42 protein-coding genes, 2 tRNA genes and 1 other RNA gene (2 of these 45 cut by a window edge) are annotated in these 57,671 nt (G+C 27.9%); 14 read left to right on the forward strand and 31 right to left on the reverse strand.

Features of this window, described 5'->3' with window-relative positions; all coding sequences use genetic code 4:
* The 4 genes in view from H9M94_RS02990 to H9M94_RS03005 are tightly spaced (at most 17 nt apart) and all read right to left on the reverse strand, a layout consistent with a single transcriptional unit that may run on beyond the window.
* Positions 1-696 carry the 5' portion of an APC family permease gene (locus tag H9M94_RS02990; protein ID WP_187469464.1) on the reverse strand. It extends 849 nt beyond the left edge of the window, so 696 of the gene's 1,545 nt are visible here — the first part of the coding sequence; its start codon is at positions 694-696; its stop codon lies off the left edge, out of view.
* A gap of 8 nt (positions 697-704) precedes the next feature.
* Positions 705-4,001, reverse strand: a complete 3,297-nt coding sequence (gene lon, locus H9M94_RS02995; RefSeq protein WP_255483446.1) for an endopeptidase La — start codon at positions 3,999-4,001, stop codon at positions 705-707.
* A gap of 9 nt (positions 4,002-4,010) precedes the next feature.
* Complete coding sequence (locus H9M94_RS03000; protein ID WP_187469465.1) at positions 4,011-6,347, reverse strand: class I tRNA ligase family protein; 2,337 nt, start codon at positions 6,345-6,347, stop codon at positions 4,011-4,013.
* A 17-nt stretch (positions 6,348-6,364) separates the two neighbouring features.
* Entirely contained in the window at positions 6,365-7,090 is a 726-nt protein-coding gene (locus tag H9M94_RS03005; RefSeq protein WP_187469466.1) for an MPN527 family putative ECF transporter permease subunit, read from the reverse strand.
* Between the two features lie 294 nt (positions 7,091-7,384).
* Here H9M94_RS03005 and nadE point away from each other — a divergent pair, with 294 nt between their 5' ends.
* From nadE to H9M94_RS03050, 9 genes are all read left to right on the forward strand, one after another.
* A complete protein-coding gene (nadE, locus tag H9M94_RS03010; protein ID WP_187469467.1) occupies positions 7,385-8,167 on the forward strand; it encodes an NAD(+) synthase in 783 nt (260 codons plus the stop codon).
* A gap of 12 nt (positions 8,168-8,179) precedes the next feature.
* Entirely contained in the window at positions 8,180-8,917 is a 738-nt protein-coding gene (locus tag H9M94_RS03015) for a YebC/PmpR family DNA-binding transcriptional regulator (RefSeq protein WP_187469468.1), read from the forward strand.
* Between the two features lie 5 nt (positions 8,918-8,922).
* Positions 8,923-10,029: a ZIP family metal transporter gene (locus H9M94_RS03020; protein WP_187469469.1), complete on the forward strand. Its 1,107-nt coding sequence runs from the start codon at positions 8,923-8,925 to the stop codon at positions 10,027-10,029.
* A gap of 102 nt (positions 10,030-10,131) precedes the next feature.
* A complete protein-coding gene (locus H9M94_RS03025; protein WP_187469470.1) occupies positions 10,132-12,174 on the forward strand; it encodes a DHH family phosphoesterase in 2,043 nt (680 codons plus the stop codon).
* Positions 12,155-12,616: a 50S ribosomal protein L9 gene (gene rplI, locus H9M94_RS03030; protein ID WP_187469471.1), complete on the forward strand. Its 462-nt coding sequence runs from the start codon at positions 12,155-12,157 to the stop codon at positions 12,614-12,616. The genes H9M94_RS03025 and rplI overlap by 20 nt, the downstream gene beginning before the upstream one ends.
* A complete protein-coding gene (locus tag H9M94_RS03035) occupies positions 12,603-14,087 on the forward strand; it encodes a DnaB-like helicase C-terminal domain-containing protein (protein WP_187469472.1) in 1,485 nt (494 codons plus the stop codon). The genes rplI and H9M94_RS03035 overlap by 14 nt, the downstream gene beginning before the upstream one ends.
* Positions 14,087-15,403 (forward strand): CNNM domain-containing protein, encoded by a 1,317-nt coding sequence (locus H9M94_RS03040; protein ID WP_255483447.1) that lies wholly within the window; start codon positions 14,087-14,089, stop codon positions 15,401-15,403. Before H9M94_RS03035 ends, H9M94_RS03040 begins: the two co-directional genes overlap by 1 nt.
* Positions 15,404-15,497: 94 nt before the next feature.
* Positions 15,498-15,776, forward strand: an RNA gene (rnpB, locus tag H9M94_RS03045) — RNase P RNA component class B.
* Positions 15,777-15,962: 186 nt separating this feature from the next.
* Entirely contained in the window at positions 15,963-17,777 is a 1,815-nt protein-coding gene (locus tag H9M94_RS03050; RefSeq protein WP_187469473.1) for a hypothetical protein, read from the forward strand.
* Between the two features lie 50 nt (positions 17,778-17,827).
* Here the strand turns inward: H9M94_RS03050 and H9M94_RS03055 are convergent, their stop codons facing one another.
* From H9M94_RS03055 to H9M94_RS03065, 3 genes are all read right to left on the reverse strand, one after another.
* Positions 17,828-18,490, reverse strand: coding sequence for a DNA methyltransferase (locus H9M94_RS03055; protein ID WP_370576698.1), 663 nt, complete (start codon positions 18,488-18,490; stop codon positions 17,828-17,830).
* Positions 18,491-18,872: 382 nt separating this feature from the next.
* A complete protein-coding gene (locus tag H9M94_RS03060) occupies positions 18,873-20,096 on the reverse strand; it encodes an Mbov_0401 family ICE element transposase-like protein (protein ID WP_187469475.1) in 1,224 nt (407 codons plus the stop codon).
* 121 nt (positions 20,097-20,217) lie between these two features.
* A complete protein-coding gene (locus H9M94_RS03065) occupies positions 20,218-22,116 on the reverse strand; it encodes a hypothetical protein (RefSeq protein WP_187469476.1) in 1,899 nt (632 codons plus the stop codon).
* 255 nt (positions 22,117-22,371) lie between these two features.
* Between H9M94_RS03065 and H9M94_RS03070 the strand changes: the two genes are divergently transcribed.
* Together H9M94_RS03070 and H9M94_RS03075 are read left to right on the forward strand one after the other, a co-directional pair.
* Complete coding sequence (locus H9M94_RS03070) at positions 22,372-23,130, forward strand: type II toxin-antitoxin system death-on-curing family toxin (protein ID WP_187469440.1); 759 nt, start codon at positions 22,372-22,374, stop codon at positions 23,128-23,130.
* 41 nt (positions 23,131-23,171) lie between these two features.
* Positions 23,172-23,327 (forward strand): hypothetical protein, encoded by a 156-nt coding sequence (locus H9M94_RS03075; protein WP_187469439.1) that lies wholly within the window; start codon positions 23,172-23,174, stop codon positions 23,325-23,327.
* Between the two features lie 651 nt (positions 23,328-23,978).
* Here the strand turns inward: H9M94_RS03075 and H9M94_RS03080 are convergent.
* The 12 genes from H9M94_RS03080 to H9M94_RS03135 all read right to left on the reverse strand — a co-directional run bounded on the left by H9M94_RS03080 (position 23,979) and on the right by H9M94_RS03135 (position 38,093).
* Positions 23,979-24,452, reverse strand: coding sequence for a hypothetical protein (locus tag H9M94_RS03080; protein ID WP_187469477.1), 474 nt, complete (start codon positions 24,450-24,452; stop codon positions 23,979-23,981).
* A gap of 9 nt (positions 24,453-24,461) precedes the next feature.
* Positions 24,462-24,785 (reverse strand): hypothetical protein, encoded by a 324-nt coding sequence (locus H9M94_RS03085; protein ID WP_187469478.1) that lies wholly within the window; start codon positions 24,783-24,785, stop codon positions 24,462-24,464.
* 21 nt (positions 24,786-24,806) lie between these two features.
* Positions 24,807-25,487: a hypothetical protein gene (locus H9M94_RS03090; protein WP_187469479.1), complete on the reverse strand. Its 681-nt coding sequence runs from the start codon at positions 25,485-25,487 to the stop codon at positions 24,807-24,809.
* Positions 25,459-30,150, reverse strand: coding sequence for a hypothetical protein (locus H9M94_RS03095; RefSeq protein ID WP_187469480.1), 4,692 nt, complete (start codon positions 30,148-30,150; stop codon positions 25,459-25,461). The genes H9M94_RS03090 and H9M94_RS03095 overlap by 29 nt, the downstream gene beginning before the upstream one ends.
* A 78-nt stretch (positions 30,151-30,228) precedes the next feature.
* On the reverse strand, positions 30,229-30,741 hold the full coding sequence (locus tag H9M94_RS03100) for a hypothetical protein (protein WP_187469385.1): 513 nt from the start codon (positions 30,739-30,741) through the stop codon (positions 30,229-30,231).
* 78 nt (positions 30,742-30,819) lie between these two features.
* Entirely contained in the window at positions 30,820-31,416 is a 597-nt protein-coding gene (locus tag H9M94_RS03105; protein ID WP_187469386.1) for a hypothetical protein, read from the reverse strand.
* 21 nt (positions 31,417-31,437) lie between these two features.
* Positions 31,438-32,079, reverse strand: a complete 642-nt coding sequence (locus H9M94_RS03110; RefSeq protein WP_187469387.1) for a hypothetical protein — start codon at positions 32,077-32,079, stop codon at positions 31,438-31,440.
* 25 nt (positions 32,080-32,104) lie between these two features.
* Positions 32,105-34,939 carry an Mbov_0397 family ICE element conjugal transfer ATPase gene (locus tag H9M94_RS03115; protein WP_187469388.1) on the reverse strand — a complete coding sequence of 945 codons (2,835 nt, stop codon included), beginning with the start codon at positions 34,937-34,939 and terminating at the stop codon, positions 32,105-32,107.
* Positions 34,940-36,199, reverse strand: a complete 1,260-nt coding sequence (locus H9M94_RS03120) for an Mbov_0396 family ICE element transmembrane protein (protein WP_187469246.1) — start codon at positions 36,197-36,199, stop codon at positions 34,940-34,942.
* Positions 36,200-36,235: 36 nt separating this feature from the next.
* Positions 36,236-36,601: a hypothetical protein gene (locus tag H9M94_RS03125; RefSeq protein WP_187469245.1), complete on the reverse strand. Its 366-nt coding sequence runs from the start codon at positions 36,599-36,601 to the stop codon at positions 36,236-36,238.
* A 32-nt stretch (positions 36,602-36,633) separates the two neighbouring features.
* Entirely contained in the window at positions 36,634-37,527 is an 894-nt protein-coding gene (locus H9M94_RS03130; protein ID WP_187469244.1) for a hypothetical protein, read from the reverse strand.
* Positions 37,528-37,619: 92 nt separating this feature from the next.
* Positions 37,620-38,093 (reverse strand): hypothetical protein, encoded by a 474-nt coding sequence (locus H9M94_RS03135; protein ID WP_187469481.1) that lies wholly within the window; start codon positions 38,091-38,093, stop codon positions 37,620-37,622.
* Between the two features lie 337 nt (positions 38,094-38,430).
* Here H9M94_RS03135 and H9M94_RS03140 point away from each other — a divergent pair.
* Positions 38,431-38,516: transfer RNA gene (locus H9M94_RS03140), tRNA-Leu, on the forward strand.
* Between the two features lie 8 nt (positions 38,517-38,524).
* Positions 38,525-38,600, forward strand: a tRNA-Lys gene (locus tag H9M94_RS03145).
* Positions 38,601-39,523: 923 nt separating this feature from the next.
* Here H9M94_RS03145 and H9M94_RS03150 read toward each other — a convergent pair.
* From H9M94_RS03150 to secG, 12 genes are all read right to left on the reverse strand, one after another.
* Complete coding sequence (locus H9M94_RS03150) at positions 39,524-42,055, reverse strand: hypothetical protein (protein WP_187469482.1); 2,532 nt, start codon at positions 42,053-42,055, stop codon at positions 39,524-39,526.
* 5 nt (positions 42,056-42,060) lie between these two features.
* Positions 42,061-42,333, reverse strand: coding sequence for a hypothetical protein (locus H9M94_RS03155; protein ID WP_187469483.1), 273 nt, complete (start codon positions 42,331-42,333; stop codon positions 42,061-42,063).
* Positions 42,334-42,341: 8 nt separating this feature from the next.
* Positions 42,342-43,388, reverse strand: a complete 1,047-nt coding sequence (locus H9M94_RS03160; protein WP_187469484.1) for a carbohydrate ABC transporter permease — start codon at positions 43,386-43,388, stop codon at positions 42,342-42,344.
* The gene (locus H9M94_RS03165) at positions 43,333-44,205 is read right to left on the reverse strand and encodes a carbohydrate ABC transporter permease (protein ID WP_255483448.1); all 873 of its coding nucleotides are present in this window, start codon (positions 44,203-44,205) and stop codon (positions 43,333-43,335) included. The genes H9M94_RS03160 and H9M94_RS03165 overlap by 56 nt, the downstream gene beginning before the upstream one ends.
* Positions 44,206-44,371: 166 nt before the next feature.
* A complete protein-coding gene (locus H9M94_RS03170; RefSeq protein ID WP_187469486.1) occupies positions 44,372-46,459 on the reverse strand; it encodes an ATP-binding cassette domain-containing protein in 2,088 nt (695 codons plus the stop codon).
* 162 nt (positions 46,460-46,621) lie between these two features.
* Positions 46,622-48,079 carry a thermonuclease family protein gene (locus tag H9M94_RS03175; RefSeq protein WP_187469487.1) on the reverse strand — a complete coding sequence of 486 codons (1,458 nt, stop codon included), beginning with the start codon at positions 48,077-48,079 and terminating at the stop codon, positions 46,622-46,624.
* 109 nt (positions 48,080-48,188) lie between these two features.
* Positions 48,189-50,615 carry a P68 family surface lipoprotein gene (locus H9M94_RS03180; protein WP_187469488.1) on the reverse strand — a complete coding sequence of 809 codons (2,427 nt, stop codon included), beginning with the start codon at positions 50,613-50,615 and terminating at the stop codon, positions 48,189-48,191.
* A 293-nt stretch (positions 50,616-50,908) separates the two neighbouring features.
* Positions 50,909-51,193 (reverse strand): antibiotic biosynthesis monooxygenase, encoded by a 285-nt coding sequence (locus tag H9M94_RS03185; protein WP_187469489.1) that lies wholly within the window; start codon positions 51,191-51,193, stop codon positions 50,909-50,911.
* A 13-nt stretch (positions 51,194-51,206) separates the two neighbouring features.
* Positions 51,207-52,757: a methionine--tRNA ligase gene (gene metG / locus H9M94_RS03190; RefSeq protein WP_187469490.1), complete on the reverse strand. Its 1,551-nt coding sequence runs from the start codon at positions 52,755-52,757 to the stop codon at positions 51,207-51,209.
* An 11-nt stretch (positions 52,758-52,768) separates the two neighbouring features.
* Complete coding sequence (locus H9M94_RS03195) at positions 52,769-53,557, reverse strand: tRNA1(Val) (adenine(37)-N6)-methyltransferase (protein WP_187469491.1); 789 nt, start codon at positions 53,555-53,557, stop codon at positions 52,769-52,771.
* Complete coding sequence (rnr, locus tag H9M94_RS03200) at positions 53,541-55,745, reverse strand: ribonuclease R (protein ID WP_187469492.1); 2,205 nt, start codon at positions 55,743-55,745, stop codon at positions 53,541-53,543. Before rnr ends, H9M94_RS03195 begins: the two co-directional genes overlap by 17 nt.
* A gap of 20 nt (positions 55,746-55,765) precedes the next feature.
* Positions 55,766-55,996: a preprotein translocase subunit SecG gene (gene secG / locus H9M94_RS03205; protein ID WP_255483449.1), complete on the reverse strand. Its 231-nt coding sequence runs from the start codon at positions 55,994-55,996 to the stop codon at positions 55,766-55,768.
* 290 nt (positions 55,997-56,286) lie between these two features.
* Here secG and H9M94_RS03210 point away from each other — a divergent pair, with 290 nt between their 5' ends.
* Positions 56,287-57,671: the 5' portion of a hypothetical protein gene (locus tag H9M94_RS03210; RefSeq protein WP_187469494.1), read on the forward strand. Its footprint extends 1,180 nt past the window's final position; 1,385 of the gene's 2,565 nt are visible here — the first part of the coding sequence; the start codon lies at positions 56,287-56,289; the stop codon falls past the right edge of the window.

Genomic DNA, 57,671 nt, shown 5'->3' on the forward strand with positions numbered 1-57,671 from the left:
ATCTTCAATTCCACCAAACGCATACATAAATAGCAATGTATTTGTGATTATTAGATATGGTGAAATAGTTTGATTAGCACCGGTTTTGGTGTTTTTCATTCTAAATTCTGGTAATTGTGCGTGATATGACAATGCAAAAATTAGAATTGCGAATGCAGTTACAACTAGGACTCATTTAATTGCTGATGCAAGGTAAATAATTTTTTTATTTGTTTTAAGCCCGATTGTTGAAAGTGCAATTATTAATAAGAATATTACTATTGATGAAACACGAACAACTCATTTGATTGTTTCGTATGAATTAATGTCGGTTGGAATTAGTTTGAGAATCGCTTCAGTTAAAAGAAGCGGTGCAATTGCTGAAAGCAATGGTGTTTGGATAAATTGATTTCAACCTACAAAGAAAATTAAATTATTAATAAATTTATTTTTAGATTTTTTTCTATGTCCATTTGCTACATCTGCATCAATGTGACGAGCAAAAGCATATGAGCCACCGTAATGGTCGTTGTATGTGTTTGAAAGTCTAGAGAAAACTAAGGTAATTCCAAATACTAAGAATGCTGCAGCAACAAGTACTAGATAACCTCAGTAACTCATTTTTACTACTGTAGAAATAGTGGTAATAAAACCAATACCCACAATAAAGTTAATAGTGAAAAATGTAAAACTTTTTTCTGTAAATTGCTTTTTCACTTGATTTATTATTTTTCTAATTTAAATGTAATTTTTTCTTCAGGTTTTTTACCTAAAAAGATTACATTATAGATGTCTTCGTATTTTTTAACTGGGACATAAACTAATTCACTTTTTACTTCATCTGAAACATCTTTTAAGTTTCTGATATTTTCATGTGGTATGAAAATTGTTTTTAATTGTTTTTGAACTGCTGCGAATGATTTTTCAGCAAGTCCACCGATAGGAAGAACCTTACCTGTAAGTGTAATTTCACCTGTCATTCCATATTCACCTAAAACTGGACGGTTTGAAAGTGCGGAAATAATAGCTGTAGTAAATGTTACACCAGCACTTGGTCCATCTTTTGGAACAGCACCTTCTGGAACGTGGATATGAATTGTGTTAGTTTCAAAATCAAAGTCTTTAATTCCGAATTTTTCTGCATTTGCACGTACATATGTAATTGCAATTTGTGCAGATTCTTGCATAACTTCTTTTAATGAACCTGTAAGTTTTAATTCACCTTTACCAGGGTATGTTGTTACTTCGATTTGTAATGTACTTCCGCCATATGGTGTATAAGCTAAACCATTAACAACTCCGGCATCAAGAATTTCTTCAGGTGTATCTTCTTTGTATTTGATTACACCTAATAATTCTGTTAATTCATCGATTTTAATTTCGAATGATTTAAGTTTTTTGTTTTTCATTGATTTAAGAATAATTTTACGTGCTAATTGATCAAGAATTCTCTTAAGTCCACGAACACCGGCTTCTTGTGTATAGTGTTTAATGATGTATTTTAATGTTTCATCACTAATACTAAATTTCTTATCATCTAAACCAGTTTGTTCAAGCACTTTAGCAATTAAGTGGTTACGTGCAATATGAACTTTTTCTGATAATGTGTAAGATTGTAATTCAATTAATTCAACACGGTCTAATAAAGCATGCGGAATTCCTTCGATGTAGTTTGCTGTTGCAATGAAAACACATTTAGAAAGATCATATTCATGTTCTAAGTAGTGATCTTGGAAGTTTGCATTTTGTTCTGGATCAAGCACCTCTAACATAGCACTTGCTGGATCACCTTTCATATCAGAAGCCATTTTATCTATTTCATCAAGTAAAATAACTGGGTTTGACACACCAACTTTATTCATTGCTTTAATGATTTTACCTGGCATTGCCCCAACATATGTTCTTCTGTGCCCTCTAATTTCAGCTTCATCATGTACCCCACCAAGTGAAACTTTAATAAATTCTCTGCCTAAAGCTTCAGCAATTGATTTAGCAAGAGATGTTTTACCTGTACCAGGTGGCCCGATAAGTGTAAGGATTGGAACATTATTGTATGTTTTTTTACTATCATCATCTTCTTTAAATAATGAAAGATCAATTTCTTTTGAAGGTTTACCTGGAATAGCAATTTTTGTTGTTTGTTTGTCTTTGATTTTTTGTAAGTTAATTAAAACTGCTAAGTATTCTAAAATACGTTCTTTAATTTTTTCTAAACCATAGTGATGTTTGTCAAGTGTTTCTTGTGCACGATTTATGTCTAAGAATTCACGTTCAGTTACTCTTCATGGTAATTTTTTAAGAAGTGAAATGTATGTTCTCGCAATTGAAGCTTCTGGTGATGCTTGCATCATTTCTGAAGCTCTTTTTGTTTCATCTTTAATTAAAGTCTTAATGCTTTCAGGATATCTTTGAGAAAGAACTGGATCTTTTAGAGCTCTAGCATAGTCATCTTCTTCAAGTGGTACTTGAAGTTCTGATAACATGTCTTGAATTGCTCTCATTTTTTCTCTAAGAACAAATTCTTTTTGTTGGTTACCTAAACGTTTGTTCATTCTGGTTTTAATATCATTTTCTGAATTAACTTCTTCTGTAATTCTTGAAAGTAACTCTAGGACAATTTGATCTACAGGAACAAAATAGATCGGTGTAAGACATGATCAAATTCCACGCAATTTAATAAAGTCTGAACTGATAAAGTTGAAGATTGATGCAAATAATGTTCTCTTGTATTCTTTTGAACCAGGAACAGATTGATCTCCAGAGTCTTTGATAAGTTTTTTAATATATGAGATTGTGTAACCTTTATTTGTATTTCTATCAGTTTGGAATGTATTGTGTGGAATAGAGTTAAGTTCGCTTGGTAATTCGCTACTACTAAATGCGTCGTCCATTTGACCAAATGTTTCAAACAAGTCAACTGCTTGCATTGCTTCATCTTCAGAAATTCTGTAGATTGAGTTTGTTTTAAACATTACATTATCATAATCAGTATATCCAAAAACCATTATTGGTGTTGGAACACTAATGTAATTTTTGATATCTGGAGTTAATGCACCAAAGTGAGTGTATTTGTCTTCGATGTAAAAAGGAGCGATTGCCTTATAAGCAACTTTAATACCACCATCAACATGTGTAACTTTGAATGGTTTAATGTATACACCATAAGAAACTTCAATTCCTCATGTTCTGTATTTTTCAGGGTCTGCAATTTCATTATAGAATGGTGCATCTGTTACAAGTACAAAAGTTAAATCACTATCTTTTGTAAACGGAGCTTTCTTATTTAAATCTGAGAAAATATGATATTCAGTTCTATTATGTGCGTAGAATATTTCATGAACACCGTATGCAACAGGCATATCTTTATATGAAGGAGTTAAAAGACCTGGAACATAAACGTTTTCTTTAGCTGCTTTAGCAGTTTTCTTTCTTGAACGGCATTTACATTCGAATGGACTAGTATGATTACAATCTGGATTGTTTTTATATGTAAAGTAATCAGTCGGACTAGGCACATTTCTAAATTTGCTTGATTTAGGAACTTCTTTAATATCTTTACTTCTTTCAACTAAGAATGGGTATTGGTTTCAAGGCTCTTTTGTAGCTAATTCTTCAATATCATCAGAGAAAATTAAGTCATCAAGTTGATCGAAATCTTCTTCGGTAAGGAAACTACTTGATGTTTGTTCTCTGAAATCTTCATCATTGCTTGGTTTAAAACTTTCATCAGTATCATCGATCATCATTCTAAGGTATTTTCTAAAGATAAAAGGTTTATCAACTAATGACTGTGAATTTGCGTGTTCTAATGATTGAAGTAAGTTATCAACCATACCTTGAATAAAATCATTTCTATGTCATGGAACAATATTGTCATGAAGAATACCCATCATGTCCATTCAATCATAAAACTCATCTAGGATAGGATCATCTTTTAACTTTGCTAATTCTGGTTCTTTTTCAAATAATATTTGAATTATTTTTTCTTGAAGTTCATCTCTTTTTTTATTTTTCTTACTCATAATATCCTCCTATTTAATAACTATGTTCACGATTTTTCCTGGAACATAAATTTCTTTAATGATTTGTTTATCTTCAAGTCATTTTGCAACGACTTCTTTTGCTTGTGCTAAAACATTTTCTTTTGTTTCTTGTTTTGAAACTGTTAATTCACCTCTTAGTTTTCCGTTAACAGTGATTCCGTATGTGATTTCGTCTAATACTAATGCGTCTTTGTCATAGTTGAAATCGTTAAGGTTTTCAAGATTAAAGAATTTTTCTGAGTACTCTCAAGCAAAGTGTGGAATGAATGGTTCTAATATATTTAACATAATGTAGAACATTTCTGTGATTAAGTCTGATCTAGTAATTTTGTCGTATTCATTTAATGTTTCCATTGTTCACGAAACTAATGTGTTAAATGCATATTGATTATCTCTATTTTCGAATGTATCAATTAATTTTTGCATTCCTAAATGTAATTTGTAACGTGCTTTTTTCTCTTCTGATGTTAATGAAGTATTGTCAATATTTTTGTAATTTGAGTTCACATCAACAAATTCTGTTTTTTCTTGTAATCTGTTGATAAATTTAAAACATCCATTAATTCCTGAATCTGATCATTCAAGTTCTTTTTGAGGTGGGGCTGCAAATAAAATGAATAATCTTGTTGTATCAGCTCCGAATTTATCAATCATTTCACCTGGTTCAACTGTGTTTCCTTTTGATTTAGACATTTTAGCACCATCTTTTAGCACCATTCCTTGTGTTAATAAGTTACTAAATGGTTCTCTAAATGAAACTAAACCTAAATCAGCAAGCGCTTTTGTAAAGAAACGTGCATAAAGTAAGTGTAAGATTGCGTGTTCAATACCACCAATGTATTCGTCAACTGAATTTCAGTAGTTAATGTGTTCTTCTGAGAAAATTTTCTCATCACGCATAAATGTTGGTGTTGTGTAACGTAAGAAATATCAACTTGATTCAAAGAATGTATCTAATGTATCTGTTTCTCTTGTTGCATAGTCACCACATTTTGGACATTTTGTGTCGATTCAATCTTGATTTGTATCTAAAGGATTTCCTTGACCTGTAAATTGAACTTCTTCTGGAAGTAAAACTGGTAAGTTTGTTAATTCTTCTGCAACTGTTCCACATTTATCACAATTGATTAAAGGAATTGGAGTTCCTCAATATCTTTGACGTGAGATACCTCAATCACGTAAGTTGTATTTTGTTTCGATTTGAAGATTTTCAACATCAATATTTTCTTTTTCTTCTTGAGAAAAGCTTAGTTGATTTGCTTCCATAAAACTTACATGTGTTTTATTTGTATTTGTTACTAGAACAACATTTTTATTTGGGTTGTATGAAGCAAAATCAGCAATGATAACTTTATATGTTGTGCCATCAAGATTTGAAACTGCTTCAAAAGGTGTTTCAAGGTAAATTTTGTTTCCAAAATCTTTTTTAATAAAGTTTAAATTGATTTGCTCAATAAGTTCTAATTGTGACTCTGTAAAGAATTCTTTTTCTTTTAAAATCTCAACAAGTGGGTGTTTATTTGAAATTGCAATGTAATTGATGTTTGATATTGCTTGAATGTTGTTTTCGTATGCTATTAATGAATCAATATCAATGTGGTATTTTGAATTGTTAACTAATTTGAAATCAATTTTGTAATCTTCGGTTTTACCAATTCAATTTTTTTGCATTGCCAACACTTGTTGTGGTCAGTGATTTTCAAGTTTCTTTAAGTCGTCTAATAATTCATCTGCATATTCTGTGATTTTTAAGTAGTAAGTATCCATTTCTTTTTGGATAACTTCTGAATCACATCTTCAACATTGGTTATCGATAACTTGTTCGTTAGCTAAAACAGTATTGTCTTTTTCACATCAGTTTAATAAACTTTTCTTTTTGTAAATTAAACCTTTTTCTCAAAGTTTAATGAATAAGTATTGTTCTCATTTAGTGTAATTAAAATCTGCTGTGATACATTCGTAATCTCAAGCAAATGAAATCCCAAGTTTTTGAATTTCTTTGTCCATTGATTCAATGTTTTCATATGTTCATTTACGTGGGTGAATTCCGTGTTTAATAGCAGCGTTTTCAGCTGGTAAACCAAAAGCATCCCAACCAAATGGGTGTAGAACATTGTAACCTTTACGACGGTAATATCTAGCAATTGCATCACCAATTGAGTAATTACGTACGTGCCCCATGTGTAATTTACCACTTGGGTAAGGGAACATACTTAAAATGTATTTTTTAGGTAATGTAAAATCTGTTTTTGGCTCGAAATCTTTGTTTTCAAGTCATTTAGTTTGTCATTTATGATCGATTTTTTTAAAGTCATATTTTTCCATAAAACCCTCCAATGTTTTTAGTATTTATGATTTTGATGAACGTTTCTTAAGTTATTTGCAATGCTTTGTTTTTCATCTCATAATATAAATATCAAAATTATAATAAAATTGCTAGTAATATTCAATAAATTGAATACAAAATATAAAAGAAACGATCCAAAGTAATAATTTTGTACTCCAAAGAAAAGATTTTTCAATGTCATTGGATAGATTTCTGTGATTTCTTTTAAAGAAAAACTTTTGATTATATTCAAGATTCTAAAGTAGATTACATTGAATAAAAATGTGTTTAAAATCATCAAAACAAATGCTGCTATTAAAATCGAAATCAATCCAGATAATATGTGATTAAAAATGTTATTTCATCGTTTAAATTTTGCATGCAGTGAGTTGTAAAAGAGTATGTAACTGGATAAAAATACCATTTGTCATATTGAAATAATAAAATTACCAAGATACCTAATCGAAATATCTGAACCAGAGTTGACCAAGACCAAAGGAGTGATTGCTAGATTTGCAATAATTGCAAGAAAAGCAAAGTCATACCCTATCACATAGAAGATAATAAAAATTGCAATAAAGCTAAAATTTAAACTTAAAAAATTAAATACTTTAATAAACCCACCAATTAAACTAAGTAATATTGCAACTGCAAGAAAAATACCGGTAAAAGATATTTTAAAAATATATGACATTCCATGATTAATAAAGTGAATTTTTTTATCTAATATTTGCTTTTTCAATATTGTCCTTTTTGCACATAAAATACTTAGTGCTAGTGTTTTTAGTGTTTTTTACTTGCATTATATTATTTATTATTTTATATATTATACTTTTATTATTTTTGCTTGTTAGTAAATGAACTAAAAAAGAACAAAAGAGGCATTTAGTTCACTTTAAGTTAATATATTACTATTTAGTAAAATAAAACAGAAAATATGGTATAAATTATGTAATAAAAATTGATTATTTTTATGTAAAATTTAAATAAATTAATTTAATTTAATTATTTAAACTAAATCTTTTAAAGGAAATCTATGAAAAAGATCACAACATATATTGATAATGTTCCTTCTTATAACAAAGAAGAAGCATTAAAGTACATTGAAGTTATTAAAAGTTTTTTAGTAGAATATGCTAAAAAAGCCAATGCCAGTGGATTTATTGTTGGAATTAGTGGCGGGATAGATTCTGCATTAGTTTATTCAATTGCTAAACAAGTATTTCCAAAAACAACTTATGGTATTGTTATGCCGGTTATTAAAATGACTGAGACTGATCTAACTCATATTCATGAATTAGAGCAAGCTTTTAATGATAAATTTGAAATAGTTGATTTAACTAATGCTTTTCAAGCAATGTCACAAGCAGTAGATGTTACAAACCCACTAGCAATTGCGAATATTAAACCAAGATTAAGAATGACTTGTTTATATGCAAAAGCACAAGACAAAAATGCCTTAGTGCTAGGTACAGATAATCTTGATGAAACATTTATTGGTTACTTCACTAAATATGGTGATGGTGGTGTTGATTTATTACCTATTTCAAATTTAACAAAAGGTGAAGTACGTTACTTAGCGTCACTTACAGGTGTACCAGCAAGCATTATTAATAAAAAACCATCTGCTGGTTTATGAGAAAACCAAACAGATGAAGAAGAATTAGGATTTAGTTACAAAGATTTAGATTTTTACCTTGATCACATTGATCAAACTAATAAAATTTATCAATTTTTATCACAAGAGACGATTGATAAAATAGAACATAAACATAGAATTTCGCAACATAAAAGAGATTCTATTTATAAACCAGAATAAAAGGAGAATATTATGGCAGGACACTCACACGCAGCCAATATTGCACATAGAAAAGGTGCACAAGATGCAGCAAGAGGAAAAATCTTCCAAAAATTATCAAAAGAAATTTTTGTTGCAGCAAAACTTGGACCAGACCCAGATACAAACCCAGCTTTAAAATTGGCTATCTCTAAGGCAAAATCAAAAAACATGCCAAAAGATAATATTGAAAAAGCTATTGCTAAAGCATCTGGTGATAAAAATGCTAACGCTTTCATTGAAACAGTATTCAATGCAACAGTTAGTGGTGGGGCAACTTTTATTGTTGTTACATTATCAGATAACATTAACAGAGTTAAATCAAATATTCAAGCTTACTTCAATAAACAAAATGCAACATTAGGTAAAACAGGTCAAGTTCCTTTTGCTTTTGATAAAAAAGGAATTATTGAAATTAGCAAAGATGTAGTATCAGAAGACGATATTATGATGGTTGCACTTGAAAACGGAGCTGATGATGTTGAAATTACAGATTCATCATTTGTAATTACAACTACACCAGATAACTTTAGTGAATTAAAAGCAGCTATTGAATCATCATTAAATGTTGAAGATTATATTCAATGTGAAGTAACATACTTACCTAACATGTACGTAGAGTATGACGCAGAAAAAGAAACAAAATTATTAGATTTTGTTGACAAATTAAAGGATGATGACGATGTTCAAGATGTTTACCACAACATCGATGTACAACATCAAGATAAATAAGAAAAATGCGTATTTTTCAAGAACTAAATGAATATTTTACTAGCACATTAGGTTATTCAACTGCATTAAGTCAATTTTTAGTAGTTTTCATCACATTACTTAGTTTATTAGCAATTCCAACAATTCTTTCATTTATTTTTCCATTATTCAAAATGAAGGGAAATAAAAAGAAAAACTTCTCATTATATCTATATGCATTTTCAACCGGATTCTTCTTAATCCTAGCAACATTCGGTTTCTTAAGAGAATCAATTGAAGAATCAGGAGAATGAGTTCAAAGTGCTTTTGCGCCTAATCCAACACAATCTCAAATCTTTGGATATAATGCCATGATTATTGTTGGTGGATTATTAATGGGACTTTTATTCTCATTTACTTTAAAATTTGTAATCACATATAGAATCAATAAAAAACTTAAAAGAAGTAATAATAAATCTGTTTCGGTTTTTGTACATGATCATGATCATCACTCACATGCACATCCACACATTCACGTTGATGGAGAAGATGGTTACTCACATAGTAATGATGTTGATAATCACGTATTTCAACACCCAGATTACATTTTCAGTCAAGAAGAAAACTTACAAGCAGCTGAAGAAGCAGTTATTAATTCAAAAGTTTCAATGAAACTTAAGGTAATTGCTTTATTACTTGTATTAACACACAGAATTCCTGAAGGTTTCTTATTAGGTTACAATATTAACCTAGCAATGCAAGGAGATAGTGCTAATAACTTAACAATAGCGTACTTTATCTCATTAATACTTCACTTAATTCCAGAAGAAACAATTTTCTACTTTAGATTAAGAGAAGCTGGATTTAACCGATGAAAATCACTATTACTTTCATTCCTCGGATTATCACTATTTTTACCATTTATGTTGGCTGGGGTCTATGCCGGAGAAGCAATAGATCATTATGCATGATTAAAAGCGGTAACATTTGCGGCAATTGCAGGAATATTCTTATTCACTTCAATTGTTGAGTTCATCCCAGAATTCTACCACACAGATATGTCTAAGAAAAAATGATATTTAGTATTATTAGCCTTATTTATAGGAATAATCATAGCAGTTCTTATTTTATCATTCCACTCTCACCATCATTAAAATGGAATAATAATAACATCGCTTACGAGCGGTGTTTTTCATTCTCTAAGATAAAAGAGCGAATATAGTATAATTTAATAAATTAAATTATGAAAGGACTCTATGAACTCAAGACAAAAGTACTATTTAGGATTTGTTGCGACAATCATATTCTTATTAACCTTAGTAGCATTAGTTATTGGTTTAGTTATTCACTATGATACAGCAAGTCAAAAGTACCAAAATGTAAATTCTATTGAAGCGGTTAAAATACTTTTATCAATTGCAATAGTATTAAATGTGGTTATGATAACTATTTCAATGTTCTTTACAATTTCGAATTTTGCTCGATCAAGACAACTTATACGTAAATCGTTTAATAGCTTTGTCGAAGATATTATGACCAACAACAACATCGGGATTATTATCTATGACATTAACCAAAATATTATTTGGGCAAGTAATTTTATTCGTAATAAGTTCCATAAAGATTTTGTTGGACACACAGTAACTGACTTTTTCAAAAAAGCAGATACAACTTTCAACAACACAATCGATATGAATGAAACCAAGAGAGAATTCAAAAATAACAACAATATTTACGAAGCTCAATTCTGGCCTTTATCAAATGTTATTGTAATTCGTGATATTACAACCGAATACTTATTTAAAGTTGAATCATGAGAGCAAAAACCGGTTATTGGTGAAATTGAAATTGATAACTATCAAATGTATCAATCAATTCTTTCTGAAGAACAATTATTCATCATTAACAAAGTTGTAATTGACACAATTAAAGACTATATGCAGAAATACAACTTAATCTATCGTCAATATACAAACGGAAAATTTGTTATCTTCACAACTGAAGAATCACTAAAATTAATGAGTAAAGAACATTTTGATTTATTCATTAATATTCACAAAAAAATCGATGATGGAAACATTAATAAACTTTCACTCAGTGTTGGTTTTGCACACGGATGAAGTTCATTAAAAGAAAAACTTGAACAAGCCAAAAAAGCATTGGTTCAAGCACAAAACCGTGGTGGGGACCAGATTGCAATATTCTCAAACACATCACCACCGGTTTATTATGGTTCAAACAACGAAGTTCTTTCAAACAACTCAAGAATTAGAATTAAATCTGTTGCCTTAGAATTTTCTAAGAAACTTCAAGATCCAAGCATTAAAAATGTTATGATCTATGGACATAGTCTTGCAGATCTAGATGCCTTTGGTGCTGCATATGGAGTTTATGAACTTGCAACAAGATATGGAAAACAAGCATATATTTGTTCTGAAACACAAGATCAGACAACTAAACGAATGCTTGATGATTTAGTAGAACAACAAAAAATAGATTTAAACAAAATTTTTGTTCGTGCTGAGCACGCAACAAAAAATACAAATGCAAATACATTAGTTGTTATGGTTGATAACTCTGATGTAATGAGAACAGATAACCCAGATGCATTAATCAATGCAGATAGAGAAAATATTTTTGTCTTTGACCACCATAGAGTTGGTAAGAGTGTGGATTATTGTCCAATAACAAATATTTACATTGATACCACTGCATCAAGTGCATCAGAAATTGTAACTGAGGTTATCACATTTATGGAATTCAAAGCAAACATCACACCAATAGCAGCGCAATTGTTATTAAGTGGTATTTACTTAGACACAGTTCAATTCTCAAAATCAGTTACACCAAGAACTTTTGAAGCAGCAGCATTCCTTGAAGGTAAAGGAGCCGATGTTGTAAGAAGTGGTAACTTACTTAAATTTGATGATGATACAGAAGCAGAGATTCGTGAAATCTTAAAAAATACAACAGAAATCAAAAAAGGTTACTTCCTTGCCTATACTGACAAAGAAGTATCAAATGACGTTATTTCAATCGCAGCAAATGAGATTCTTAAAATCAAAGGAAGAGTCGCATCATTTGTGATAGCTAAATTGAAATCGAAAAAAGAATACAAACTTAGTGCTCGTGGTATTGATACAAATGTACAGATTATTTGTGAGCAAGTTGGAGGTGGTGGTCACTTTAGTACCGCTGCAGCAACTTCAAGTGAAGATCTAGAAACATTTGTAGACAATGTTAGACACGCAATAATTTCAGCAGGGAGACAAATTAACGATGAAAGTAATATTAATTAAAGATTGTAAAGATGGAAAAGCAAACACAATTATTGAAGTTTCAAGTGGTTATGGTACAAACTACTTAGTAAAACATGGTTTTGCAGTTCCTTACAATGACAAAACAGTACACGAATTAAACAAACGTTTAAATGACTTAGTTGCAAATGAACATGAAGCACGTTCAAATGCACTTGAATTAAAAGAACAATTAGAACAATTAACAATTAAATACAACCTTGAAGCAAACGTAGATGCAAATAGAAACCTTAACGTTCATGGATCAGTATCTACAAAGGATTTAGATAAAAAACTTGTTGCTTTAGGTTACAAACTACCAAAACACTCATTATCTAAAGTGCACCTTGTATCAGAAGGTACACACTATGTAGAAGCAGTGTTATACAAAGATATTAAAGCTAAAATTAAAATTGAAATTAAAATTACACATGTCAAAAAATAAACGCAATAACTTTAAATATAATCCATTGTACAAAAATGTCTCTGAAGACTTAGTTCCGCTTGCTACAACTTTATTCAAAGATGAGCAAATTGAATTAGAAACATTAAGTAATATTCTTAATGACACAGAAAAACAAAGTTTAGGTTTTGATTACCTAACACCTGAAGCATTTTTTACAAATGAATGTAAACAACTTTTCACATTACTTAAAACTACTAGAGATAAGTCAGATAATAAAACAATTACATTTGATTACAATGACATTACAAGACTAGTAGATGATGTTGTTAAGTTAGATTTATTTGAATATAACGCTTTAAACTCTTTTGTATTAAATAAAATATTTTCAGTTATGTTTAATGAAGATAACTTCATTATTAACGTTGAAAAATTAATTGAATTACAAAAAATGCGTAACATTGAATCATTCTACAATAGTTACACAAAAGCATTATCAACAAACAAAGAAATCACATGATCTGATAGCATTGATGATATGCAAAACTTCATTTTATATAACAATAAAATGTCAATTAAAAACAGTGAGTTCATTCCACTTACTGATGCAGCGGTTAATTTAAGAAATCATATTAATGAAATACTATTAAATAAAAAAACAGATGATAAAACTTTATTAACCGGTTTTGAAACTATAGACAACTATGTCAAAGGATTCAAACCTGGTCAAATGATTATTTTAGCCGCTCGTCCAGGAGTCGGAAAAACTGCTTTAGCCTTAAACATAGCTAAAAATGTAATTGATGAAGGTGCAAAAAATGGAACTCCAAAAAACGTTGCCTTCATATCATTAGAGATGCCAACAAACGAACTTACTTCTAGATATCTAGCCACAGCAAGTTCTGTTGACTTATATAAAATCCAAAATCCAAAATTAATTACATCACAAGATGATGCAATGAAATTATTTACAACAATTGAAAAAATTAATGGTGATAGTTTAATTTGGTTTGATGATGAACCTAAATCAAAAATCACTGAAATTGTTTTCAAAATCAAACACCTTATGAAAAGTCTTAATGGAAATTTAGACTTAGTAGTAATCGACTACCTTCAATTAATCTCAGGTAGTGATGCAGGTGGTAATAGACAAAATGAAGTTGCGACAATTTCGCGTTCATTAAAAACACTAGCTCTTGAACTCAAGGTGCCAATTCTAGCACTTTCGCAGCTATCACGTAGTGTTGAAAATAGAGAAGACAAACGTCCACAATTACATGATTTACGTGAATCTGGTTCTATTGAGCAAGATGCCGATATTGTTCTTATGTTAAATCGTAAACCATTTAAAAACAAAAACTCACAAGAACAAGAAGATATCACAAAATATGAACATATTCCTGTTATTGTATCAGTTGCCAAAAACCGTGGTGGTCAACAAGGATACGGTACACTTATTTACACGGGTAAATATGTAAAATTCACAGATGAAAAAGTTAAAGGAGAATACTAATGGACTGTTCCAGTTCCTGTTATATAACAAAATTATTTAGCACTGCAACCTCGGTTTCAACACCTGGTGCAATGCAAACATCAATTGAATGATGAGTATATTTATTATTAGGAGTTCTTATTTTACTCTTTGTACTTAGTGCTATTTTTAGTGGTAGTGAAACTGCTTATGCTACTGTTTCGCCTGCTAAAGTACACGAAATGGTAGAAGAAGAACAAAAATTTAGTAAACTAATCAGCCGTCAAATTAAAAGATTTAATCAAACATTAAGCACAATTCTAATTGCTAACAATTTAGTAAATATTGGTTCTGCAACACTTACATCTTATTTATTAGCTAGAATATTTAGTGGAAACCAAAATTTAATTCCAATTATATCTACTGCTGTAGTTACACCAATATTAGTTTTATGTGGTGAAATTACACCAAAATTAATTGCAAAATCACACGCAGTTAAATGACTTAAAATATTTGCGATTTTCAATGAAATTATGTTTTACATTTTCTTCATTTTTACCTACCCAATAAGTAAATTAAGTAAGAAAGTGTATGTTACTAACTCCGAAGAAGATTTAAAAAATATCATCTCGCTAGCACAATCCGAAGGAGTGTTGCAAACTGGTGAATCACTTTTAGCGCAAAATGCCTTAGACTTAGATTCAACAAAAGTAGCACAACACTATATTAGATTAAAAGATGTTTTAACACTTAACTATAAAACATCTATTACCGATGCTTTAAAGATTTTTAAACAATCAAACTATTCACGTATTCCGGTCGAAAAAGACGGTGTGTTAATTGGTATTGTATTATTAAAAGATATTTTTCACGTTAAAAATGGTCGTGTAATAGATTTCATGAAAAATGTTCCATTAATATCAGCGAACTCAATTTTGTCTAGCGCTTTAGAAAAAATGAGAGCTAATAGAGCACAAATGGCTTTTGTTGTTGAGAATAACAATAGTACAGATATTATTGGTTTAATTACAATTGAAGATATTATCGAAGAAATTGTTGGTGAACTTTATGATGAATACGACAATGACGAAGCGATTTATGAAATTTCACTTGAAAAATCACATGTACATGCAAGTGCACAAATGTCAGATATTTTTAAACAATTAGAAATTGATGATGATTTACTTGAAGAAAATGAAGGACAAATGAATTTACGTTCATGATTACTTTTCAAAACAAATCGTCAAAAATTAACCAAAAATACTAGATATACTCTCGATGATGAAGTCACATTTAAAGTTATAGAGATTCCCAAAAACAAAAAAGAAGAAACAATAATCGAGATTAACAAACTATAGTTTAAAGGTTGCTTATAGCAACTTTTATTATTACCTTTTAGAATTAGAAGTTTTCTTTTTGCTTTGCTTTTTAAATGTTTGGAGTATCATATAAACGCATAGTTGGTAGCTGCTCTTTTGAGTAGAGGAAAGTCCGTGCTAGCACCATCTGCGATGATGGTAGTGATCATGCTAAGCCAAATAAGCTTAGGCCCAGACGACTAGTGCCACAGAGACGAGAATTGTGAAACGCGGTAAACTCCATGAGCTAGAAACCCAAATTTTGGTAGGGGAACCCGAAACAAGGAATTGAACAAGTTTTGGGAGTGTTATTTTATAACATTAGATAAATTACCAACACTGATTTTATCAGAACAGAACACGGCTTATAATGCACCATCCACTTCGGTGGATGTTTTATTTACTTTTTTTCAGTTATTATTATAAAAATAAGTCTAGTATAAATGTTATTTCAATAACTTTTACCACTACACCGTAGATATAAATCTTTTTTGTTATTTTTATAAAAATAGTTAAAAAATTATTAAAATTTAAAAATATAACAAACATAAAGGAAGTCATGGAATCAAATCATAATATCATACGGAAAATCAAACATGCAGCAGGGATTATATTTATCTCCCTTGTTACTTTAATAACAATAATATTATCTATTGTTAAATTTTCTACACCTTTTAAACCTTCATTTTATAATTACAAATCATACATGTCGCAGGCAAACATCAAAAAGGTAGAAAAGACCTTTAACTATAAGGTGTTTGATGAAATAAATGAGTTCACAACTGCCTTAGTTAATAAAAAAGCTATTGCTGGTATTGGTAGTGATTTTCAAGCAGTTAATTTAATTAAGAAAGACTTAGTTAAACCAATTAACTTCAAAAAGTTATTTAAAACTCATAAAGACTTAACTAGTGATGAAATTAAAAAAGCTTTAAAAGCAATTTACACTCCAATTGTTTGAAAACACCTTGAGAGTTATGATGAACAACTTAAAACTGATGCTGATGGTCTTCCATATGACACACCTAAGCATTTGTGAGAATATTTCATTCCTTACTATGCTCAAGATGGCGTGGTTGCATATAATCGCTTTGATAAAGATGACAATACCATTAGACCATATATTAATAATCAAGACTTATTGAATAATGCAAATAAACTAAATGAAACAATCAAATATCAAGATGAAAGTAAAAGTGTGTCACCAAATTCATTGTTGAATTTGATTAATACACTTAGAAGTAAGGGTTATAAGAATCTTGTTGTTACAGATGCAATTAGAGTAAATATGTTGTATGGTTCACAATATGAACTTATTAACAAACAAAGTAATTTTGATGTTATAAAAGATAATTTTACTGGTAAAACAACCGAGAACAACTATAAAAAACAAATCCATGGTTTTGAATGATTACTTAAAAAAGGAACAAATAGTTCAAATAGAAATTTATATAAAAATATTTCTTTCAATGCAGATGGTCAAGGAATACTTGATACTTTAATAAATCCAAAATATAATGCTGTTGATAGTGCGATTTTATACAATGGTGATTTATTAGATGCATATTATTCAGAAAACAACTACGACACGGTTGAAAAAGGAACAATTGATGGTTTTAAAATCGGTGAAAATGTTTTACTTGTCGATGGTTTTGTAGTTGCTAAAGATGAACAAAGTAAATATCAAGAATACTGAGAAGATAAAATTTATGAAGTATTAAATGATGGTCCAATGCAAAATTATTCAGAACACTACAATGTTCTTGAAGAATTTGGTTTTAATCAAGAATTAGCATATCAAAAATACATGCAGAAATTTTACGAACAATACTTAACCATAGTCTTAAAAGATTTATTCCAAGATAATGATGTCTATAAAGAAATAGAAACAGATTTATCAAATATTTATTTAGAAACTTTAACTGATCCAAATAAATTAAGCGATTTTAGAAATTATATTGAAACAAGAGTTATGCATGATCAAAAACTCCTAGATAAATTCAAAGAGATTTTAATTCAATTAGATTCATCTAATACTGAATTAAATAATGATGAATTAGTAACTAAAATAACATTTTTAGTAAATCATGTTGATTTTAGTAATGAAATTTATCGTCCTGTATTTGAAGAAAAATACACAGGATTAGAAAATTTTGATTTCATCAACTATACCCCATCAACCGATTTAGAATATAACTTAGTTAAAAGTAATTACTTTATTAATGAAGATAACACTTATGATACTAAAGCAATTATGATTTATTCAATTGAAGATGACCTTACAAGAGGTATTACTCACAAAAGTATTCAAGGAGTTGATCAAGAACTTTTATCTAAAATTGGTACATATTATTTCAATGTCTTTAAGAGCTAACAAAAACATTCTCCTAAGCGAGAATGTTTTTGTTATTCATTTAAATTGTCTTATTTTCTTATTTTTAAAGGGTTTAATCTATATAAAATTTGCTTATCTGTTGGTATATTTTTTAAACCAAAATCCTTAAGCATTTGTTTAATGTCTTGCATTATTTTATTTAATTGTTCCTCTTGATCGGTTATGAATGGTGAAATATCATCATATCTAATTTGAAATACATCTAGATTTGAGTTGTATGGTTCGTTTTTATCAGTTCATTTAATTGTTTCTTTGTTTGTTCCAAAACCATGATTAATTCTGAAAAGCCTTTCATAAGTTATTTTGTCAGCGATGTGGTTTTCGTTGTTTGTTACAAGAGTATAAGTTCTCTTTCCACCATCTTCACGGTTTAATTCTTCGACCGCATGCCCTGTTGTTCCGCTTCCGGCAAAGAAGTCAAGAATGCGTGCGTTTTGATTTTGTGTTAACATTAATAAATATTGTATTAATTCTTTTGGTTTTGGATAATCAAAAGAATTTATTGTCATGATGCTTTTTAATTCGTTTGTGCCATTTTCCGTTGTTGGCATTTTTAATTTATTAATAAAATAATCTGATGTATTTAATAATTGATTTGGAATTTTAAAACCAGTTTTTTCATTTGAGTATATTGCACGAATTGTTGTTGGATTGTTTTTATTTTTAATAATATATGGGGGAAGGAAAATAATGTAGGTTTTACATTTTTAAATATTATATCAACATTAACATCTGTTTGCAAAAAAATGCAAAATTAACTGGAATGTGGAACATACTTTATTAAAGGTTGTAATTAAACCTACACATCATTATAAATGATGTGTAATTTTCTTATTTACTCTTTAATGCGTCATGTACTACATGTTGTATTGAATATATTCTATTCATTAGTGCGTCATTTACTATGACTAATTGAATATACTCTGTTATATAAAGCAATACCTGCTATTTAATGTTAACCCCCCAATTTGAAATAATCAGGGATGATATTAAAGACAAGAGCAATATATTTATTCTAAATATATTTATCGCGCATAATGCACGCGTGATACCACAATTCCTTAAATATTCAAATTAATTATTTCAATAATGATTGTAATTTATCTCATTTCAAAGAATTGGTTCATAAGTAATTTCTGCTGTTTCCCTGATTTCATTAACCAGTGATTTAAAATTCAAGAAGTTGCATTTTTCACTTTTATTGATACTGATTAAATTGAATATTGTATTTAATGAAAATGTTGAATATCTCTTTTTGTATAACGATTTAAATAAACTTACAGATGATTCAGACTGTGCTGTAATGTTATTTACATTGAATTTTAAGTCTTTGCAATTGTTATTTACGAATTTCAAGAATGCTTTTATGTTATTTTTTGTGTTCTTATTGTTAAATTCATAAGTTAATAGTTGTAGCAATTTGTCTATGAACTCATCTTTGTTTTCAATTGAATTTTGCAGTCATTTCCATACTGGTTGATTATCAATTAAGAGTTTTTCTTTAACATTATTCTTAATGATAAATATTGGTTTTTTGAATATGAAATTGAAATGTTTAATAAAGTGAAAGTGATCATAAATATGTTCTGCATTCAATAATTTTGCTAAATTTTTGAAGTAAACTGCACCATCACTTAAAAGGTATAATTTGGTGTTTGTGTCTATAACATAGTACTTTTGAATAATAGTCATTATTAATTCTGCTCTTGATTTGTTTGTAAGCTTCTCTTTGTCTTGTGAAGTGTATGTTTCATATGTATAAATTGGACTTTCATTTTTATCAGAGAATATTTTTATGATCTTGCTATTTGTTTTGCTGATCTTATTATTTCCTCTTGCTTTACCATAACAATCATCAATTGAGATATAAATTGTATTTGCATATTGTTTCTTTATCTCTATATTGCTTGTTTGGTTAAATAAGTCATATTTGTTTGCATAATATTTACATAAATTTCAACTGATCTTAACAAATTTGTTTCTAATTAAACCACAGTATTGATAAAAACTATCAATAACTAGTTTGGTATCATAAGTTCTATGAAATAGATGTATATATTTTTCTGGATAATATCTCTTGAAGTGTTTTTTACCATTAACATAGTAGTAATACTCATAAATTACAAATTCATATACATTGTTGTTTTGTCCTATTATCTTTCTTACTATTCTTTTGTTAATATTTAGTTTTTGTTCTCTTCTTTCATCTGAGTTTTTGAACTTTTCAGATAATGCTGTTATCTCATCACAAGATAATTTATTAATGTATTCTATTTCTTTTATGTTTCTTTCATTCATATTCAAATTTTACTAAATAAACCTTAAAATAAGTGCTGTTCCACATTTTGTGAAACTATTTTCACATAAATAAGATTAAAAAATGCATAAGAATTAATAATCTTATGCATGTGATATTAAGTTATTCTCCTGTTGTTGTTTCAGGTTTTAGTCAAAGTCTGTTGAAGTGATTTGATTCAATATCTTTTGATGTAATATTGTAAATTAAAAGTAAATTCTTATCTTTTTGAATATACTTATGGTTATTTTCATTAGAATCTGGTGCTGCTGAAACTATTTTAACAATAGAATTTTCAAGGAAGTTTTTAACTTTTTGTCTTGCTACCATTAATTTAGCATCATCATTTGCATCTTTTGGTAGTGTTTCAATTGCTCCAAATACTGGTTTATAGAATTCATTAAATAATGCTGTTTTAAATTCTAGTGCAATTTCTGCTTCATCTTGTGTTGAATATAGTTTAGAGTTAATGAATTTAAATTCATCTTTACCATTTAAAATGTAATTTAAAGGCATTAAAAACTTGTTGTATAGATTTATACCAAAAGTATAAATTGCACGCTGATTTGAAGGTTGTAAGTAGTCTTTACGACCATGTAATGCTATTTCATATGAATCAGGTCATTCATCATAGAAGAAGTATTTTTTACCATCTTCATTAATGTAGTTTAAATAGATAGTTGGGTCAATTACATTAGAAACTGCTCCAATTAATGCTGATAAAAGTGATCTGAAACCTCTTGTGTAATTGTTTTTAGCATAGAATTCTTGTAATTTTGTGTTTGTTTGATCATCTAATAACTCAATAAAGGTTTTTGTTGGGTCTTTTTTAAGCATTGAGAGCACTATTTTGAAATCTACATAGTGTTTTAATAGTGTAAGACCTTTACTCATTACATTTGAGTTTAAAATGGCCTTAAATGGTGCTAAAACAAGTGTTGAATTGTAAAATAGCATTGGAGATCATTCTTTTGTTTCTGTTTGATATTCTTGTGGGAATACACCAATATAATTTCTGTTATCTATTTTTGTTAATGATGAATAAGGGTATTTATAGTTGTATCATTTATTAACATAAAGATAATCAGAAGGTGCAACTCCTGGAACAGGATCAAGTGAAAGTAATCTTCTTTCTCTTGAACTATCATTTGGACTTATTTTAACTCTATCTTGTATGAAGTGTCTGTCTTGTCTTTCATAGAAGTTTCTTGAAACTTTATACATATCACGATATGAAATTCTTTTATAGCTTCCTTCTTCTTCTGTTAAGTCTGCTTCTCTATATTTATGTCAGTTTGCATCACGATCTGAAACAGACTTTTTAATCTCTGTCTCTTTGCTATCACGTTCTAATGGAACAATTCCATGGTACATTGAAGCATAACCAGAAGTAAAAGTATAGAAATCACCAAATACTTGAATAATTGTGTCTAAGTCATATGTTCTAGCATTAACTCATTCTATACCTAATCTAGTTCTTGGTGGTTCAATGTTTATAGTTTCATAACTGCTTTGCCCTGATTTTAATTTAAGCAATCTTTTTTGAATGGTTTCAACACTATTTGGTAAGTTATCTGCTTGTAATATGTAATCATAATATTTGCTAATTCCTGAGTAATATCAGATAGTAGGTGCATGTTTTAAGATGAACTTCCATGTTTCTTGTGGTGTTGAAGGTTTAGCAGGTATAATATGTGCTAAAAATGTACCAGCAGCATGAAATGCTTGTGGATTTACATCAAATTGATTTGGTGATGTATAAATACTATTGAAATTGTTAATTACATCAATTGGGTTTGCCTGATTTCTTGTGTTTGAATTTGGTTCAGGTGGTGTTGAAGGTGTCTCCTTTTTTGTTTCTGGGGGTGTTGAAGGTGATTTAGGATCTTGTTTATCTTTTGGTTCTTTTCTATATTTTAAAAAGTACTTATTAAGTGTTTCACAAGACACTGATATCAATGGAAGAAGCACAACAGGTGCTCCTAAAATGATAAATTTTAATCATTTTTTATTTCTTTTCATAATATAAATTATATTAAATTCAAAGGAATTGTGAGTTTTTCCAGTTTCAATTTCCACATTTTAAACATCATTCATTTTACAAATTACATAGATTTCATTTTACATTTTGCATAAGCTTTGACTTTATATTTTCACAAAATGTTATTTATTGTGAAAACCATAAAAAAACAATGCAAATTCTTATGCATTCATAAAAACAATCATTAATTTGATATAACTATAATAAAGAGAAAAATAAAATAATCGGAGAAATTAATGAAAAAAATAAATATTACACTTGCAAGAGCAGATTTTCAGAATATTGATGAATTTGTTAATATATATAAAAGTTCATTGATAAATTTTAATAGTGAAACATGCAATTGAGAATTTCATAGTAAATTCTATCAACCAGCAGAAATTTTATTTAAAATACACAGTATACAGTTCAATGAAATGAAAAATGTTGAAAATTACATAAAAAAGAGTTTTGAAGACAATATAATACCAAAAGCATTTGCTGCTGCAAAAGCAGTTAAAGCAATATCAAAAGATCCAAATGATTTTCAATATGTAGATCCAAATGCAAAAATAATAGATAAAGTAAAACAGGTTGTAAATATATATTCATACAAGGAGCAATGAAGTGTTTTTGATTTTGTTACAGACATATTTATATCAGTTTTAAACTCTCATTTGCTAAAAAATGGGAATAAAAGATTTTCATTTTCATTATTAAAAGTAATGCTTTTTGATTTTGGTTTTTATTTTAAGTGAAGTTCTAATGTTAAGAATTCAAGTTTTCTTGAAGAATATAATAAAAATATAGAAAATGAAATAGCTTGTTTTGAATTTCAATTATCAAATGCTAAAATAGCAGATCTATTTGAAAATAGTCAAGATTTTAAAAATCAAAACCCTACATGTTTCAAAAAATTATCTAAAGAAAAAGAATTAGATATTAAAGAAAGACAAGAAAAAACACGAACTGAAATCAAAAAATGATTACTTAATAAAATAATTATTGGTTATTAATGAGAAAAAGATAAAATTTATTTACAAAGAAAGAAGTTAATATGATTCCAAAGAGCAAGAACAAAGTTATTATAAGTGTTGATTCTGGTTGAACTACACCTGAAGAATTAGATGAAAGATTAGAAAGAGAAAAAAGAGAAAGACCAGAAGAATATGCTGCATTTGTTGATTTAATGCAAAGATTATCAAAAATGTAATTTAAAATAATTATTTAACTAAGTATTTAATGTAAGATGGATCCTTTTCAGTAAGCATAATCCATCTTTTTTTATGAATTTTTTAATATAAACAATAAATGTCTTTTATGCTAGAATATTTATGTGTGATTGAGAAATCAATAAGTAGCACATTATACTTGCTAGCATCGCCACACATTAATAAAATAAGGTTGCTATGTCTTAAGGTGGGGGTTATTGTGAACCATAACCCATCATTTTTTTTATAAAATTTTGGAAATTCCAAACTGAATTCAAATTAAAAAACAACATTTAAATGTTGCCTTTGTCTTATTTGATAATTTCTTAATTTAAAAACCTTTTTATTTTATATAACTGAGATGTTTTTATGGAAATGATATCAGAAATTAATAAATCAAGATAAAAAAATAATGATACAATATTTATGTGTGAATTAGTAGTGTTTTAAAACATGAAAATTAAATGGAACAACCTGTTTGCAAGCATCGCCACACATTAATAAAATAAGGTTGCATTGCATCAAGTATGGGGTGCTGTTGTTAGCAATATACACTCATCATTTTTTATAATATATTAAGATATAAATTTAAATATATAAAAGAATACTCACTACATAAATGTGTAGTGAGTTTATTTTTTTTATGCTATTTCTTAGAGTTTTTCATCATTTTGAATGGTTTCTGTTTCTGCTTGAATTATTCCATCAAAATTTTGAATTGGTGTTTTTTCTCTTAATGAATCAAGAACATATAATGCTGTCTTTTTCATTGTTCTAAAAATTCTATTTAAGGTCATCTCACTTAGTTTTAATTCAAGTAATTTATTATAGTCTTCATTTACTATTGCTTTGCATAAATCAATTAAATCATTATCTCTAAGTATTGTTAGTGCTTTATATGGTGAGATGTCTTTTGGTTGAGTTAATTGCTGAAACATTATGTTTTCATTAAATGTTCTGAAACCATATATGTCCTTTTGAATTTCAGTAATATATACTTTTTGTTTCTCTCATGGTATAAAATGTTCTGAATTAATTACATTAATTAAATAACCAACATTATTAACATCCATTGTAATTTTGTTGTGTTTTGATGGAAATACTGTTCCTTTGTAGTATATTTTCATATTTTTCCTTTATTTAAAGTAGGTTTTATTTAAAACTTCAATTTCATTTTCAATTTGTTTAATTGTTTTTGCATTTTCTGGGTTATTTTGCTTTTGAATTGCAATTAATTTCTTTGTTAATTTACGTTTCTTTTTGATTATTTTCAATTGTAAGAATAAATAGATTATTGATACAAAAGAAAAGATTGTAGCAATTGTAATAATACTTATCACAATAACAATTTGTGCTGTATCAAATAGGTATCAACTATTAACTAAGTCAATGATTGAATATGGTATAAACATCATAAAAATTACACCTACAATTCATAACCAAAAGAATTTCATTCTCATAGGTTTTTTTTCATTTATTCATTAGAATACCTTTACCTTTCTTTGTCTTTTATTTAGTGTAAATACTGTTGCTATTCCACCTGATAGTATTATTATTCCAAGTACAACAGATGAAATTCATATAATCCTTTCTTTTGCTGCTTCTTCCTGCTTTTTGAATGGATTAAAATCTTTGCTAGTGTAAAAATCTATTGTAAAGTTATTTCCACCTGTTAATATAGTTGAGTTTTTCTTTGCTCTAAAATTAAGTAGTTTGGTATTTTCATAGTAATCTTTACCATTAATTAATTTTTGTTTCTCTTTTTTGTTGATAACTTTAAAAAACTCATCATCAAATTCAGGTAGTTCAATTTGATTGATAATTTCTGACTTTATTTTTTCATCAAAATTAAATACTTCAACAATATTTTTCACAATTTCTTTAACAATTTCAACTTTAATATCATCTAAATATTCATTATTTATAAAAAACTGAATATTTTTAAACTTATATTTTGATAAGTCAATTTTGTTAGCTAAATGAATTGGGTTTTTATCACCACCATTTGGCGTTTCCGCATCATTGTTTTTTTCTTTTGTCCCTTTATCATTGGGTTTTTGGTTATTTTCATTGCCGTTTCCAGCGTCATTATTATTGGTGTTTGAGTGATTATCATCACCATTATTTATTCCACTATCACCATTTTTTTCCTGGATTTCCATTAGCTGTTTCTTCATCTCCTTCATCATCACCATTGGTATTTGTTGTACCAGAATCATCTGTAAAATCATCATCTGGTGTAGTTTTGAATGTGTTATCATTTAAATTTTCTGGATCAATATTACTAAAAACATAAATTGGTAAATTATAAGTACCAGTTATAGATCTAAATGGTGAAACAAAGTTGGTTGATGTTTTTAATAGGTAGAAACTTTCATTTAAACTTGTTTCCTTATTGAAAATACCTTCTTTTAATGTTTCAGTATCTTGTCCCTGATATTTATTTGTGAGTTTTAAACCATCATAAATACCTTGTATTAGGTTATCAATGGTAGCATTTGGGAAAAAGTGTGAAAACAGTTTTATGGTTTCAACTTTATTTTTGCTTATTTTTAATGCTTGTTGATCTAAAAAACTTCATAAGTAATATAAAATTTTCTTTCTATGACTATTTTTAAGTTTTTTAGCATATTCTAATCACTCTTTAAATTTGTCTAATGAATTATTTAAAAACCTAAATTTATCTGGTTGCAGTGAAATTTTGTTGTACTCTCTTATTTTTGAACGAAAGAAATCATTTATTTTTTCTCAGGTAAATAAATTATTTTCATCACTTAAAATAATCTTAAATGGTTCCATATCAGAAAGTAATTCTGATAATGTTCCATCATAAATTGTCTTTCTATGGTTAGAAATAGTGAAACTCTTTCTTGCTTTTGGTACTCAGTACTTAAAAATTCTTTCTAATACTTCATAATTTTTCATTGCTTCTTGATATTCAACTTTGAATTCAGGTGTTTTGAATTGGTTGATTAATTCAGGTTTAGGTAAATTAAAGTTAGGTAAATTGGTTTTATCACTATTAGCATTTATTTTGCTCTTATTAGCAAAGATATATTTAAGTTGTTCTATTAATATATCATCTCTGTTTAATGCATTTAAAGGCCTTAAAACAAGGTTTTTAAGCAATGTTTTAACTCCTTCATCTTTTATTTCATCATCTGATAAATATTTTGTGTATTCATCAGTTGTTAAAAGACTTAAATTATCATTGATATTTTGTATGTAAAAGTCTCTTAAATAGTTAAGGTTAAAGTTATATGACTTGTTATCAATATATGTATTCATTACAAAGTTATTAAACAATGCAGGATCATTCAATTTTGCAACAAGTTCATCTCTGGTTAAATTATCATATGATAAGTTCTTAATGCTTTTTAAAAATGCAAATGGGTTTGAGAAGTTTGGTAGTTCTAAATCAATTCTTGAATCAGATTGATAGAACACCATATTTTCATTTTCTACTTCAATTTCATTATTAAGATAAATATAAATGCTCTTTGCTGTTAAATTAATTTCTGGTTTTAATGCATTGATAATATCTCTAAGTTGAATTTCCTTGGTTCCAAGGTGTATTTCTGTTGTATCAAATGCATTTTGTTGATATGTTTCACCATTAATTGTTATGTTTAAGATATTCTCTTTAATATAATCAATAATTTCCTTCAAACCAGTTTCATTGTTTCAATCATTAAAAGTTTTGTTTTCTAAAAACTCTTTAATTTTGCCCTTATCAATTTCTGCTTTTATAGGTCATTTAACCTTATAACCAAGTGCTGAAAGGAATGGTGTTAAATCAACAGTATGATTATTTCTATTCATATTAAATCTAATAACGGTTTGGTTTGGATCTAGATTATATTTGAATGAAAAGTCATATGTATAAATGCTTTCATTTGGTTGTCTTACTTCAATATTTTTATCATTAACATTATTTAAATATTCAAAAGTTTCTGGTTTTAATATTTCATTTGAAATAGGTTCAGATGAAAAATAACTATAAATATTCTTAACTTCTTTGTTGTTTTGAATTTTTGTTTCTAGAAATTGCTTAAATAATTCTAAAAATTCATTAAGTTCTGGTTTTGATGATAAGTTATTAGGTGTTAAATTCCCTAAAACACTCCTTAAAGGAGTAGATAAATTTCAATTATCTATTGGTAATTCACTATTTGTTTGTTCCTTGAATAATGGCTGATCTCTTAAAATAAGCTTATTGTTTTTAATCAACTCATCAAAAAAGAATTCTCTTAATAATTCTGATGTATTTAACTCTTTAAAATTAACATTAAAGACTACATTATTGTAGAATAAGAAGTTTTCATATTCAATTACTAAGTCTGAATAACTCATACTTTCAATATCTAATGACTTATTTTTTGTATATTCTCTAAAAGGAGTAAGGAATTTTGAATTTGCTAAATTATTTACTAATTTTGCATTTCTTAATTCATTAAATGCCTTATCCAGAATGTTTTGCTGTTCTCTTTGCTTGAATTTTTGGTTTGTTTGGTAAATTAAATAATACTTAGTTAATCCTGTTTTTTGTGTTGCACTTAAAAGATATCAACCATTTGCTCTTGGACTTGTAAAATATAATATCTTTTCACTTTCATTAGGTAATGAAAACTTAGAATTCCTTATTTTACTATCATTTAATTCGCTTAAATTATTCCCTAAGTAAAAACCATCAATTCTATCAAAACCTTCTCCAAAATTGAGAACTAAACCATTATCAGCAAAGATTGTTTTTGCTATGATGGAATTCCTTTCTTCTGCAAAGTATTCTGAAAGTTTGTTTTCTTCTAATTTTGTAATTGTAGGTCATAAATTTAGATCTTGAATGTGTTTGTAAAAAGAACTGTTTAAAGTCCAGATTTGCTCGTATGTACCTGTTTTAGCATTAATTTTAGGGTCATAATCAGGGTTTGGTATTAAATTACCATCTACATCTTGAATTTCCTTAAAATTAGTATCAATTATGTATGGATTTATCTTTTGTGCTTGATTTAAATTAACTGTTGGGTCTCAACTATGCAATTTAAATTCAATTTCATCAAAAACTGTATTTACTTTTGCTGATTTAAACAAGTCTTCAGTAATGGTGTAAATTTTAAAATTATCTCTATTAATTTCACCATTCTCTTCTCTATGATATACCTTAACTTGTATCTTTAATTTCTTATCATTGGGTAAAACATTATATGTAAAACCTGTTAATGAAACTGGTATTACTTTATCATTGATAAGCAATTCTTCATTTCTTTTAACACTTAATGGTAGGTTTATAACTGCTTGTGAGAAAAATGTTATTGATGGTTGTTCTAACTGTGAAATTTGATATTGATCTGATGGTTTTTCACCACCTGAAACTTGATCATCACTTTTAGGTGCAAGAACATTCAGTGAAAATATCTTTTGTAATGATGTTTCATTATTCACTATTTTTGGTACATTAATAGTTAATCTTTCTCATCAATTGGTATCATAGTATGAGTAATTAGGTACTAAATGAACTCTTACACCACTTTCATTATTGTAATAATTGTATTTAACAATAACTTCTGGTTCCTTCTGGAACTTGAATTCAAAATTTGCTGTTCCAAAAGTCTCTTTTAGAATTTCATATATCTTTAATTGATTAACATTTTTACCAAAATTAGAAACATAATCAACAAATGCATCATAATCTACCTGAAAGTATCATTCATTATTGATTTTATTAAGTCCCCTTGCATTAAAGAATTGATTAAATGCATATTCTTTCATATCTGCTTCATCAATGTAGTTTATTGTTGTAGTGAATTCTAAGTTTCTAAGGTTTCTTTCTCTTGCACTAGGTGTAATTCATAAACTATTAGGCAAGGGTCTTTCCACCTTCATTGTTATAGGGTTATTAGATTGCACTAAATATTGATTTTGTTTATGTCTGTATGCTGTTTTTAGATCATTGTATAAGTTTAATTTGTAGAAACTATTAAGCATAGCATCTTTTAAATCATGTACTTCATCATTTTGAAGAAAACTAAAATTTTCAGATCCATCAGAAGTAATTATTAATCCACCTGATGGGTAAAAAGGTCTTATAGAAGTTCAAAACTCATTATTTTGAATGGTAATTGTTGCATTTTCTGGTGTGTTATTTCTGCTTCAATCAGGGTTTGTTTGCTTTGAAAATAACTTTCATTGATTATTTGCGGAATTTTGTTTATAACTATATGTTAGGTATTTTGGTATATATGATGAAGTAAATTTGTTGTTTGTCTCATTGAAATTTACACCAAATACTGTTGCTCTGATTTGTTCTGATCTTATTTTTTCAGATAATTCTGGAATATTACTTAAATTTAATGCTTTTTTAGGTTTATTATTAGCAACATTGAAAATGTCTTGGTTAGAAACATCATAAAACTTTAAGTTTCCTTTGAAATTAAGTCAAAAACTATCAAAAGATAATACTTCTACATTATCATTCAATAATGAATATATTTTGTCTCTTTCTTCATCTAAATCAAAATACCTTGGATTTACAAAGTCAATCTCATTACCTGTGTTAATGTATGGTGTAGCATCTGTATTTTCAGTTGAAATGTGATTTTCATTAATTAACTTATATTCATTTTCTCTTGGCCCTAAAATAACATTTTCAGGAAAAGCATCATGAAACATTTTTAACAAACTATCATAAGTAAAATCTTTTGTAAATTCTATATCATCAGGTGTTTCAGGACTAAATGTATCAGTTGGAACATATGAAATTGTACTGATAGCTGTTATTATAGGAATTTGTAATAATGAAGTTAAAATTAACTTTTTATTTTTCATTTTTACTCCTTAAAATTAGTAAATTTCTTTTATTTTTAAATAAAAAACTACTTGCATAGTTTCTTATTTTCTTATCTTTTAAAAACACTTTCCTTGGATATTTTTAGGATTATCCTTAAATTCTCTATATCAGCAATCTAATAATTCCTTTTCAATAGCAAATCTAAGTGAGTTTTTGATTTCATCAAAATTTTCAAAGAGTGTATAAATTGCTTCATCAATACCATCAGTAATTACACAAACTGCTAAATAGTTATTTTTAAGTGTTTCATCTGTGTATTCTTTGAATAATGTGTTTTTATATTCTAATAACTCAGAACTTTTACCTTTTCTTTTGATATCTTTATCAATTAAGTTTCAGATAGTTTCCTTATATTCTGGTTTTGTGAATGCAATATATTTGCTAGTTTTGCTATGGAATAATTTATTGTAAAAATTGACTATTCTCACTTTTTTAAGTTTTTTGAGTGGCGTACATAAAGTTTTACAAACTATTGCTAAATTTTTATGTGTTAAATTCACTTTTTGTGTATTCAATAATCAATATACAGTATCAAAAACAACTTTATTATGTTTTCTAGCATACTTCATTGTTTGATAAATATTATGTTTTCTATGATTACAACATGGAATTTGCTGGTTTTTAATTCATGTTTCAGCATCTTTTTTTTAAACTTGTTTTACTCATTTTTTTCTCTCTAATATGCTAATAATGTAATCTTCAGTACTTTCATTGAGTTTCTCTTTAAATAATTCATCTAATTTTTTTGAATTAATAATCTCAATTTTGTTTCTTGAATCATTAATTGAAAGAAAATCATTTGTAGAAAGATCTTTAATTTCACTAACTAAGTAAATATATTCACTTTCTAAACCGTTTTCTTTTAGATCAATATTTATTAAACTTTGTAATTCATCAAATCTAAATACTCTCTCTGAAATATCTTGTGCTTTGCTTTCTAAATAAGCAAGTTTTCAATCATCATCTTGTTTTTTCAAAAATATTGAATGTTTTCAGATTTCTTGATAAATTTCCCTTAACTTTTCAGGGTTATTTATAGAAGGCCATAATAAATTTGCAATGTTTTCATTTGAATAACCTTTAAAATTGCTTTTAAAGAAACTTAAAACATTGAGTAATAATTTTCTATCACTTGTATCAATATTGTTCTCTATTGCTTCAAAAACAGCATTTTCATTCATATTTATTTTGAAATGTTTTATAAAGTATTTTAGTTCATCTTTTAATTCTTTTTCTAATTCCATATTTACTCCTTGAACTGATTTTTAATCAGTTTCACTTTCATCATAAAAATCATCTTCAAATTCTATAAGTTCTTTAACATCTGATAAAACTTTTTCAACTACTTCTTTTGCAAAAGGATCGCTATTTACTCCCTTTTTAATAAAGTAATAACCTAGTTTTATATCATCATACGTATAAATATGTGAGACTTGTTCTTTGTTAATTTTTGTAATTCTTGGTTCTCCATATGTTGAATGATATATTTGATTAATTTGATAAACATCATATTCACCATTATTAAGCATTTTTCCTTGCATTTCAATAAAACACATTCTTTTTGCTAGATATGCTTTTTCAACCTGCAATGTTTCTTTTTTAACTGATCTTGTGTACCCATATCTACTATCATAATATTTGGTATCTTTTGTTAAAAGGTGTTCTAAAAGTTTAAATCTATTTATTTCAAAATCTGCTCTATCAGGTGAGTAATCAGTTTTAATTCAATCACCATTTTTGTTCTTTAAATGATAATAGTTAGTTTCTCTATCTAATGAAAAGTATCATTCACCTGTTTTAATTTTGTTTTGATAATAAATATGATCTACTTTTTTATCATAAGGTAAGTTTTCAACTCTTTCACCATTTACTAATCTCAAACTGTAAAAAAATGTTTCTGAATTCATTCATTCTCCTTTTAAAATATTTAAACTAAATATTTCTGATTACTTTAATTAAGTTTTCTTTAAATGAAACTAGGAAACTTAAAAATTCCTGATTTTTAGAATATAAAGATAAATTAGATTCAAACATTGCTATTTCCTTGTTATATTCTGTTAATAATTCATCTTTCAACTCTGAATCAGATAACTTTTTAAATAAAGCTGTTATTTCAAATTTAAGAGACTTAGTGTATTTCTCTATAATTGTGAAATCTTTAAAGAATAAGTCTTTTTCTAAATTGTTGTAATTTGCTTTAATCTGGTAGTGTTTCTTTTCAGTTAAAAGCATTAAACATTCACCTGTTTTAGCATTTGAAATGAATTTTAGATCTTGATCTGTTAAAGTTTGGTTGGTTTCATATAATGCTTTAATTGAATCAATATCAAGTTGCTTACAGTTAAAGAAAAATGAGTATTGAATATTTCCAAGTATTTTTGCTGCATTTTGTGAAATATCATTTACATTTTGAGTTGCTAAAACAATAGAACCATTATATTTACGAATTGTTTTGGTTGTATCAATAATAAACTCTCTAATTACTGGTGTGTTATCTTTTAAAGCAAAGTGTGCTTCATCAATAAAAAGAATTGTCTTATTTTTTGAATTATTGATTGAGTTCATATAAATTTTTGTGTTAATGATATTCAATAGTAAATAAATTTGTGCTTGTGCTGAACCTTGATTTTGTTGTGCTAGCAGTTTTTTAACATTAAATACAATAAACTTGTTGTCTAAATTGATGTTTGATGGTTTATTAAAGATGTTTTTATTAGAAATTTGTTCTTGGAAAAAGAATTTAAACTCTTTAACAAGTTTAATTAATGGTTTTTGGTAAATTTCTTTCTCTAATTCATTATTGAATTGAGTGTTTTCTAGTTCTTTAATAAAGTCATCAATAATAGGTCAATTTTTCTGTCTTTTAAGATCTTTAATTGTTTTTTGGTGATAAAAATTTCATTTAATATAAAGAGTTTTTAAAGCAGTTTTGATTAGAATTTTCTCTGTATTAGAAATGCTTTCAAAAAGAATTTGGAATCATTTTGAAACAAAGTCAATGTGATTATCAATTATGTTAAATACAGTGGTATTATCACTATTTACTTTGTTTATTTGGATTTCAAGTGGATTAATAATTGTTTTAGAGTCATTTTTTATATCAATATATTGACCTGAAATATTTTTGCATAAATCAACATATTCATCTTGTGGATCAATGATGATAATTTGTGATTTTGCATAATGCATATAATTTAAAAGTTTCATACTGAAAGTGGATTTACCACTACCTGATGTTCCAATAATAATTGCATTACTATTTCTCCTGTACCCATCTCTATGGAATAGATCAAAGAACACTGGGGAACCATCATTCTTTTGAGTTCCTAAAATAAAGTTATTATGATCATTCAATAATTCTAAATTTCAAGGTCAACCAAAAGCAATTAATTCTGGTAATGCTTGAATTGAGGTGTTTAAGAAATCTGTTGGTGGAATTTGTGATTGATTTCAACATTTAAACTGTTCGAAATTAAATTTTCCCAACTTAATGTTTTCTTTTTTAGCATTTGATTCATTTACTTTTTCGATTTCATTTAAATCATTTTCTTTTAATGCTGTATTTAATAGATAAACTCCAACATCTAATAGTGGTTTTGTTTGGTTTTTAACAATGTTTTCAGTCAATTGATTAAAAATTTCATACTCATACTGGTTTTTCTTATCTCTTAAAAAGTGTTGTGTTTTTTCATAAGCTTGTGCTCCAATTTTTCTGTTGGAACTTTCAAGAAGTTTCTCTGCAACAGTTTGTGATAAAGGACTAATACTGATAAAAACATTTGAATCACTATCATAAATAGTATTAAGTCAACCATTATCTACTTCATAATCAAATTCTTTTATTCCTTGCATAGAGTGGTATTTATCATTTACCTTAAAGTTATTTGAAGAAAACTCAATAGAGTTTATGTCTAATATTTCTCTAATATTTACTCTATCTGTTCTTGCATTTAATGTTTTTAATTCAATTTCTGGTTGTGATTTATCAAGATCATAGAAATTACTATAAAAAAGCAATGTTTGAATTTGATCTTGCTCTTCAATTAAGAAATTAACATTCTCAAAAGCAGTTTTAACATTTTGGGTGTTTTCAATTAATGCAGTTTCACTTTCACCATAAACTAAAATGTAATAGACTTGGTATTTTTGGTTTTCAAACAACTCTAAATCACTTTTTAAAGCATTTAAATAAATTTGTGATTTCTTGTCTTTAAATTTTTTAAGTGCTTCATCAGCATAGAATATATTTTCCTTAAAATCATTTTTACTGTTAATTTTAATGATGTTAATTGGTGTTTTGATAGTACTAATTCCTTTTGTTAGTTCTTCTAAAAGTTGTTCTTGGTTGTATTTATCATATTTAAAAATGGAATTACCATGCAACTTCAATAATCTTGCATAAAATTCTTTATTTTTGCTTAGTTTGTTTGTAGCAAGAACTCCATCATTATCTATTTCAGTGAATACCATTAAGTCATTTATCTCATCATCTTTAAATTTCTTTTTAGATGATTCATACTTAATTCAAATTCAAAGCATTTGATAAACCTTATATGATGTATCTTTAACTGTTAAAAATAACGACATAATCAGTGGTATAAACATTACTGAAATTAATACTCTATATGCAATATTTAAATGTGGGAAACCAAAGAAACAAATTATAAAGTCAGATAAAGCAAAAATCAGAAATACAATCATATCAAACCAAGACATATTTCTAAAAATTTTGAATTGGTTTCTTTTTAGTGGTTTTGCTTGTAGCATCTATTTCACCTTATCTCCTTCTTGCAACTTGTTAAATATCTTAATAAATCAAGGTTTAAGAGCATTGTTAATTGCTTGTTCTGCTGTTTTTTCCTTACTCATAGTGTTTTTAGCATTTCTAGCACTTGTTTTTGCTCTTACACCTAAATCATTATTTCTTTTTAATGTGTTTTTTTCATAGCTAATTGTTTTGTTAGCTTCAGCTTTGGTTTCTTTTGTATTTGCTGTGTTATTTGCTGTTTTGTTCTTGTTGCGTCTTAGTCTGATTGATGATTCAGCAAACTGATCTAGATTAAAGAAATACATTAATCTGGTTATCATACCATTAATTCCATAAGTCATACCTAAGATGATTGCAATTGATAAAATTGATGTAGTTCATTCACCAGAAAGTGCTGTTGAATTATCACCTAAAATCTCATCAATCAATGATGGTACTTGTTCAAAAGTAGTTTGAAGCAACATAATGTATAAGAGAAGACAAATTAATATAATGAAAATACTTAATACACTCTCTGTGAATTTAGCAAATCATTTCTTTAATGTTTCTCCTGCATCATTAGTCCCTTGTGTTATAGCAACTGGTAATCATAAGAAATAAACAAATTCATAAGCAATTGCTTTGATAACACGTATAAAAAGTCCAAAGATCACAACTACAATTGCAAAAATTGCAATTGCAAGTTTGATGATAAGTAAAATACCACTACCATCTATGTAAAATCATTCATTATAACTTAAAGGTTGAAATGTATTTTGCACTTGAATTCATGCTTTGTGTCCTTCTGATGTTTCAGTTCATTTTGGTTCTAATACTTTAAATATGTATTGTGATAGAGATGTATCTTGGTTAAAGATTGAATTTTTAACTAACTGATAAATAATTACAAAAAAGATCATCATTAATCACATTAATATTGGTATTCCAACTACCATTAAAAATGATAATGTCCCACGCTTTATTGATTCTTTGAATAATTGTTGGTTTTCTACATCTTTTCTTGCTTGTATAAATCTATAAAAGACTATACCAACTACAAAGAAAAGACATATCAGTGCAATACCAAAGAACCTTATAAAGAAACCAGTTGAGAAGTTTATTTCATAACCACCAAATAAAATGTAAATTGGTAGTTTTAAAGCAACAAATTCTAGTGTTGTGTAAATGATATGAAGAATTCAACCAGGAAGAAATACAAGTATGTATCACAATCCTGAGAAAATCGCATAACCAATGGAATTAATTAGTCAGGCAAACACTTTTTATACCTAAAATAAGATGTTTTGTTAAATTACTTACAATGCTTTTGGAGTGTAATCTGCTAAAATTGATCAATTGTTAGATTGCATTACTATAAAGAATATTAGTGAAAAGAAAAGAGCCATTATTCCACCAATATATCAATAAAGTTTTTTGATTTCCATTTTATAATTTTCTGGATCTGTTTTGGATATTCTCATAAATTTTTTAGCCAATAAAACAGCACCAGAAAGAATAAATACCACTAATGCAATAATTACAGGTATTGTAATTGCAGAAAGTAAGGACTTAAACCCACCTGAAACAGATGATGAAATAGAAGAAGCAAGATTATCATTTACTGCAGAAGCACTTGCTGAAACATTTTCTGCAAAAAATTGTGTTATTTTTGTTATTTCCACTCTTTATCTCCTTTAATTGTTTTGTTTTAAATTTATTTCTTGTAAGTATTTAATAATTCATAACCTTTTGTATTATGTTTTACTTTAAAGTATGGTCTGCGATTCATTGTATCTTCAAATTTCTTTATTCATTTTTTCTTTGTTATCAATAAATGTTCTTTATTGTGCTTTGATAATGCAACATAAATTCATAATGCTTCATCATAGTTGTTAGATACAAAAGAATTATTGAAATCATATGTAATTCCAAAACTAGAATTTCTGTGTTTTTCACTTAAATTTAAAAGTTTGAATACATAATTCAAAATTTCTAATAACTTTTCTGCACTATACACTCTAATATTCTTGTTTGAAAAGACATTTTTCAATGTACCATAGAATATTTGCTTAATGTTTTTAGATGCTGTATCAATTTTTGAATTAAAAATGCTTTCAATCACAATTATTAATTTTTCAACAATTTTTGTTGCTAATTCTTTACTTACATTTTGATCTAATGCATAAACTAATCTAATTCTTGCTTTTGTATCAGTTGATGAATTAGTTTCATAGTAAAAAGTAGGTAAAAAATACCTTAAAAACAACATTTCTTTATCATTTTTGTTGTTTAAATCACTTTTTGTGAAAAATTTATTGTTGTACTTCAAAAGAGTTGAAAAAATTCTATTTGCTTTTTCATCAATATCAATATTGATAAATCTTGTTGTTGTACCAGTAGAGCAAATATAACTTTTATTTTGAGAAATTGCATCTATCAATGATGAAATTTTCATTGTTTGCAGTTTCTTATCTTGTTCTATAACAGTTTTATGAAATAAACCATTCATTTTTGAAGCATGATAAGCTGATGGTTTTGAATTATGTCTTTTGTAGAAGATAAAGAAATTAGAACAATATTTATCTTGATCTCACATTCTGTAAAGCATAACTAACCACCTTTAATTCATTTTGTTTTGTTATTTTTCCAAAAAAGCAAAAGTGCTAAAAATAAAAAATAGGTATCAACCTATTTAATTTTCTATCCTCCAATTATAATCACTTCCATAATATGAGAGATTATTTTAAAAATCTTAAAATTGAATTTAACTGGGTTGTATTCTCTATTTACTAATTTCTCATTGTTTTCATCTAAATTCAAATAATAAGTTCTCTTTAATATAAAATTCTTCATTTTAGACTTTTCTAAATTTAAGAAATATTTTCTTAATTCTTTATATTTAGGATTATTTGAAAATCTCAATCTTTGCAATAATGAAATATAAATGTAAATAAAAAAACTAAGAGTTATGACAGAAACAAAACAACAAATAGTAAGAAAAGTCATTGGTAAAGTTGTTGAATCTGAAAATGAAGTTGATTCTTCTTTACTAGTTAACCCAATATAAATAAGTAACGAAAAAATTATTGATAAAAAAGCTAAAAAAATATTTCCCAAAATAGCCATTTTAATTTTAAAGACATATTTTTTTGCTTTTAAACGGATATTTTCCATAGTTATTCCTTTATTTTAAGTTTAAAAACTTTAATGAGATCAGAAATTATCATTTGTGTGAAATTAAAATTCTATTTAAAGTGATATTTTCAATTTTACTTGTTTCTGTCTATACTTATAATTTAAACACTATTTATTAAATTTAATAACATTTCCATAAACTTCCACAATTAAAGCAAACATAAAAAACCTAAAAAATATTTTGCTAATTATTCTATTTGATATAAAATAATTACGTTCATTAATAAATGAACAGAAATAAATAAAAAAATATTAAAAAAATACTTTGAATTAATTAATTTAATGTATAATAAATAAGCAATGAAACAAGTGCAACGCCCGGGTGGTGGAATGGTAGACACAAGGGACTTAAAATCCCTCGGTAGCAATACCGTGCTGGTTCAAGTCCAGTCCCGGGCACCAAAAAATGTGCGCCCTTAGCTCAGCAGGTAGAGCAAATGGCTTTTAACCATTGGGTCAGAGGTTCGAATCCTCTAGGGCGTACCATTTCAAGAAATTGACCGAATGAACTCCTTGGAGTTCTTTTTTTATTTTTATAAATTATTATGAAATATTTCACTCTTTGCTCCTTTACTATTTGGATACGAAAGCTGCATAAAAAAACAACCAACACTATTGTGTTGGCTGTCCCAAAATGCAAAGCGGAAGTTGCCACTTTGCATTTTTTTATATTATAAATTTTGAGTTTTGTCTGAGCTTTTACAACCTTTAATTATTTTAGTTTTTTGTACGTAATATCATGGATTTTGTCACTTTTTAAAATCATAAAATCCCTTAATTATAGGCGTGAATAATAAAATCCATTTCATTTTGACACCACGCATTATCTTAGGGTTACTTATTAATACTCAAAAAAATATATAAAGCATTGTGTTTTAATTTCGTTATAATCTCGAATTTTTACTCTAAAAATCTCTTATTTTATGTTTTTTGTATTCAATTTATATTTTTCTAATGGAATAAAATTAACAAAACGCATCACTTCTCCATCAAAATATCATTATTCAAAGAGTGCCTCATAAATAATATAGTTTTATACTTTTTCAATAATTAATATACTCTTAAATTAATTAATCTTTGTTGTGTTCACTTTTGATTTAATGCCTTAATTGTAGGGCTAAATGATATTTTTTTGAAACTGATGTAAGTGACAAAGTCTATGGTATTACAGATTAATGGAAGTCCGAATTTATAGCTACATTTTATAATTTATCTATTTATATATCTCGTTTCTAACTTCATTGATTAAAGATTGCGGTTTAAAGAATTCTTACAAATAGATTCTTCTTTTTCCATTATGAAACTTATAAAAAACAAAGCACAAGGTGGCAACTTGCGCTTTGCAATCGAGCACAACCAACACTATTGTGTTGGCTGTTTGATTATTATGTTTATGTAATAGTAACTTATTATTTTACATGTACAGTGCTTGTTGTAGCAAAAGTAGGATTTACTTTATATCCTAATGGTAATGTTTCATGTAAATCATTTAATGTAATTATTCTTTTTTCTGTGAATAATTGATATGGATCAACCATAAATCATTTTTCATCTGTATTTTTTATTTCCACTCAATAGTATTCTTTTTCAACACCATTGATTTCTTTTGTACCAAATACAATTTGACCGTCTACATTTCCTAATGTATTTAATACTTTAGGGAAAATTTCGTTGTAAGCTAAAATACTTGTACCGAATGTTTTGCTTTCACGTTGTCATACTTTGTTTACATAACGTCCACCTTTTACATCGATGGCTTTGTCTGTGTCCTGAATATCAGTTCTTTTAACAAGTGATGACATTAATGTTAGATTTTCAACGCTTTCATCTCTAACACCTCTTGATGAATATTTATATGAAGCAATAGTGTATGTTCTATTTAAAATTTCATCAATTGCATCATCTAATGCTTTAATTTTAGGATCTTGTAACATTTCTGCATAAGTTTTTTCAGAATTTTCTGGTTTTGCTTGATACTCTTTTACTTTTTCGTGTCTTGCTTCTTGTTTCGACTTAAGTTCTTCTAATGCTTTTATTACAGCATTGTGAACACCTTTGAATGATGTTGAATCAATGTTTTCGCTATAATCACCTAATGATAAAGTTTTTTCTAATAATGGTTTGAATGTTTCTAAGTTATTTCTTAGTTCTTTTGAAAGAAGTTCAAATTGTTTTTTATTTCCTCTTGCACGTCTTTGAATGATTTTGTCAAACTCTTCTTTATTTGTAAGGAGTTTTATAACATTGTTGTATGCTTCATAAGTTTTATAGTATGCACTATTAGCATTTACATAGTTATATTCATTGTAAATATCACCATAGTAAAGTAAACTTAAGTGTTCTGAGATAAATACATCTGGATTAACAGAGAAATCTATTTTTAATTTATTTGTAAATAATGTTGAATCTGGTTTCTTGTAATCAGTGTTGATTCTTTCTCTTTCGCCTTCATCTGGTGCTTCATTTAAAAGAGTACGGAATTCGTCATATTCTAAGAAAGCTTTATTAATGAACATCGCATTTGTCTCAGATCATTTGTCAGGTTGTGTATCTGTAGCACCATTGAAAAGATTTTCTGGAATAAATCCATTAATTGAACCTGCTGGTAATGAAAGTGATTTATCAGTTGATGTTTCATTAACATTCTTGAATTTGAATGCGCTATTAGAAATATTGAAATAATTAATTAAATTAATAAATGATTTTTTAACATTAGATGTAACGTTATCAAAGTTAATTTGTTCTTCTTTAAGTTTATTTAAATCAATTTTAGCAACTATATTTTTTAATTCTTCTTGATGAGATTGGTAATATTCTCAATCAATTGAATTGTTATCGTTAACTTTTAATCCATTTTGTTCTGGTGTTAACATTGCAATTTTAGTCATATTTGCATATACATATGCAGGTAAACCTCTTGATGCAATTCCTACTGTTGAACCAAAAGGATTAAATGTGAAGCTAAAAATTGTGCTTGTTTCTTTTGGAGATGTTTCGGTATACACTTGTCCTGGTAAATCTGTTTCTTTAAAAATATCTTTGTATTTTTCTGCTTCAGAGCTTGCACCAGGTTTGTTTGCATCAATAGCCATAATAATTGGCATTAATAAAGGAGAGTCTTCAAAGTATCATTTGATAACTTTTTGAAATTCTTCTCTAGTAATAACTTTTTTCAATGTTTCTGGATCATTGTTTGTATATGTGTAACTTTGTAATTTTTTAAGATTTGTAATTACACCTTCATTGAAAAGTGTAGTAAATTGATCAGGAACCATTTTTGCAAGTGATAAAGTATCAACTTTTGAAAGCACAAGGTTTTCTGCACCATATAGTGTTTGAATTTGTTCATTGAACAATTTATTAATTTCTAAGAATTTTTTGTATTCAGGTGTGTTTTCACCTTCTGCATTTGTTTTAGAACCTTCAAATGTGTGAATAAATTTATAAAATTTTTCTCAATTTTCATTAATTGCATCGATTGCTTTTTTAATTAAGTTAACGTGAGATTCGTTAATACCTTTAATTTTATTTTCATCAATAACAACTTTGTAATAAGGTTCATTTGATGATTCACTATATGTTCTTACTATGTTATATGGTCTGTAAACAGTTTTTGTAAAACTACTATTTGTGATTTTATATGTATCTTGGAAACCTAACTCTCAGTTATTGAATGTGAAAACCATCATTTGAGTAGTGTTTAATCTCTCAATAAAAGTTTTGAACTCTGGTTTTTCTTCAACTAATTTTTTAATTTCTTCATTTTCATCAATTCGCTTAGCATGGTTAATGTATGGATTACTTTTATCATATTTAAATGCAAATTTCATTGAATATTCATCTTTGTATAAACATGAAACTGCCATCATTGGTACAACTGCAGTTGTTGTTCCAACTAATAGAAAAGGTAAAATACGTTTCTTAAAATTTATTTTTTTCATATTTTCTATGCAAACATATCTATGTATTTTCATGACTTAAGTCCAGCATATGAAATGATTGAACCTAGTAAGAAAATAACACATGAGAATGCTAAACCTCCTATTGAATATGCTTTTGCGTATTGATATGCATCAATAATATCACTATCTAATTTAACATTATTAATATCCAATACACCTTGTAATGAACTAATGAATGCTGACAACGCAATAATTGCTATAAAAGCAAGTACTGTTAATATAACTCATGTAATAACTCTTCTTTTTATGTTTTTCATAATTCCGCCTATCCTTTAATAGCTGAACCTTGTCTACTAATAGCACCCATAATTCTTTTTCTAAAAATTAAGTAGAAAATAAATACAGGGATAATAGCAAGGATTGATGCGGCTAATTTAACGTTTTGGAATGTATTAATTGCTGAGTCGGGATCGTTTTTGTCGATTCCGGCTTTGAAAAGTCATACAGAGATAACTTCGTTATTAGTTGAGTTAATTGTTGAGATAAGAGCAGGTCATAAGTAACTATTTCATGAAGCAAGAGAAGTAAGGATAATGATTGTTAATGTTGTTGGCATAACCATTGGGAATGCAATTTTGAATAAGTATTTTGCACCACCGGCCCCATCAACAAGTGAAACTTCCTTAATTCTTCCCGGAATTGCTTCGAATGCATTTTTATACATAACAGTGTTGAAAATACTTGCTGTAAATGGGAATGCAATTGCAAGTAAGAATCCAAAGTATGTTTTGTAAAGTTTTGTTTTAATAATAACACCATATTGCCCTGAAAGAAGCGCAACTTCTGGTAACACTAGAAGAGCTAAGGCAATGAATCAAATTAAACCTTTACCTCTTCAATTTCTTAATGAGAATGCATAACCCATTAAGAAAGTAACAAATACTTTAAGTGTAACTGAGATAACAACGTTAAGCGATGTTAATAGAATTGCCGATCAGTACCCAGATGAAGCAGCACGTGAGTAAGTGTTGGCAACAACTTGACTAAAATCAACAATCTCAGTTGCTCCTTTGGTTCCACCTTCACCTTTACCGGCAAAGAATGATGAACCACTAGAGAATGATGGTAAAATTCTAAATTCTGATTTCAATAATGCAGCTTCGGTATCGTTCATTAACGAAATTGAAATCATGTAGAAGAATGGGAATAAAATAATTGCTCCAAAGAATGATAAAACGATAATTTTAAGTGCTGTTGAAGCAAAAACACTAGCTGGGGATGATTCTTTAACTTGGGATGCTGAAATTTCTTGGTTCTTACGAAGCTTTCTTTGCAGCAAGCGCTTTTGTAGCTTTAACTTTAACTCAAACATTTCTTTCTCCTAAATTGTTTAATGTAAGTTGCGCCATGAAGAATCCCCCACGAACAACTGATGAGAATGTAACCCCAATAATAAATAGCGAAATTGATGCTGCACCTGATTTATTTGTTTCACCAATAGATGTTACGTAGTACACGTAAAGCATCAATGAGCTACCCCCATTGTTAATTGCATTTTTTGGTTTGTTTTCAAATAATGCAAGTGGGAAAACTTTAAGTCCCCCGATAATTCCTAATGTTATAAGGAAGTTAATTGTACTTTTGATTGATGGTAATGTAATTGTGAAGAATTGTTTAATTTCTCCTGTACCATCAATAGAAGCTGAACGATATAAGTTCTTATCCACTCCAAGCATAGCTGTTGTGAAGATAAGAATGTTGAATGCAAGTCCTGATCAAATACCGTTAACGATCATAGCAACCAAAGCATTGAATGTATATGGTGATCCACTTGAAAGTCATGGAGTATTTGTTCCTAAAACTTGGTTAAGTAAACCAAATGGACTAAATAATTGAATGAATGCAAGAGAAACCGCAACAGCGTTAGTGATGTAAGGCATGAAAAACACTGTTTGTCAGTAACCCTTGGCTAATTTGTTATATAACTTAGCAATAATAGATGAAATCACAAGTGAAATCATCATTACGAAAGGAAGTACGAACAATCCGTAAATAAATGAGTTACGTACCCCAACAGCGAAACTCGGATCAGCAAAAATACTTGCGTAATTTTGTAATGTAAATGTCCCTGTCGCTTTAGATGTGAATGAATCTATAATATTTGTCACCATTGGAATAATAGTGAACATTGTTAATAATATAATACCTGGTAAAAGTAATAATAATGGTACTCAAACCGGTGTTCTGTTATCTAATATTGTATGTGATAAAGTAGCTTTTCGGCTAGACTGTTTCTTGACAGATCATCCGAATAAAAATGGGATATGTTTTTGAATAAATATATGTAATTTATTCTTATTGAATATCATATTCTAGTCTTTCTTCGGTTACAGCATCAAAAATGTGTAATTTCTTAATTGGTACATCAAAGTAAATATCGTCACCGATTGCAAAATCGAAATTGTTGTCAAGTAAGAAGTTAATTCTTCCGATACCTTGAACATCAACAACTAATTTACTTTCTTTTCCGAAGTTTTCTTGTACTACTACTTTACCAGCAAACATATGATCATCTTCTGGTTTTGCTTTGATAATGAAATCTTCTGAACGTACTCCAATGTTTAATGATAATGTATCTTTACCTGCTAATTTAACAGCCGGAAGAACTACATTACCCATTGTTAATACACCATCTTTGTATTCTGAAGGGAATAATCCCATTTCAGGCATACCTAAGAAACGAGCAACGAATTGGTTTTTAGGTTTATTATAAAGTTCAAGTGGTGTTCCTAATTGTTGAACTTTTGCTGTAGACATACATACAACAATATCTGAAATTGACATAGCTTCTTCTTGGTCGTGTGTAACGAATACAGTTGTAATACCTAGTGATTGTTGAATTTCTCTAATTCATTGACGTGTAGAAATACGTAATTTAGCATCAAGGTTTGAAAGAGGTTCATCCATTAATAAGATTTCTGGTTTCTTAACAATAGCACGTGCAATAGAAACACGTTGTTGTTGTCCCCCTGATAAACGAGTTGGTTTCTTTTGTAAAATATGAACAATTTCTACACGGTTAGCAACTTCCATAACTTCATTGTGGATTGCTTTTTTAAGTGAAATATCATGAGAAGCGAATTCTTTGATTTGTTCTTTTTCATTTTCAGATAAGAAATCAATTTTCCCTTCATTTTCTTTTAATTGTTCTTTTAAGTTGTATTTAACTTCTAACTCATGAACTAAATCGTAGAAGATTTTTTCTGCAGTTAATGGTAATGTTTTTGTATGTTTTAAAACAAGATTATATTCTTCATCAGAAGCTAATGTTTGTTTAAATAATGCTTTTTGTTCTTTGTAGATTGCTTTTTTCTCTGCTTGAAGTTTTGCATATTTTTCTACAATTTCAGCATGTTTATATACATACTTGTAACGTGTAAGAAGTTTTAAGATTTTTTCTTCTAATTTAACAATAGTAGTTCTATCTTTTAAAACAAGATTTGAAAAATCAATTTGCATTAATTTTGCTGTTGCGTTTTGTAATTCTTGAATTCTTGCTTCGTATTCTGCAGAATCATTTGTTGGGATGTATCTTAAGTTTAAGTTTGCCTTGATGTCTTTTAATTCTTCAGACTCAATTAAAGGCATTGGCAATAAGTTATTCATTTCATCTTGTTCATACTTATCTTTAATTTCACGTAATTTCATTTTTGAATCTTCTTTGATTTTTTTGTTTGTTTTAATTACGTTTTTACTTAATAAAGATATTTCTGAACTTTCGTGAACAGTTGATAATTTGTATTCTGTATGTGCTTTTTCGTAGTTTTCAACTAATCTAGCATATATTCCTTCTAATTTGTGTTGAAGTTCAGTTGAGATTACGTATCATTCATTGTACGCATCTCTTAATTTTTGAATTTCATCATTAGTAGCACCGAATTTCTTTAAGTAGATAATACGGATTTCATTACGAGCTTTTTCTCTATTTAAGAAGAATTTATTTTGTCAGTTAGCATCATTTTTAAGAGGGAATGCAATGTTTGCATAAACACTCATGTGTGGGTATAATGCATAGTTTTGGAAAACAAACCCAATTTTTCTCTTTTGAGGAGTAAAATCAGTAACATCTTTACCTTTGAAAAGTATTTTTCCTGATGTAACTGTTAATAAACCAGCGATAGCATTAAGTGTTGTTGTTTTTCCTGAACCAGATGGACCAAGTAATGTAACAAGTTTTCCTTCTGGAATTTTGAAACTAACATTATCAACAGCTAATGTTTCACCAAAGTCTATATTTAAATTCTTTAATTCAATCGCAGGAATCGAATCGACATCAATAGATTTAAATTCTTGAACATATCTCTTAATTGAAGTTGTTTTATCATCATCAATAGAAATTGTTGCCTTACGAATTGAACGAACTAAATTTTTGAGTAATTTCATTAGTTCCTTTCTTTTCCTTTCTAAAATTAAATTAATTAATTATATTAATTAATGTTTCTATTATATCAAATTCGCAAAATGTCTTTATTTCTTTTAAATTTAATGCTTAAATTTATGCAAATTTGAGGTCAAAATGTGGAAATTAGTTATATTTTGTTTATTTTAAAGTGATTTATCAATAATTTCGATAAATGGATCAAATGAGTTGTTTGGTTTAATTCTGTAAATGTAGAATGTTAGTTTGTTTGGATTATTAAAGTAATGTCAGAAACCATTTTTTCTTTCTCTTGCTTCTTGCATTGCATGAGCAATAGGTCTATAAAGAAGATTTGCATATGTATTTTTTTCGTTAATTGTATCTTTTCATGTTCCTTCAGCAAGCGGTAATGTATAACCTGCTCTAACAATTTCTGTGTTGTATGAGAATTGATAATCATCTCCAAAGAATGCATCACCAACATATCTACCAAACGCATCTCTATTGCTTGATAAAATTCTTATATTTCTACCATAAGCTTGGTCGAATTTTTCAGCGAAATGAGTTGATAATAAAGCGAATCCATATTCAAATGGTGATGATGATTGTGAACCTGTACTGTCTCCAACAGCTTTTTCTGGTGTATCAATACCCGAAAGTCTAATTTTATATATTCCATTTTCCTTAATACCAATTGATGGAACTTCTTCCAATGCTTTTACTTCAAAAGTATCTCCATCACTTACACTTAATATTGTTGCATTAAATGATTTACCTCTAACTTGTGGGTCTGCTCAATTAATATTTACTGGTTTGAATGTATTTGATTCGAATTTAACTTCTTGATTATAAAGTTGTGGGTTAACAGGTAATGTGAAATTAATTGTTGTATCAAAGTTAGAATCCTCAAGTTGAATACCTGCAAATTCTAAATCAAATGAGAATGAATAATTAACATGTACTTGTTTTAATTCTTTTAAAATTTTGATTCTTTCAGCTTCGATTCTTGGATCTTTATTGAAGTCTCTAGGGTATGTTGTGAATGCTGGATTTATTTCATTGTTTGTTACTATATTTGGTTGAACACCATTATATTTAATTGTGAAATATTGGTCACCAATTTTAAAGATTGTTTTTGCAACTTTAGAAAATACAGTTTCAGCGTGTAACCATGAAGGTTGAGGTGCAATATATGTGTTTCCTTCCGGAATTGTATATGTAACTTCATTTATGATTGAGTCTAAAACATATTTAGTAAACTCTTCTTTAATTACCCGTTTAATTTCTCTAACTATTCTTCTGATTTTAGTTGAAGGTTTGTCATCTGTTGTTTTGTCTATTTTGTAAACAGGTAATGATTCAGGTGTCATTGTTAAAACTGGTTGAATATTATATTCATTTTCAGGGATATTAACTTCGACAACATTATAACTTGATAATTTACCTTTTATATCTTTCTCATAGGCACCAATCTCAGTTTGGAGTTTCTTAAATATCTCCTCAGATTGCGCTCTATCTTTAGTTTTTAAATTTTGATCAATTAAACTTTGAATACGTGAAGATGTTGAACTACATGAAACAGCAACGATTGGAAGTGTAGTTGTAGCTGATAAAGTCAAAATTAATTTAAAGTACTTTTTCATAAGTTTAATTCCTTTCTTTAAGTGAATAGAAGTAGAATGTAAAAATATAATTCAGCGTTAGCTAAATTATATTTTGCTTATTATTTTACGTTTTTAGTTGTTGAAATTATTAAATTTTGATTGTAGCGATGAAATCAGTGAATGATGTTGTTTCACCTGTTTTGTTTGTAACTGAGTTTTGAAGTTTATCAAAAGCAGAAACAACTGAGTTTCTAAATGCGTCAGCATGTAATGAACCTGGTTCTTCAAAAATTACGTATTTTGAATTATCTTTATCTTCTGGGTTAGATGCTTTTGCAAATAAGTTAAATGCAGATACTAAGTATTTGTTTTTAGCGTTCTTTTTAAGGAATGTTGTATCGTTTCAGAATCCTTCATATGGAAGAATGTAACCCATTTGACTTTGTAAGTAGTTACGTGGTGTTAATCCTTCATCTGCTTTGTCTTTATCATCTAATTTAAGATCAGCATATACTTTATTTGATGTCATAAGTCATTTAATGAATGCACGTAATGCGTCATCGCTTTCATCATTTGCGTGAACACCGATGAATGATGGTCCTTGTCCATAAATAACATTTTTAGGATCTGATGGTTTAAATTTACCTGGAGCATCTCAAGCGAATAATTCGTCTTCTTGTAATGTAGATGTTGTTCCAAGAATTGAAGCTTCAATTCCGGCAGCTTTTAATTTATCAATTGCACTTGAATCAAAGTTTCCGTTAGCAATACCATTTTGAATTACAAGAGCCATGAATTGGTCATCTGAAGTAGATTTTTTAATTAATCCCGCGTAAATACCTGCTTCTTTTGCTTTTGCAATTAAAGCTGTTTTTTCTTCCTCTGTTAATGCTTTTATGTTAAATGTAACAATTAAAGTTTTACTATCTGTAATTTCTTGTCCTGGAATTTTTCCTACAACAGTATCGAATTCTTGTTTAGATTCATCATTTACAAAGTATCAATCGTATTTTCCGCCGTTAACATTAGGTGCTAAAATTTTATTATCTCTCTTACCAATTGTGTAGTCATCGCCTTTTTTACCAAGCTTTGCAACACCATCATAGTTATCGTTTACAGCTTGGTTCCCAGAAGTAAGTGAGTATTTCTTATCATTAACTGAGTATGATAATGAAACTTGTGATTTAGATCCTTTAACAAAGTTGTGTGTGTATCCTGCTGTAGAACCAATTGAGAATGCATATTTGTGGTTCTTTTGGTTTGTTGATGAGAAAACACCACCTGGGTTTAACATTACCCCACCATTTTGAATTGCTGGGACTAATGCATCAAAGAATTCTCTTGCTTTTGCATTTGATTGAGAACTTGTATTGTGAATAACATCGTATGAAATTGTGATTTTTCCTTCAGCTCTGTTAACTGATTCGATCATATTTCTTGATGCTAACTCTTCATCACCATTGTATTCTGCTAATAACATTGAGTAAAGAGCTTGGTTGAATACAGCAGCTGCATCATCAACCCCAAAAATATGTAAGTCAGATGAACCACTTGATGAGTTTACGAATAATGATTGTGCTGCTTGAGCAAAATCAAAAATTGCACCATATGATTCAAATAATGATTTAGAAATTGTTGAGTATTTTTCTTTGAATTTATCAACAATTCCTTTTGCACCAGAAACTGGTTCACCTCAAATTTTAACAACTTCAGTTCTATCTGTTTGACCTGTAGTTTTTAATTTGTTATATTCATCTTGGAAATCTGCATCAACAGTCATTCCATTGCTTACAAATGTTTCTAAAACATATGAAAGAACTGGTGAGTTAATAGCCATGATTACTGTAGATTTGAAAGCTGGTAAAACTCATGTTGAAATTTTATCAATACCTTCTGTTTGAGCGTTTGGTTTGGCAAATTTAATAGCCATAGATGTAACGTCTGTGTTAAGTGATGGCACATCACTGTTAAAGCTTACTAACATGTTGTTTGCAGCTAATTTAGCAGCTACACCTGTATAGTTAAGTGTTGCGTTTAAGAAATCATCTTTTTGTGATGTTCCTAATGCTTTAGAAATGTTTTCAGCACCAGTAGCATATCCTGAACCTAAACCTTTGTATTCAACTGGTTTGGCAACATTGATATCGAAAGCTGTTTCACCTTCTCTTGCTGCTTCATTTTTAATTAAGTTGTTGTAAACATCCATTAATTTTTTAAGTCCATCAGCTTGTCTTGAACCATCTGAGAATGTTGCACCAATAACAATTTTGTCTGACGCGTTTTGATCATAACGTTTTTCTAAAATAGTTTTATTTGTTGTTGGAGCACTTGCGTTATCAATTCTATCTGCTTCAGTTGTACCGAAGAATAAATCTGATCCTGGAGTTACTGGTTCAGTTGTTCCAGGAGTTGGATCAGTTGTTCCAGGAGTTCCTGGTGTTGTTCCGGGGTTTTCTGGATTAGTTGGTTTTTCTTGTGTTTCTGTAGTTGAACATCCAGCTGATGCCGCTAATAATGATGCAGCACCTAAAACTGATGTTGAACCTAATAATAATTTTTTTAATTTAATATTCATATTAAATATTTCTCCTTATTTTTGAATAAGTTTAATTTAAAGAAACCAAAACAATATTTAAATTAATACATAGGCCTATGTAGTGTTATATATGTTGCAACAAAAACTAAAAGAGTTTTGTTTCTTTTGATTTCTTATATTAATTATATTAATATTTTTTTAATATGCATTTGAATTGTATATATTTCCACATTTATGGAAATTTTTACCACAATATTTATTTTTAAATATTGTGTAACGGTAGAAATGCTGAAATTGTATAAAAAAATGAGAACCGTAGTTCTCAAATATTATTATCTGATTAATTCAACTTCATATAAACTTTGAACTGTTTTTGACATTTTTTCAATTGTTTTAATTTCTTTTGTAAATTCTTCTTCATTGATGAAGTTTGTGTAATCTAGTTTTGTTGATCATCTTTCTAAAACAAGAATCTTATCAGGAGCTTCTAAAGCATATTCAAATGATAGGTTTTCCTCTTTCATTCTTGCTTTCTTTGTAAAAATATATAAATAATCAATAAACCCTTTTAATTTTTCTGGGTTAATAGTATATCTTGTAGCTTTAGCAAAAATCATTATATCTCCTTTGTTATTTCTTAATTCTTGCAAAGAGCATAAACTCTTTTTCCTGATTAATGTTATCAAATTTAACAAAATCATTAATTAAATCAAAGGTTAAATGTGGAATTCCCAGTTTTTGTTTCACATCTTGCATTTTCTCTGGCAATACAACACTTAAGTATGTTGCAACTGCATAAATACCGCTTAATAATCTAGATAAAACTAATTCTAATCTTTCTAAATCTTCTTTTAATGTTCATGGTTGTGTTAAATCAATATATTTATTTAACTCACTAGATAAATTAATTGCAACTTTAAGCGCTTTATCAATTTCAATATTATCAAAATGCTCTTTGTATTGTGATAATGAGTTGGATATTTTTAATTCAATATCTTTATCAACATCATAGTTTGATTCTTTTCATTTTAATGGTCCATCAAAACTATTTGATTTCATTTTTAAAGTTCTTGAAACTAAGTTACCAAAGTTATTAATTAAATCAGCATTAATTGTATCAATAAATCTATCTTCATCATAAATACCATCTTCACCTAATGTAATTTGTGAGGCAAAGTAATATTTAATCATTTCTTTGTGGTATCTTGATAATAAATCATATGGATCAACAACATTATTTTTAGATTTAGACATCTTACCAGTTGGAGTAACTATTCAACCATGTGATTGGATTCTTGTTGGTTGTTTAATATTTAATGCTTTTAAGAAAATTGGTCAATATATCATGTGGAAACGTGCAATTTCTTTTCCGATTAAGTGAACAACTTCAGCATTTTCATTTTCTCAATATTTTACAAAGTCTGCTGCATGTTGTCAATTGATATCAAAACCTAAAGCTGTAATGTAATTGCATAAGGCATCAAGTCAAACATAAATTGTGTGTTTTACATCTTCTGTTATTCTGATACCTCAATCAATATTAGTACGTGTCACACATAAATCTTCTAGCCCTTTGAGCAAGAAGTTTTGTTTCATTTCGTTAACAATTTTGTTTGGTTCTAAAAATTTAGAATGTGCATCAATATATTCTAATAATCAATTTGCAAACTCATTCATTTTAAAGAAGTAAGCTTCTTCTTTTACAGTTACTAGTTCATGATGAGATGTTGGATGAACTCATTTACCATCAAGCTTTAAAGCCTGTGTTTCAGTTAAATATTCTTCATCTGAAACAGAGTATAAACCTGTGTATTCCCCTTTGTATATAAAACCTTTTTCTAAAAAGTAAGTAAAGATATTTTGAATTGTTTCTTTATGCTTTGGAGAACTTGTTCTTGAAAAGTAATCATATTCAATACCAAAATCCACTCACATTTGTTTGTATTTTTCAACTAAGCCATCAACGAATGTTTTAGGATCAACTCCTGCTTGTTCTGCTTTTTGTTGGATTTTAAGACCATGTTCATCACTACCTGTAAGCATTTTTACATCATAACCGTCTAATTTTTTATAGTTAGCGATAACTCAAGCTAATGTTGTAGTGTACAAGTGACCAATGTGTAGATTTCCACTAGCATAATAAATTGGTGTAGTAATATAAAAAGTCTTTGACTTTGACATAATAACTCCCTCTATACTTTTTTAGGTTTATATAATTCTTTAATTTCTGGCAAATATGAATGATCATTCTTGTTTTCATTATCATGCAAGTATAAGTTGTTCAAAAAATGAACTCCTCATCCAGTTTGATAACGCGCTTCAATTAATGCAAACTTAGGTTTGTCATCAATTCTTGGAATAATAAATTGAATTCTTTTTGGTTCAAATTTGTGCTTACGCATAATTTCGAAACAGTCAACTATTCTTTCGACTGGTAAAACCAAAGATAAGAATCCTTTTTGTTCAATTAATTTTGAACAACCTTCAATTAATTGTTCTAAATTTAAGTGAATTTCATGAGTAGCAATAAGTTTCTCTTGTGAAATATTCTTTTTAATTTTACTTTTATCGTATGGATAAAATGGTGGATTGCAAAAAATAATTTGGTATTTTTTAACTTGTTTTTTTATTTGTTGTTTGTAAAAATCATTAAAGTCTTGATTAATAACATTAATTTGATCTTGCATATTGTTTAATTCAATATTTTTTGCAGCTAATTCTGCTGCTTTTGTTTGAATCTCAACAGCATCAATTTGTAATTTTGGATTACGTGAGGCAACAAAAACTGCAAGAGCAGCATTGTTTGTACCTATTTCCAAGGCACGAGTGATTTTTTTATTCAAGTAAATAAAATTACCTAAAAGAATTGTATCTACTGAATAGTTGAACATTGATTTATCTTGATAAATATATAAATCTGAATCAAAACCTAAACTATTTTTGACTAAACCTGTTTTTTTAGAATTATTTTCTTTTTGCATTTTTAGCGTTTTTTCTTTCTTGTGCATCTTGATTCTTTTTGTTTACGAAATCATCATATAAATCTGTTAATACACAATCAACCTTACCTTCAACTAAATCAGCTCCCATGATTGTTACATCAACATAATCACCAAGTGTAAAAGTACGTTTTGGTGAAATTAACTTAGTTAAAGTTTCGTTTGGTTCATATGTACCATCTACAAGTGTTGATTTATGAATTAAACCACTTGCTTTAAAATCAAATTCAACAAAGAAACCAAAATTTAAAATACTTAAAATTTGAGCTTTGAAACTTTGACCTACTTTGTTTTTAAGATATTCAGCAAATTTTAAATCATTAACATTGCGTTCAATTTGTACTGCTTTTTGTTCACTCTTGCTATTTAAATCACCAAATATTGGTAATTCGTTTCTGAAAGCATCTAATTTAGCTAAATCTTTGTTGATAATAAAGTTTCTAATAATACGGTGAATCACTAAATCTGGATAACGGCGGATAGGACTTGTGAAGTGGCAGTAGTGTTTTGAAGCTAAACCAAAGTGTCCAATGTTATTATCAGAATAAATTGCTTTTTGCATTGAACGTAAAAACATAAGTTTAATAAAATCATCATCGCGAACTTGTTTAACTTTTTCAACAAAATCAGCAAAGATTTTGGGAGTAATTGTATTCGGATTTAAAGTGCTTGCATTAATATCAATAACACTTAAAGCATTTTTAAGGCTTGCTAATTTATCTTCATCTGGTGCTTCGTGAATACGGTATAAAACAGGAAGTTTTTGGTCGAATAAAAATTTTGCAACAGTTTCATTTGCTCTAACCATGAAGTCTTCAATTAAAACTTCAGAGAAGCCACGTTGATTAATAACGATATCTTTAACATTACCGTTTTCATCAAGTTTAATTTTCGGTTCAACAATTTCAAAATCAACATAACCTTGGTTAATTTTGTATTTATGAAGAATTTTGCTTAATTCTTCTGCTTGTAAAAGCATATCTTTAAGTTCTTTAACGCCTTCTTGATTTGGATGATCTTCATTTAATAAACCTGTTTTGTAAAACTTATCAACATTTTTGTATGTAAGTCTAAATTTACTTTCAATTATTCCTTGAAATACGTCTACTTTAACATTTTCACCTTGTGGATTGATTTCCATTTCACAAGCTAAAACAAATCTTTTTTCATTTGGGTTTAATGAACAAATTCCATTTGATAATTCAACTGGAAGCATTGGGATAACTCTGTCAACAAGATAAATACTTGTCCCTCTGCTTAAAGCTTCTTCGTTAATTAAACTTCCTTCTTTTACATAGTGCGAAACATCAGCAATATAAACTCCAAGGAAATAGTTTCCATTAGGTAATTTTTTTGCTGTGATGGCATCATCAAAATCTTTTGTATCATCACCATCAATTGTAACGATCATTCTATCTGTTAAATCAACTCTGTTTGTTTGTTCTTCTGTGTCAATTGAAACTGGAATATTATTGATTTCTGGGAGTAACTTTTCTGGGAAACCACTTGGTGCTTTGATTTTTTCTAAGTATGACTTAACAAACACCATTGGGTCAGCTTCATTTGTGATAACTCTTTCTACTTGAATCGAAATTGTATTACGTTCATAAGCAATTATTCTGGCCACAACTAAGTCATTTAATTTAGTTGGTACCACAGATGAAACTAATTTAAATTTTGATGATTTAAAGCAATTGTCAATTGGTGCAAAGTATTTTGAAACATTTTTTACTTTGATAAAACCAATAATTGTTTCATTACCTCTTGCAACAATGTTTGTAATAACACCATGTGTTAAGTCTTGTGCATCTTGATATTCCGATTTATACACATTAACTTTAACTGTATCTCCATTGATTGCACCATTAAAATTGAATGACTTTACAAAAACACTTTTCTTTGTTTTGTTTGCTTCATCAATGTCATAATCAACGAAACCAAAGTTACCTTTCATTGATACATTTAAAACACCTTCAATTGTGTCTGTTAAAACTGGTGCATAATATTCATCGCGATTATTTTTAAAGATTAAATATTCTGATTGTAATTCAGAAAGTATTTTAGTTAATTCAAAATTTTGTTTCGATGGGATACCACAACCTTTTGCGATATCTAAAAATGATCTACTTTTTGCAGATTTGATGAAATTAAATATTTTATTCTTGTCCATTATTTTCCTTTTCTAATTTTCTATATTTGTCCTGTTATTCTTAAGATTATCGAAACAATGAATAAGATGAAACCTAAAACAATCATTGATCATTTTAAAACTTTTTTAAGACCTCTTTCTTTTGAGGTTTTAAATAAATCTAAATCTCCTGAACCAACCAATGCCCCTGAAAAACCATTTGAATCTGGTGACATCATGAATGAAATTACGATTATTACGATTGAGACAATAATTAAAATTGCTGTTATCATGTTACTCCTTGCTTTGCATATAATACTTAAATGATACCACATTTATTTATAAATAAATGAGCATCCTAGATTATTAGAATTTCATAAATTTCACTTTTTCAATTCATTGTTTTTTAAAGCATATTTGAAAACAACTTCTGTTAAATGTGATTTTTATTATTTCATAAATCTGGGCTTCAATAAAAATTGATTGATTTTTAATGAAAAATTAAAAAATATTGTCTTTTTTGGAAGATTTCCATATTTTTGATTGTTATACCAATACTAAATTAATGTTTTATAATTGTAATATGAAAAAAATAAGAAAATTACTACTCACAATACCGGCTACTTCAATTGCAGCATCAGCTGCTTTTATCGCTGTAAGTTGTGGTATGACAAATGAAGAAAACATCCAAAATGTTAAACCAGGACATGTTGAAGTACATGTTCCGGAAAATGTTAATAATTTTAACCAAAACGCCTTAATGCAAGTAGAAACAGTATTTAACGAATTTGTTAAATATATTTATACTGCGGCAAATGACTGAAATAAAATTATTGAGCAAAATAACTCATTAGAAAACAAATATAATGAATTAATTTCTAATGAACAATACAAGAAAGAATCATTACTTTATACATTAAGAACTGATCATAAAAAATTCGTTCAATATTTCTCAGATGTTAAAAATAATTTCAAAGAAAATATCGAAACGAAATTAGACCATGAAAAACAAGGAACAATTATTTACAATAGCGTTTACTTAAACTCACTTCGTAATGCGTTTGAATTAATGCAAAATTTCTTTAAATCATACGGACCAGTTGTTGATTCACTAAGAGATAATAATGGCCGTATCTTAAATTCTGACATCGAAAGAAACATCGATGAGATCAATAAACTTTTCGAATACATGCGTGTTTTAGTTACAAATAACTTATCAACAAGTTTAATTGTTAACGAAACAATCGATCGTCTTAATTTAATTATTGCTAATTCAAAAGATTCAACTATCACTAACTCAGCAACTAATTTATCAAATGAACTTAAAACAACATTCAAAAAACTTCAAGATGAATATGCAAAAATTACTTCAATTCAAGAAATTAACGAAAACATTACTTGAGAAGATGTAAAAAATCCTGCCCCAAATGCACCAAGAAAAGAAATTAAAATCAAAGGTGATTCTAATGCAACATATGATCAAGTTATTGACATTGTGCACAAATACAGAATAGATTTTGGTTTAGAGTACTTAAAATTAAACAAAAATGCTACTAAATCAGAATTTAATTCGTTCTACATTATCAATGGTAAAAAATCATACTCAGAAAAAACAGGAGTTACAATCACTGATAATGAAACAGGTGAAGCAAAAGAATCTCTTATTTATAAAGATGTTTTTACAACATTTAAAAATATAGTTTCTGATGCTGCTAAGGCAAAATTAGAAAAAGAATTAGAAGATGAAAAAGCAAAACCAGATTCAACTGATAAAACAAATAATATTGCAAGAATCCAAGCAAAATTAGACGGAATTGAAAATATTAAACTTTTACAAGATCAATACACAAAACAAGGTTACCTTCCATATGACTTTAATGTTATTGAAGACTTTAAACCACAATATGACTTCAATATTAGTTCATTAAACTTTATGGACATATCAGGTGCTGATGATAAATTGGCTCG

Source organism: Mycoplasma sp. Pen4, from assembly GCF_014352955.1.
In the GTDB taxonomy this organism is placed as follows: domain Bacteria; phylum Bacillota_I; class Bacilli_A; order Mycoplasmatales; family Metamycoplasmataceae; genus Mycoplasmopsis.